This is a genomic window from Corallincola luteus, assembly GCF_004336975.1.
GTDB classification, from domain to species: domain Bacteria; phylum Pseudomonadota; class Gammaproteobacteria; order Enterobacterales; family Neiellaceae; genus Corallincola; species Corallincola holothuriorum.
This window is the reverse complement of record NZ_SJXE01000015.1, coordinates 1-53,010: the sequence shown is the minus strand read 5'-3', so window position 1 is coordinate 53,010 and position 53,010 is coordinate 1. Positions and strand designations below refer to the sequence as shown.

At 48.8% G+C, this 53,010-nt stretch carries 44 protein-coding genes and 1 pseudogene; 30 read left to right on the top strand and 15 right to left on the bottom strand.

Annotation, left to right across the window (positions count from 1 at the left end):
• Positions 1-126: 126 nt before the first annotated feature.
• A pseudogene (locus EZV61_RS18680) lies at positions 127-495 on the bottom strand (IS4 family transposase); the annotation flags it as partial.
• A gap of 198 nt (positions 496-693) precedes the next feature.
• On the opposite strand from EZV61_RS18680, the gene EZV61_RS18675 reads away from it, so the two are divergent.
• The 5 genes from EZV61_RS18675 (at position 694) to EZV61_RS18655 (ending at position 3,721) form a co-directional block, all read left to right on the top strand.
• Complete coding sequence (locus EZV61_RS18675) at positions 694-1,395, top strand: hypothetical protein (protein ID WP_114339520.1); 702 nt, start codon at positions 694-696, stop codon at positions 1,393-1,395.
• A 230-nt stretch (positions 1,396-1,625) separates the two neighbouring features.
• Positions 1,626-2,207, top strand: a complete 582-nt coding sequence (locus EZV61_RS18670) for a hypothetical protein (RefSeq protein ID WP_131417540.1) — start codon at positions 1,626-1,628, stop codon at positions 2,205-2,207.
• Between the two features lie 100 nt (positions 2,208-2,307).
• Positions 2,308-2,685, top strand: coding sequence for an Imm39 family immunity protein (locus EZV61_RS18665; RefSeq protein WP_131417538.1), 378 nt, complete (start codon positions 2,308-2,310; stop codon positions 2,683-2,685).
• A 101-nt stretch (positions 2,686-2,786) separates the two neighbouring features.
• Positions 2,787-3,119: a hypothetical protein gene (locus tag EZV61_RS18660; RefSeq protein WP_131417536.1), complete on the top strand. Its 333-nt coding sequence runs from the start codon at positions 2,787-2,789 to the stop codon at positions 3,117-3,119.
• An 80-nt stretch (positions 3,120-3,199) separates the two neighbouring features.
• The gene (locus EZV61_RS18655) at positions 3,200-3,721 is read left to right on the top strand and encodes a CbrC family protein (protein WP_131417534.1); all 522 of its coding nucleotides are present in this window, start codon (positions 3,200-3,202) and stop codon (positions 3,719-3,721) included.
• A 299-nt stretch (positions 3,722-4,020) separates the two neighbouring features.
• Here EZV61_RS18655 and EZV61_RS18650 read toward each other — a convergent pair whose 3' ends face one another.
• Complete coding sequence (locus EZV61_RS18650) at positions 4,021-5,031, bottom strand: hypothetical protein (protein ID WP_131417532.1); 1,011 nt, start codon at positions 5,029-5,031, stop codon at positions 4,021-4,023.
• Positions 5,032-5,251: 220 nt separating this feature from the next.
• Here EZV61_RS18650 and EZV61_RS18645 point away from each other — a divergent pair, with 220 nt between their 5' ends.
• From EZV61_RS18645 to EZV61_RS18635, 3 genes are all read left to right on the top strand, one after another.
• Positions 5,252-5,836, top strand: coding sequence for a hypothetical protein (locus tag EZV61_RS18645; RefSeq protein ID WP_131417530.1), 585 nt, complete (start codon positions 5,252-5,254; stop codon positions 5,834-5,836).
• Between the two features lie 185 nt (positions 5,837-6,021).
• Positions 6,022-6,351: a hypothetical protein gene (locus EZV61_RS18640; protein WP_131417528.1), complete on the top strand. Its 330-nt coding sequence runs from the start codon at positions 6,022-6,024 to the stop codon at positions 6,349-6,351.
• Positions 6,352-6,570: 219 nt separating this feature from the next.
• A complete protein-coding gene (locus tag EZV61_RS18635; protein ID WP_131417526.1) occupies positions 6,571-7,194 on the top strand; it encodes a hypothetical protein in 624 nt (207 codons plus the stop codon).
• A gap of 200 nt (positions 7,195-7,394) precedes the next feature.
• On the opposite strand, the gene EZV61_RS18630 is transcribed toward EZV61_RS18635, so the two are convergent.
• The gene (locus tag EZV61_RS18630) at positions 7,395-10,010 is read right to left on the bottom strand and encodes a right-handed parallel beta-helix repeat-containing protein (protein WP_205695414.1); all 2,616 of its coding nucleotides are present in this window, start codon (positions 10,008-10,010) and stop codon (positions 7,395-7,397) included.
• Between the two features lie 467 nt (positions 10,011-10,477).
• On the opposite strand from EZV61_RS18630, the gene EZV61_RS19550 reads away from it, so the two are divergent.
• From EZV61_RS19550 to EZV61_RS18570, 11 genes are all read left to right on the top strand, one after another.
• Entirely contained in the window at positions 10,478-12,100 is a 1,623-nt protein-coding gene (locus tag EZV61_RS19550) for a cellulase family glycosylhydrolase (RefSeq protein WP_240695241.1), read from the top strand.
• 276 nt (positions 12,101-12,376) lie between these two features.
• Positions 12,377-13,258, top strand: coding sequence for a DUF4437 domain-containing protein (locus EZV61_RS18615; protein WP_131417524.1), 882 nt, complete (start codon positions 12,377-12,379; stop codon positions 13,256-13,258).
• A 163-nt stretch (positions 13,259-13,421) separates the two neighbouring features.
• Positions 13,422-14,390 carry a sensor domain-containing diguanylate cyclase gene (locus tag EZV61_RS18610; RefSeq protein WP_240695240.1) on the top strand — a complete coding sequence of 323 codons (969 nt, stop codon included), beginning with the start codon at positions 13,422-13,424 and terminating at the stop codon, positions 14,388-14,390.
• A 168-nt stretch (positions 14,391-14,558) separates the two neighbouring features.
• Positions 14,559-15,032: a DUF2947 family protein gene (locus EZV61_RS18605; protein ID WP_114339529.1), complete on the top strand. Its 474-nt coding sequence runs from the start codon at positions 14,559-14,561 to the stop codon at positions 15,030-15,032.
• 363 nt (positions 15,033-15,395) lie between these two features.
• Positions 15,396-16,139 carry a type 1 glutamine amidotransferase domain-containing protein gene (locus tag EZV61_RS18600; protein WP_131417520.1) on the top strand — a complete coding sequence of 248 codons (744 nt, stop codon included), beginning with the start codon at positions 15,396-15,398 and terminating at the stop codon, positions 16,137-16,139.
• A gap of 172 nt (positions 16,140-16,311) precedes the next feature.
• On the top strand, positions 16,312-16,533 hold the full coding sequence (locus EZV61_RS18595) for a YgdI/YgdR family lipoprotein (RefSeq protein ID WP_114339531.1): 222 nt from the start codon (positions 16,312-16,314) through the stop codon (positions 16,531-16,533).
• Positions 16,534-16,682: 149 nt separating this feature from the next.
• Complete coding sequence (locus EZV61_RS18590; RefSeq protein WP_131417518.1) at positions 16,683-17,123, top strand: hypothetical protein; 441 nt, start codon at positions 16,683-16,685, stop codon at positions 17,121-17,123.
• Positions 17,120-18,937: a receptor L domain-containing protein gene (locus tag EZV61_RS18585; RefSeq protein ID WP_131417516.1), complete on the top strand. Its 1,818-nt coding sequence runs from the start codon at positions 17,120-17,122 to the stop codon at positions 18,935-18,937. The genes EZV61_RS18590 and EZV61_RS18585 overlap by 4 nt, the downstream gene beginning before the upstream one ends.
• A 224-nt stretch (positions 18,938-19,161) precedes the next feature.
• A complete protein-coding gene (locus tag EZV61_RS18580) occupies positions 19,162-21,963 on the top strand; it encodes a M16 family metallopeptidase (protein WP_131417514.1) in 2,802 nt (933 codons plus the stop codon).
• 80 nt (positions 21,964-22,043) lie between these two features.
• A complete protein-coding gene (locus EZV61_RS18575; protein ID WP_131417512.1) occupies positions 22,044-23,270 on the top strand; it encodes a potassium/proton antiporter in 1,227 nt (408 codons plus the stop codon).
• Between the two features lie 98 nt (positions 23,271-23,368).
• Positions 23,369-23,929: a DUF3124 domain-containing protein gene (locus EZV61_RS18570; protein WP_130567419.1), complete on the top strand. Its 561-nt coding sequence runs from the start codon at positions 23,369-23,371 to the stop codon at positions 23,927-23,929.
• Between the two features lie 45 nt (positions 23,930-23,974).
• Here EZV61_RS18570 and EZV61_RS18565 read toward each other — a convergent pair whose 3' ends face one another.
• Both EZV61_RS18565 and EZV61_RS18560 read right to left on the bottom strand, forming a co-directional pair.
• Entirely contained in the window at positions 23,975-24,946 is a 972-nt protein-coding gene (locus EZV61_RS18565; RefSeq protein ID WP_131417510.1) for a zinc transporter ZntB, read from the bottom strand.
• 41 nt (positions 24,947-24,987) lie between these two features.
• Positions 24,988-26,538 (bottom strand): phospholipase effector Tle1 domain-containing protein, encoded by a 1,551-nt coding sequence (locus EZV61_RS18560; protein ID WP_131417508.1) that lies wholly within the window; start codon positions 26,536-26,538, stop codon positions 24,988-24,990.
• Between the two features lie 599 nt (positions 26,539-27,137).
• Here EZV61_RS18560 and EZV61_RS18555 point away from each other — a divergent pair.
• The 7 genes from EZV61_RS18555 to EZV61_RS18525 all read left to right on the top strand — a co-directional run bounded on the left by EZV61_RS18555 (position 27,138) and on the right by EZV61_RS18525 (position 36,025).
• Entirely contained in the window at positions 27,138-29,342 is a 2,205-nt protein-coding gene (locus EZV61_RS18555; protein WP_131417507.1) for an FUSC family protein, read from the top strand.
• Between the two features lie 73 nt (positions 29,343-29,415).
• Positions 29,416-29,628 carry a DUF1656 domain-containing protein gene (locus tag EZV61_RS18550; protein WP_114339546.1) on the top strand — a complete coding sequence of 71 codons (213 nt, stop codon included), beginning with the start codon at positions 29,416-29,418 and terminating at the stop codon, positions 29,626-29,628.
• Between the two features lie 5 nt (positions 29,629-29,633).
• A complete protein-coding gene (locus tag EZV61_RS18545) occupies positions 29,634-30,560 on the top strand; it encodes an HlyD family secretion protein (RefSeq protein WP_131417504.1) in 927 nt (308 codons plus the stop codon).
• Positions 30,561-30,587: 27 nt separating this feature from the next.
• Complete coding sequence (locus tag EZV61_RS18540) at positions 30,588-32,114, top strand: efflux transporter outer membrane subunit (protein WP_131417502.1); 1,527 nt, start codon at positions 30,588-30,590, stop codon at positions 32,112-32,114.
• Between the two features lie 243 nt (positions 32,115-32,357).
• Positions 32,358-35,420, top strand: a complete 3,063-nt coding sequence (locus tag EZV61_RS18535; protein ID WP_165569665.1) for an intermembrane phospholipid transport YdbH family protein — start codon at positions 32,358-32,360, stop codon at positions 35,418-35,420.
• A gap of 79 nt (positions 35,421-35,499) precedes the next feature.
• Complete coding sequence (locus EZV61_RS18530; protein WP_165569664.1) at positions 35,500-35,691, top strand: YnbE family lipoprotein; 192 nt, start codon at positions 35,500-35,502, stop codon at positions 35,689-35,691.
• 10 nt (positions 35,692-35,701) lie between these two features.
• Complete coding sequence (locus EZV61_RS18525) at positions 35,702-36,025, top strand: YdbL family probable chaperone protein (RefSeq protein WP_114339551.1); 324 nt, start codon at positions 35,702-35,704, stop codon at positions 36,023-36,025.
• An 89-nt stretch (positions 36,026-36,114) separates the two neighbouring features.
• On the opposite strand, the gene EZV61_RS18520 is transcribed toward EZV61_RS18525, so the two are convergent.
• Positions 36,115-37,338, bottom strand: coding sequence for an Nramp family divalent metal transporter (locus EZV61_RS18520; protein ID WP_131417498.1), 1,224 nt, complete (start codon positions 37,336-37,338; stop codon positions 36,115-36,117).
• A 265-nt stretch (positions 37,339-37,603) separates the two neighbouring features.
• On the opposite strand from EZV61_RS18520, the gene EZV61_RS18515 reads away from it, so the two are divergent.
• The gene (locus EZV61_RS18515) at positions 37,604-38,260 is read left to right on the top strand and encodes a response regulator transcription factor (RefSeq protein WP_131417496.1); all 657 of its coding nucleotides are present in this window, start codon (positions 37,604-37,606) and stop codon (positions 38,258-38,260) included.
• Positions 38,261-38,397: 137 nt separating this feature from the next.
• On the opposite strand, the gene EZV61_RS18510 is transcribed toward EZV61_RS18515, so the two are convergent.
• Positions 38,398-39,609, bottom strand: coding sequence for a hypothetical protein (locus EZV61_RS18510; RefSeq protein WP_131417494.1), 1,212 nt, complete (start codon positions 39,607-39,609; stop codon positions 38,398-38,400).
• Between the two features lie 412 nt (positions 39,610-40,021).
• On the opposite strand from EZV61_RS18510, the gene EZV61_RS18505 reads away from it, so the two are divergent.
• On the top strand, positions 40,022-40,234 hold the full coding sequence (locus EZV61_RS18505) for a DUF2986 domain-containing protein (RefSeq protein ID WP_114339558.1): 213 nt from the start codon (positions 40,022-40,024) through the stop codon (positions 40,232-40,234).
• Between the two features lie 100 nt (positions 40,235-40,334).
• Here EZV61_RS18505 and EZV61_RS18500 read toward each other — a convergent pair whose 3' ends face one another.
• The 8 genes from EZV61_RS18500 to EZV61_RS18465 form a co-directional block, all read right to left on the bottom strand.
• Complete coding sequence (locus EZV61_RS18500; RefSeq protein ID WP_114339559.1) at positions 40,335-41,609, bottom strand: Xaa-Pro dipeptidase; 1,275 nt, start codon at positions 41,607-41,609, stop codon at positions 40,335-40,337.
• A 221-nt stretch (positions 41,610-41,830) separates the two neighbouring features.
• Positions 41,831-42,271 carry a hypothetical protein gene (locus EZV61_RS18495; protein ID WP_131417492.1) on the bottom strand — a complete coding sequence of 147 codons (441 nt, stop codon included), beginning with the start codon at positions 42,269-42,271 and terminating at the stop codon, positions 41,831-41,833.
• A gap of 11 nt (positions 42,272-42,282) precedes the next feature.
• Entirely contained in the window at positions 42,283-43,059 is a 777-nt protein-coding gene (locus tag EZV61_RS18490) for a ChaN family lipoprotein (RefSeq protein WP_131417490.1), read from the bottom strand.
• Positions 43,060-43,217: 158 nt separating this feature from the next.
• Complete coding sequence (locus tag EZV61_RS18485; protein WP_131417488.1) at positions 43,218-46,679, bottom strand: hybrid sensor histidine kinase/response regulator; 3,462 nt, start codon at positions 46,677-46,679, stop codon at positions 43,218-43,220.
• Positions 46,680-46,715: 36 nt separating this feature from the next.
• The gene (locus tag EZV61_RS18480; RefSeq protein WP_165569663.1) at positions 46,716-47,426 is read right to left on the bottom strand and encodes an exonuclease domain-containing protein; all 711 of its coding nucleotides are present in this window, start codon (positions 47,424-47,426) and stop codon (positions 46,716-46,718) included.
• Positions 47,423-49,261: a DUF294 nucleotidyltransferase-like domain-containing protein gene (locus EZV61_RS18475; RefSeq protein ID WP_131417484.1), complete on the bottom strand. Its 1,839-nt coding sequence runs from the start codon at positions 49,259-49,261 to the stop codon at positions 47,423-47,425. Before EZV61_RS18475 ends, EZV61_RS18480 begins: the two co-directional genes overlap by 4 nt.
• A gap of 80 nt (positions 49,262-49,341) precedes the next feature.
• On the bottom strand, positions 49,342-51,048 hold the full coding sequence (locus tag EZV61_RS18470; protein ID WP_114339563.1) for a sodium:solute symporter family protein: 1,707 nt from the start codon (positions 51,046-51,048) through the stop codon (positions 49,342-49,344).
• 6 nt (positions 51,049-51,054) lie between these two features.
• The gene (locus tag EZV61_RS18465) at positions 51,055-51,321 is read right to left on the bottom strand and encodes a DUF4212 domain-containing protein (RefSeq protein WP_114339564.1); all 267 of its coding nucleotides are present in this window, start codon (positions 51,319-51,321) and stop codon (positions 51,055-51,057) included.
• A 377-nt stretch (positions 51,322-51,698) separates the two neighbouring features.
• Here EZV61_RS18465 and EZV61_RS18460 point away from each other — a divergent pair, with 377 nt between their 5' ends.
• Both EZV61_RS18460 and EZV61_RS18455 read left to right on the top strand, forming a co-directional pair.
• Entirely contained in the window at positions 51,699-52,544 is an 846-nt protein-coding gene (locus EZV61_RS18460; RefSeq protein WP_131417482.1) for an enoyl-CoA hydratase/isomerase family protein, read from the top strand.
• Positions 52,545-52,612: 68 nt separating this feature from the next.
• The coding region (locus EZV61_RS18455; protein ID WP_131417480.1) for an SDR family NAD(P)-dependent oxidoreductase at positions 52,613-53,010 on the top strand (398 nt) is incomplete at its 3' end.

The window sequence follows — 53,010 nt, the reverse complement described above, 5'->3', positions numbered from 1 at the left end:
CCAAGCCTAACCACCAAAGCATGATTTCTGCGAGCATGGCGATTAGCAGCAGTACATCGTAACGGCGCGGACAGCGCTAGCGACTATGACGCAAGCCAAAGCCGTATTGCGGGCTTTTTAAATCGCGAGCGTTATCGAGCGTCCTTTCACCGAGACAGAAGCCCGCAATGTCATCATTCGTAACTGCTCCCGCACATCAGCCCAATCCACCAAAACAACCGGCATGGGATTGGCACCACATAACTGCCGCACGTGCCACTGATATACCGCCAATCGTTCGTTATTCAGATGATGATTGCCCAATAACCGATCCATCCGTTTAATGTTGTGCTTGGGCGCAACACGCCCCTCAATGTTTCGTCCTAGTTCGGTCAATGACAAGCTGTCGCCATCAAGCAACGATTGTGTGGCAACTATCAGGGAACTCAGGCGTTTTTTGTGAATTTGCGGACACTGTTGTGCAAGCATTTGGTGTAGGATTTGAACTTCGCGCATCCCGACTGCCTCCGTGCAGGGTGAGATAGGATTTGTTTTTGGCGAAATTAATTAGATCAAACCACGGGGTGCGCGTCTACTTTTATGAATTTCCTAGGGATTATGAGGGGATTCGCTAGATTGCGGCGTTAATTTTCCAAAGACTAAATCTGATACATGAGTTTGGGTATTTCAAAATTCAAACTAAAGGAATGTTTTGTGAGAGAACTAGTAAAAAAAGCATACACTTACATTTACAAATTAAAGCTAAATCACCAGTTAAATCAGATGAAAAGAATGACCAATGAAGTTGATAAGCTAACTTTGGATGAAGCACCTAAGTTACCTTACAATCAAGCTCTTATGGATGATTTAATCGAATATCTAGACTCTGAAGAAGTAGTTGGTGTTGAGTTTGTTTATGACTATGCAGAATTCGAGTGGCTTGTAGATGATCTGGCAGATTTCTTCAATGTGGAAATAGTGAAAACTAAGGAAAATCAGTATTTGGTATCAGGGGAAGTTATTGATCCGCCGGTAACAGGAACTTTCTGTGATTCGCAGATATTTACTGCGTCGGTATATAACAGTATTCCTGATAGTAAAAAGAGTGAAGTTTATTGTGATTCTTCTGGGAGGTTTCTCCTTCTTATTTCAGATGAAAGGTATCAACTTTTAAAGAATAAATATGGCGATTTATTGGGTTTTAAAAGTGAACAAAACTTACTTCCAAATTTATCAAAGTGGAAACCTGGTATGTGCGCTTATTCTGGAATAAATTATCCTTATTCAGGTGGTCATACAGATATGATTAGTTTTGTCGCTGAATATATAGAACACCTTAAGTTAGTTTATAGGCAACACCCTGATTTAGATCTTATTCTTGAAGAAGCTGCTTCTAAGTTAAGCTTGATAAAATAGGAATATCCACTATAGAGTTGTTTTTATATGGGGATTCTTTGATGCCTGTTTTACTGTCTCAGACTAATGAGTGCGTTAGCCACAGCCCAAATTAACAAGGCCCGGCAACATCAAGCCCGCAAAAAAACATCCGCTTCGCTGCGGGCGGGCTTTGGACTCGCTATCGCTCGCCGTTGCGAGCAACGTTAGGCATATATAGCCTCATTTGATTATTAATTTGGAAATTTACAATGAGAGATTTAAAAAGTGTTGTTGCAGCTGTTAATGAGTATTCAGATGAGTCTATAGATGAAGTTTCTGAAACGTCCGAAGAGATTATAGACGAAGAGCTGATTATAATTGATTGGCGAGAGTATGATGATGCAATAGTAGAAACGATTGCTGAAAAGGTTAGTAGCACAGATCAAATGTCGGCTGAATTATTAGATGGCGAACTTTGGGTCTATTTTAACGATGAACGCTATAAACTTCCATTGACAATGAGTGGTCACGATCGCTACGTAACAATTTCTTCATTAGCTTGGCTACTACGTGATAAGTATGATTTTTGGCTAATGGCAATCAATATTGAAGACGATACCCACCAGATTCTTATTACCTCAAAGGTTGAGTCAGAAAAATTAAACGATGAATATAAAGAATTCGTTAAAAATCAACTAGTCCAATTACAGATCGGCTTCGACTATTTTAATTGCGTAGATATCCCATATCTTGAGCATGAAAATAATGCAACTATCGTTTTTCCTGATCACAAAGCACAAGAGCTAGCTAAAACTGAGTTAGAGAAGAAGCCATGGTGGAAGTTATGGTAGTTGGTAGTCTATTTTATCGGGTGAACATCATGGCCCGCTTAAAACCGCTGACGCGGCGGACCTTGGACTCGCTATCGCTCGCCGTTGCGGGCAACGTTAAATGTCTATGAGTGAGTATCCAGTATTAATCGCCGGTGTAGGTCTCGTTAAAGGTCGCATCAAAAACATTGGTCAGGCCATGGCTTCGGTCTGTGATGAGGTCAAGCCTTTAATTGAGCAATCGAAAGCGTTTGATGCTATGCGGTTCAAAGAAATAAATATGGTTATTCGCTGGGCTGAAGAAAGTATCAATGAGCCAGAAATTGATCCTCTGCGTAAGTCAAAGAAGAGCCTGGAAGTTGCAACCACCATTAGCTTGCGTGAGGGTAAGGCAGTGGAGAATGACCCTGAACAGCTCAAGTCTCTGGTCAAAGCTGAACTAGGAAAAGTGCTTAATGCTATAGAGGTAAAATATGGTTTGTGCCACATCTACATTTAACAAGCCAAAGCACGCGGACTTGGTAAAGCTGTCACCTTTTTCGCTTGCGCAAAAAAGCCGCCATCTTCACCAATCCGGTGTTTGAGGCGTTAAGTGCACTAATGAATATGGAACTAGACAACGAAACGTGGCTAATTGAGTTTGGTGATGATGTAATCGAAAAGAAAGCCGAACTCGGAATTGAGGCTCTGACTGACTACGAAAAAGTAGTGTACTGTTTCTGGGTAATTGATTACTCGATTAGAAACTCAGGCACACTAGATGCGATCGAAGATATCTATCCTGAAGCTATATCTGAGTTTGAGGCTTTAGCTGGTAAGAATCATTGGTCGTCAAAGTTCAACATCAAGGAAGTTAGCTGCAGTGAGGAAGCGTACTACCGTAATTTTGAGGTTTTTTGCAGTGAATTACGTTCAGTTCAAACTTGCATTTAATAAGTCAAAGCACGCGGACCTGGCATAGTTGTCACCTTTTCTATAAAAAAGCCGCTAACTTGCTCCCTGTTTTAGGCGTTATGCGTATCATGAATTTTAAGTACTTTAGAGATCCTGACAATTTTGCTTTTAAAACAGACGAGCCAATGAAGTGTTCCGTTTGTGGCATGCTTGGTGTCTGGTTTGATGCTGGTGGATTCTACGGTATCGACGAAATTGAATGCATCTGTGATGAGTGCTTAGCTGCGGGAAAGCTCAAAGCGCTTGAGATCGAGGCTAATGAAGCTTTTGGTGGCAGTGCTGAAGAGAACGACGAAATTATCTTTGCTACGCCCGCGCTTCCAACATGGCAAGACCGTGTTTGGCCTTATGTGGATGGAAGCTTTTGTGTATTCGAACGAATAGCGTCAAAGCAGGACTTTGATAGTAAAGAAGAGTTTAAAAGGGCCTTCTCTAATAAAGTCGCTGAACAATCTGATTTGGAGTGGTTGTGGCAAACCCTTCCCGAAAAAACGGTTGAGAACTATCAGCAAGGCGGTGATGTCACAGTTTACTTGTTCTCAAATAATGGCGCTAAGTACTGTACCTGGGATGCCAACTAATTACTCATAACAAACAAATTAGCCAAAACACTCGTCGCTCCGCTCCGTAGCTTAGCCTGCTCAAGCTGCCCATGGTTGGGGCATTATATTTTTAAAAATCAGGGCGTCAGTTTTCGTAGGAACATAGCTTGTGGAAAACAAAGTGGTCACGAGCTATGAAAATTTAACAAACGCATCAAGTCGCTCGTAGGCTCATTTGGGCAACAAAACTACACGGCATTTTGGTTTTGTGCTGTTTATTGGCCGAATAGCAGAAATTCTTGTTTAGACGGGCTGGTAGGCTTCAGCTTATGCTGTGCTTAGTCGAAGTAATCGTATGGAGCTTTTAGTTTCCAAATGACGGCCTTAGTCAGGCCGGAATCGTCGACGATCTCTCCCGCAATCACATTATTTTCGTTAATAGCGTAAGCGGCACCTTCATTGTCATTGGTTGGTAGTAGATGCATCACTTTAGATGCGAAATTTAGATAAAACGGCAGACGGAGAGCATCAGCATTATCAGCTTCACCTATGATGCGTTGCTGATCATTGATGTCATGCGCGATACTACTCGCGCCGCCCAGCGTGCCTAAACGTACCGCTCCGGTAGAGGCAAATAGTGCTGCAATTTTGTGTACGGGACCGGGTGGTTCGCTGTGGATCCAACCCACTACATCTCCGGTGTCATTAAGTCCAAGTGCCTCACTCCACGAAAGATCATGCTGAGGGAGGTGCGTCAGTATCTCATTTTCCCAGGTAAACGCTCGAGTAGCGGATTGGTCTTGTCCCACAACAGTACCTGATTGATTTATCGCATTGGCTGCTCGTGGCAAGAAGTGAGTTACTAAAGGGGTGGGTTCTAGGTTGTTTTTCCAAATAACAGCGGTTGTCATAACTGAACCGATTATCCAGTTATCGTTATTAATTGCTGTGGCTTCCCCAAACGCCCCATCAGCAAGCTCGTCGTAAAGATCGATGATATAACCGTTACGCCAAACGACAGGATGATAATTACCATTTGAGTCCTGACTTCTCCCAACGACAGCACCTCTGTCATTGATGCCAAGTGCAGCACTGTTGAGGCCACCATCTAATGGCCCCAAATCAATCATGGTATTGTCGCGATAGAGGAAGCCATGAATAGATCCAGACTCGGTGTCTGCAATACCAACCACTTCGTTATTCACATTGATGTCACGGGCTGAACTGAAGCTCCCACCGGGTAGCGTGCCAAGCTCAATGACTTCATAACGTTCAGCGCACCCTGCGGCAAACAGCAAACATAGTAGCAGCGGCAGATACCAAGACAGTCGCCTCTGAGGGATTATCATCGTTGACTCTCAAGTTAAGCGACAAAGAACAAACGTATAAATGTAAGGTAGCAGTATTCTATTTAGTGTGCTGTTGAGGGCGCGGCTGCTGTTAGGGTATTTCGCTGGCATTGCTGCTTTGGCGCAGCAGTCCTTGGCCGAGCTGAGTGTTTAAAAGGTTTGGTGATTGTCTCTTCGCATCTTATTTGTCGCTAGATAATGACTCAACGAAAGGAAGTAGATGAAATTCAAAATTGAGAAACCAGAGCACTTATATGCCAAGTGCAGCTCAAACGGCATCACAATATCTTTTATTTTCAATGGTACAAAAACGGGGCATTGCGGCGGTTGCACGTTAACCACTGGTTTGGGGGCGTATAACGGGGTGCCGGGCAAAAACACCTTAACCTTGAAGTTCGATTCTTGGCAAAGCGGTGCTGACATTGACTTCAAAATTGCGCTTGTTAATGCGCCCAGCTTAGCCGACGTTGATGCAGGTAAGGTGCTTCACGTATGGACTGAGAAAGATTTTGCCAGCCAGCCAGATCAGGAAGATATTGAACTCATATTAGAGTGTGATGGCTACTTCCCGGCGTTGGCGCCCTTTATTGCTAAGTATGAAAGTATTAATCGGGTCCTATTCAGTGATGTACCAGAAGCAATTTTTGAGCACGTAGTGCAGCAAAAAACTGATCAGCTTAAAGAGGAGCTACAGCAGTTTAGTGATGAAGCGGAAGCTAAAGACTTCCTTAATCAAACCATTGAAGAGGTGAGTTGCTACGTTGGCGGAACGCTTGAGGAGATGGAAGCAGGCTGGTTAGATTGAGCATGGGCTGATTATGCTTGTGTTGCTACTCAAATTATGAGTATTTTCTATGGCTTACTGCATCGTCAGGTCGCAGACTCGGTTCCGCCAGGCACTCAATATGTGCCTTGGGTATTTAGAGGGAACCTGCTGTGCGATTTTTAAACAACGTAAATTATCTGCCAATGAGATTAATAGGAAGTTAGATGGAAGGTACAAAATTAGGCGCGTTAATGGATTTAGCGGCCGATGCTCAACGTCTTATTCAACAGGATTATGAACAGATTAATCCCATTGTCGGCGCTCATACGCGGTTAAGAGAGCAGGGTATCCCCGCTGACGCTATGACGATTGACTGTCCCCAGTCAGGAAAGCGTATCGTCGTGATGATACTTGATGCTAATCCTGAGCAGATTGTTTGTACTTTTGGCTTCAAAGATAAAGACGCCGACGAGAGTACACTGAAAATAGCTTTTTCTGACATTAAGATGGGAACAATCTATCAATGGATAGAAAGCCATTTTTCTTCAAATTAGCAAGTTTTATCTCAGGGGGATATATCTGGGGCGTGTAGATCTGTCCTAGCTGCATTCCCCTCGCTCCGTTGTATCCGGAACCGTCAATGTGTGGCTTTGATGATTGCAGTACGGAGGTGAAAGTTCATTTGCATGATGGAGCTGTCAGGCTTGTTTGGGTCGCTTGCCAGTGACAAGCGCCAGTAAAAGATACGCTATATGGAATAGGCTTCTAACCCTATGCATCCAAAACTCAAAGGACTGATCAAAACCATGTTGCTGGCACTATCCATCCTAAGCATCGGCCTTGTTTTTTTAGCATGGTATTTGGGCTTTTTTGGCCAATCGCTGTTTCCTACCACGCCAAGGGCGGCTTACTTCACGATATCCTCGGGAGATAGCTGGCTGGAAATCAAAACATTTAATAGCGCATTTGCCAGCAATAATCGCCAGCAACGTCATCTATTCCCGCAGTTCCTTATGGGCTATGGTTCGACTGCGGGGGGCAGTCTCACTGGGTATTTTGATCTACCGGAAGGAGAGGTGTTGCCTGATACCATCGTAATCTCTTACCGAATCGCTCCGCTGGATCGTAAAGTGGCAGAAGCGTTTTTCAGTTCGGGGGAGAGTGACTCATTGGCGCAGTGGGATGCGTTTATAAGCCAGCAGTTAGACTTTCAAGGTGCTGAATATCAGAGCTTCAACCTAAGCCTTATGCAGTACAAAGATGACTTGGCGTACCAGGCATCAGCCAAAGATGGACGGCAGCTGTTGATCCTCAATATCCGCTTTCAAGCTGATGGCCAGCCGCTGCTTAATTTCAGTAATACCTATCAAAACATGGATCCCCGCTGGATGCACTGACGCCAGAGTGCTAAATCGCTTAGTAGACTCAGCGGTAATTCAGACGCCACCCATCCGACACTGTCGCAAATTCACTCTGGCTTTGTGCTGTTTGCTGCGCCTCTGAAGGGGTTCAGAGGCGTATGTTTAGAGTGTAGGAGTGCGTGCCCCGAGCGTTTCGAACTTCCCTCTCAAGAATCGCAGCATAACTGAGCAAGGCGTTAGTACCTGCCCAAATTGCGCCTTCTGATGAATGCACACCATGCCAACAGTAAGCCGATACCATAGCTGATGCTACCGCCACCGCTAGCGTCTGTTGCTTCAGGCTCAGACTCCGGTGCTTGCTCTGGCTCCGTCTCAGGCTCTGGTTGTGGCTCAGGCTCTGGTTGCGGTTCAGGCTCTGGTTGCGGCTCAGGCTCTGGTTGCGGCTCAGGCTCTGGTTGTGGCTCGGGCTCTGGTTGTGGCTCAGGCTCTGGCTCTGGTTCTGGTTCTGGCTCTGGTTCTGGCTCTGGCTCTGGCTCTGGTTCTGGTTCTGGTTCTGGTTCTGGCTCTGGTTCTGGTTCTGGTTCCGTTGTCTTATCTTTGATTGTCAGCGCGACCGTGTTGTCGGTGCCGGGGGTCGCATTCTCAACGTTTGTTATGGCGATGTTCAGTGTTTCATCCCCCTCAATCAGTTCATCTGAAAGTAGTGTGACGGTGAAGCTGACTTCGGTGCCATCGCTAATAACAACACTGCCATCAATGATGTTGTGGTCTTGATGATCAGCGGTGCCGTTGAGGGTGTATGACACGGTGACGGGGTAATCCTCTGCCTGTTCAGACAGCATCATTTTAATCGTGATATCACTGCCTTCGTCGGCAGTTACACTATCAATGGCAAAGCCTTCTACAGCAAAGCTTACTACTGGCAGTTCTTTTATTGGGTCGATGCAATCTTCCCCAGGTAAACCGTAGCAACCGTTACCAGTAGGGCCAAACTCTCTGCTCCAGGTTATGCCCGCCGTCCAGTTGGCATTTTCACCGTCTTTTTCATATGCGCCAACATCGGGCTGCCCGTCGCTGACATCATCGGTGATACCGGCGATGACCCGGCCATAGTCAATCGGCGAGGTGTTCGCTTTCAGGCGGAAGTCACCATTCGCATCATCAACAAAAGGAGACTCTGCGACCGTCAGGTTATTTTGCTTATCTGATTGTGGCTCCCAATCGCTTTTGTCTGAGAGGTTGTTCCATACACTGACATTAGAGAATGCGGTGCCGTCCTTATGCCATGCCCCCATGGTGACGCTGCCATTCCACAAGGTGTTGTTGTAGATGTTGATGTCAGTGCCGTTCCAGTTGATTTGAATATTGCTCCACTCGGTATTCCAGATCACGTTGTGGTGAACATCAAAGCCTGACGCATCGTTGTCGAGGTAGATACCAGCCGCTTTGTTTTTAGGGCCGGGTGAAAACGTGTCATGGAGCCAGTTGTGATGGATCTCTGTGTTGCTTGGTCCACCTACGGTGTAGATAAGGCCGCAGTCATCGGCAATTAAATTACTCCGGGAAATATCATTGAAGGCATATTCAGAGTTGGTATTGAATGCCTGAATAGCGTCTCTGCCAGCCCGTGTAATGGTGTTGTTCAGTACCTTGGTGTTGTTACCACTGCGGGCGTTGATGATGGCGTCGTAATTACCAAGGTAGTTAAAGTCATGAATATAGGAGTTGATGATCTGGGTGCTTTCGCCGGAGTCGTAGATCCCGGTGCCAGAGCCGAAGCCGATCTCACTCTGTTCAATGATGTTGTTAACGGTGTTGCCTTTCCCCCAATCACTGCGAATATTGACGCTTTGGTTATTCGACGAGAAGCCAGAAACGACACCCAAGGTGTAGTTACCATACAAGCTAGTCACACCATAAATATGGTTGTTTGATGCACCGCCAGTGATCTCTATTGATCCACCAAACACGGCGAGGTTTCGGATCTGGATGTAGCTTCTGCCTGATAGGTCGATGGTTTGTTCACGTTGGCGCATCTGTACTTGGTTTTCAGCTGGCATGGCGCCATCTGGCAGTTGTACATATAGCTTTTGGCTGGCGGCATCAAAGTACCACTCGTTTTGATAATCTAGTGCTTCTTTAATGCCTTGCAGAAAGAAGTCACCGCCATCGGCTGGGGCGTGAAAGGTGCGGATCCATGCCGGGTTTTTATTGAGATCAAAAGAGACGCTTGTGCTGGTATTGCTGGTAATAAAAGCGCGCCAGGTTGTCCAGCCAGAGCCAGGCTTGTCGCCGTAAAAATATAATGACCCGCCTTGAGACCAATCTCCCGCAGGGATGCCGTCTGCATAATCCAGGTGAGCATTAAACTCGACTGAACCGTCGCTGCCACCTGAATTCCTGAGAGTGTCTTGCGTGAACGGATCACCGTCTTCGTTGTTTGGCCAGCGCGCCAGATCCATCGCAGTACTGCCCTGCATAACAAAGTTCGACTGGCCTAAATCCCACGCCACATCCGCCACATATATTTGGCCGGAATCTAATGCCCAGCCGTTCACTGCTTCCATCGCTGTGATAATGACTTTTTCATCTTCATAGGATTGAAAAGTGATAGGGCTTGATTCGGAGCCTGAATGACTGGGACGCAGTGTTTCGTGATAGGTGCCTTCGCGAATGTTAACCACATCACCGGCAACGGCGACATTTGCCGCTTTGGAGAGGGTTAAAAAAGGAGAGTCTAGCGAGCCAATGTTTGCGTCATCACCACTGGGGGAAACAAAGTAATTGGCGGCATTAACGGAGCTAGAAACTGCATATAGAACAAAAATTACCGCTGACCATTTGGCTTGCACAACAGACTCTCATGATTGTTAATAGTATGTTAATTTGACCAAGATATAGCATTTTTTTGTCAGTATCAATCTGTGTTAAAACAATAGCTTATAAGCGTGATCTGTTTAATTTTTGGCTGACGCTTCTACTTGTCAGAACTGACTTCAAGGTAAATGGAACTTAATAGGGTTGAGTTGTGAACGCGTTGGGACGTGGCGTTCTGACTTCGAACTCGTTACCGCAGGCGATAATTCTATCTTTGCTGAAATGGAAGTTTGTCAGCGATCTGTTGACTCTCCACTCTGACGTTGCGTCAAATAATTGACTCTCTAGTGTCAAAAAGTTAATGTCTATCTGTTTAAGTTAATTAAAACATTAAGTTAGCGTTTGGTGTTGTAAGCGGTAGGGTATGACTTCATTGAGCTTTGGCACGCCGAATAGCTAAATCACAATAACAAACAGAGAGCACCCACAGATTATGAGAGTCATGAAGAACTTGAATTCGGTTTATGTTGCGTGCAAAAGCGTTTTGCTTATTAGTGCACTGGCAGCTTCATTTGCCCATGCTGTAGAGCCGTTAACCGTCAGTGGAAACCAGGTTTTAGCCGGTGGCGAGAAAAAAAGCTTTGCCGGCATGAGCTTGTTTTGGAGTAACAATGGCTGGGGCGGAGAAAAGTTTTACGACGCCGAGTCGGTGGCAAAAATTAAGAGTGACATGAACGCCAACCTAGTGCGGGCGGCGATGGGCGTTGATGAGAACGGCGGTTACTTTGATGACCCTGCAGGAAATGAAGCCAAGGTCCGACGGGTTGTCGAGGCGGCCATCGACAATGATATGTATGTGATCATCGACTGGCACTCCCACCATGCCCACGAGCATGATTGGAGCAAAGCGAAAGATTTCTTCTCGCGTATGGCGAAAGATTATGGTCATTACGATCACGTGATCTACGAGATCTATAATGAGCCACTGCAGATCCCTTGGTCAGACATTAAGCCATACTCTGAGGCGGTTATTTCAGCTATTCGAGCGGAAGATCCGGATAACCTGATTGTGGTGGGAACGCCGCAATGGTCGCAAAAGGTAGATGAGGCTTCGCTGGATCCTATCGATGGCACTAACATCGCTTATACACTGCACTTTTATGCAGCCACCCACCGTGAATACCTTCGTTCAGCGGCCAAAACAGCCCTCGATAACGGCATTGCGTTGTTTGCAACGGAGTGGGGTGCAGTCAGTGCCAATGGTGATGGCGCGGTTGATCACAGCAGCACAGATGCATGGATGGCCTTCCTGCAAGAGCACAATATCAGCCATGCAAACTGGGCATACAATGACAAGTATGAAGGGGCATCTGCACTGACTCCGTCGGGTGCTTACACTGAGTCTGGTGAGAAGGTGCGTGACATCATCAAAGGTTGGCCGACCGCCGACGGCAGTGATGGTGGCGATACCGATCCATCGACATGTGAGGCGATGGCGGTGCCGGGCAAAATTCAGGCAGAAGACTATTGCTCTATGGTTGGGATTAAAACCCAAGCGACGGCTGATAGTGGTGGCGGTGAGAACGTCGGCTGGATTGAAACCAGCGATAGCATGACGTATCGCGTTAACGTTGCCGATACCGGTCGCTACAAGGTGTCTTACCGAGTGGCTGCCAAGGATCGTCACACTGGTTTGCAGTTACAGTCTGTTGACGGTGATGTTTACGCTACCTTAGATATTTCGCCGACGGGCGCCTGGCAGAGCTGGAAAACCATCAGTCATCAGGTTGAATTGAATAAAGGTAAGCAAGATCTGGTGATAGAAGCGACTGGTCGAGGCTGGAACTTGAACTGGTTTGAAGTCGAGAAAGCTGCAAATGACGATGATGGCGGCGATACCGGAGGAGATACTGGCGGTGATACCGGTGATACTGCGGGCCAGTGCCAGGATGTCTCTGTCTACCCAAATTGGATCCGTAAGGATTGGTCTGGTGGTCAGCCAACGCACCAAAATAAGGGTGACCAGATGGTACACAGCGGCAAATTGTACTTAGCAAAATGGTATACCAACTCGGTGCCGGGTAGCGACCACTCCTGGAGTTTTGTCGCTAATTGCAGCGAGTAAGTCGAACACCGAATCGTTAACGATAGACCTCAAGAAGCCTCCAGATACTGGGGGCTTTTTTTTAGAGCGCTAAATGGCTTGTTTACTGTTGGTCACCTTCTCAGACGTTCTTCTCGAACGGCACTGCTTGCTATATTGATAGGCTAAGTTCGAACGTTAATTATCAACATTTTGTTGATAAACATTATTCGTTGCAGTGGTTTTTATATTTTTTATCTCGGTTTACTGTGGCTGTTGGTTTTTTGTTTAACCGCCGTTTAAAAGGAATCACGGGACATGAACATATTGCTATCTGAGGTACTCGTCGTTGCTGTCGCTATCAGTAGTGCGGGCTCATTGCAGGCGTCTGAAGCCGTTGTCAGTGATCACGTTGCCGCACCTAGTTACGAATTGGTGTTGCGAGAAAACGTGAAGTGGGAGCACCTTAATCCTGCTCGTGGCGATAAGAGCCCGAGAGCCGGTACCCTGTGGGGCGATCGCAATGGCTCTGAGGCGACAGGATACCTGCTAAAGCCTATGGATGGCTTTCAGTCTCCCCCACATATTCATAATGTGACTTACCGTGGCGTCGTGATCAGTGGTTTGATTCATAACGACGATCCCACAGCGGTTGAGATGTGGATGCCAGCGGGATCTTTTTGGACTCAGCCGAAAGGTGAATCACACATCACTGCGGCTAAGGGCAATAGCACCCTTGCGTATATCGAGATTGATGAGGGGCCATATCTGGTGCTGCCTACTGACGAAGCGTTTGATAGTGGTGAAAGACCGGTGAACGTTGATGTGTCCAATATCGTGTGGTTGGAAGCATCGAATATCAGCTGGCTGCAACAGGCCGGAATGCCAACCTCTGGCAACGCACCCGAAATCGCCTTTCTTTGGGGCAAACCACAAGATGGTCATGTCAATGGCGTGCTGCTCAAGCTACCTGCTGGTTTTAACGGCACGATAGATAGTCAGGCCTCCACCTTTCGGGCGGTGCTTATTCAAGGGCAAGTTGCCTATCAGGCAACTACAGATAACAACAGCGTCAATTTAGCACCTGGCAGCTACTTTGGTTCTAAGGGCGCAGCGCAACACTCAGTGACAACCAGTGACGAATTGGAGAGCATTATCTACATTCGCACGGACGGCAGAATTAACATTACGCCAAACTAGGATTCGGGGTTTAGTCAGCCATTTAGCAAGGCGTTTGTGCTCAGTTCGGTGATTAGGTGTCACTGTTTTCGTCGCTTGAGCGGCGAAAATAGGGAATAGGGCTAAACTTTGATAGTGGTTGATTACGCCGTTCGGTTCGTCGTGCGATTACTAGGAGCTTATATTGCCTAATCCTATTGATCAGGATCTGTTTCTGTTGGAGCATCCAAGCGATCTTATTTCGCTGGGTAAGTGGCAAAAGACAGTTAATCTGCTGTCAAAATTGTTTCATGCGCCGGCAGGTTTTTTGGTGCAACATACCTCTGCGGGCTTTCAAGTGACTATCTCCAGTGAGCAGAGCTCAAACCCCTACTCTGCAGGTGTCGTGATAGAAAGCGACGCCAACATTTTTTGCCGCCGTATTGTTGAAACCGGACAAGCCCTCTATGTACCCAACGCGATGATTGACCCTTGCTGGGATACCAACCCAGAGGTGCATCAAGATGGCTTTCGTTCCTACTTAGGTGTGCCTGTGTTTTGGCCTAACAAGCAGCCTTTCGGCACCTTTTGTGTCATGGATTACAAAGAGACTGAATACTCAGACACCTACATCGAGTTGATTGAGCAGCTCAAAGATATCTTGGAGTCTGATCTGTCGCTGATGTCTCTGTACCAACAGATGCAAACGCTAGCCATCACTGATTCGCTGACTGCTATTAATAATCGGCGTGGTTTTACTGCGTTGGCGCATCAACGGATCTTGCTTGCTAAGCGAATGAATATGCGCCAAGCACTGCTCTACTTTGATATCGACGAGTTTAAGGTGATCAACGATAAGTATGGTCATGGGGTCGGGGATAAGGTGCTTATTGCTGTGGCGCAGTCCATCTATAAAGCTATACGACGTTCGGATGTGGTTGGCAGGCTGGGAGGGGATGAGTTTGTGGCCCTGGTTGTTGTTCAGAGCCCGGATGACATTCGACAGTTGCAGAAACGGATCCTTACGGGGTTTGAAGAAGCACAACGTCAGCAAAAGTTGCCTGATTTTACTGTTTCTATTGGTGATATCGAGGTCGATCTCAACCTGAGTTTTGAAGAGTTACTAGACCGTGCTGACCATGTAATGATGGAGAAAAAAGCGAAAGAGCCATAAATGCTATTCGGGTGCTGCAACTGAACTGCTTTATGATTACTAAACTCGGCCACAGAACTGTGCAGGTTTATCACTTGCCGCGGTGCGCTCCTTGAATATGGTCGCAATGGTCGTTAAACAGACTTAGCCTTGTTACAATCTGTCCGTTCCCCTTAAAACAGGCTGGTTATGAGTTACATCTCTCTTTCTGAACATAAAAAACCGTGGATCTTTAATCGTACGGATCTGCCAATCAGTGATGATGATCGGTTGGCGATTAAGCCGATGACCGAAGCGCGCGCAGCCACGTTATGGAAAGCATTAATCAGCAAACAGACTGATCATCCTGATTTTTTCCGCAAAGGCGATTGGCCGTTTAGCATTGAAACCTGGAAAGAGGAAGGTGAATGGGAGTCTGTCTGGGATAGCGACGCTGTTTCGCTGCCGGAGATGATCCAGGCGCACTTACCGTGGGAAGCCAATACGGTGGTTTATTACTGCAATGATCAGCAGTCAGTGATTGAGACAACATGGGCGACGTTTCAACGCTGCTGGAAAAACTTCCTGTTTATGGATGATGGCGCTTTGCTGGTGGCGAAGAAGCGCCCTGAAGCGGTGCAGTTTCTCTCCAATGGTAGCTTTCGCATCGGTACTAAGCCTTAGCTTGGTACTGTCGCTCTTCTCTTGACTGCATCACCGCCGTGACTTGCTTAACCTGCGCGCCTCACCCATGGCGAATGGGAGTATCGTGGGGGTATCGATGCCTGACTTTGCCTTTCATTAAGCAGATGGAACAGAGAACGCTGAGCGCTCTCTGTTGCTGAGCTATTCACAGTTTGAATCATTCTTATAAAAGATCTTCATTAGTTTTATGCCCTGTGGGGATCTACACTCGACGTCAATCCGTACATATTTGGCTGGCATGCTGGTGGTTACTGGTAGTTCGAGGCTATTTGCCGTGGATGCCGATATTGTGAGTCTTGGTTTCAGAACCACTTATTATTTTTGAAAATGGAGAACAGAAACATGAAATTGCTGATTAAAAGCGTTTTGCTAGCTGTATTGGCCTTTGCATCCACCACCAGCTTAGCCGCAGATAAAGTGTTGATGGTACTCACCAGTCACAGCCAAATGGGCGACACAGGTAAACCAACGGGGTACTGGTTAGCTGAGTTGACTCACCCCTATTATGCCTTGGCTGATGCAGGTTTTGAGGTGACGATCGTCAGTATTAAAGGCGGTAAAGCACCGATAGATCCAAATAGCCTGACAGAGGACGACGCTGAGAATCAGAGGTTCCTCGCCGATGCCAAGTTGAAACAACAGATTGAGAACACGGCGACCTTGGCTTCAGTAAATCCTGCTGATTATCGCGCGGTTGTCTATAGCGGTGGTCACGGCACCATGTGGGACTTTCCCAATAACCCAGACGTGAATAGCGTGTCTGCAGCCATCTACGAACAAGGTGGTGTGGTTGCTGCGGTCTGCCATGGTCCGGCAGCGCTGTTGGATATTAAGCTGAGCGATGGTAGCTACTTGATTGCAGGCAAGCAGGTCACTGGATTCTCTAATCTGGAAGAAGAGCAGATAGAACTAACTCAAGTGATGCCGTTTCTGTTACAAGATCAGTTGATTGAGCGGGGTGCCAGTTTCAGTAAAGCGGCGCCTTGGCAGAGCAAAGTCGTGGCTGATCAGCGCGTTGTAACAGGACAAAACCCGCAGTCAGCCAAGTTATTGGGTGAAACTGTCGCAGCGCTGCTAAAGAAGTAGATTAACAGCGTTGGTTTACCATTGCGCCTCTGCTCCATGGGGGGCGCACTCTTCCCTCTGCCGCCTATTTCCCCGATGACTCCTGTTGCCTACTGTTTCCTATCTCGCCCCGTACTTCATTGATCTTTGACTACACTGATTAAAGGTGTTTGTTGGCAAGGAAACTACAACTATGGAGAAGCATATGCGAATTCTTATTGCCGTCGTCATGTCACTGTTATTGGTGGCATGTGGTACGACAGAATATGTGGTGAGCACTAAAGATGGCACCTTGATTACGGCCTATGGTAAGCCGGTGCTGGATGAAGAAACGGGTATGTATAAGTACTATGATCAAGATGGTAAAGAGCTTTATCTGACTAAAGATGAAGTGGCGCAGATCATGGAGCGTTAATCGTAAGAAACATCTATTGGGTTAGCGATAAAGCCACATCAGACGATGTGGCTTTATGTTGTTAACATACTAATTTAGTTAACCTAATCACTGATTTTACTGGCTCAGTGGGTTAAGCTCCTTCGCTCTAAGATGTAGAGCTAAGTATTGTGGATAGTACAAAAAGCAAGGAACAGCTGAGTCGTTGGCATTGCCCCGAATTTTATAATGGCTGGGTTTTCTCCTCTATAGCACTGTTTGGTCTGAATAACTTTTACCTCAAGGCCGCCTACGGCAATTGGCTGACAGGTAAGCTGTCTGACCTGCTGGTTTGCTTCTTCCTGCCTCTGTTTATCTGTGCTGTCCTGCAATGGTTCCACGTTAATTTTAAGCTCCGCATCGTGATCGGCTTGTTTGTTACCGGAGCCGTTTTGAGCTTGGTGAAATTGAATAACGATGCATCTGAACTGCTGAAAACATCATTGACTTTGATTGGCCAACCGCTGGGTTTAGGCGCGAGTAGCAATCAAGTTGATCCAACAGATTTAATCGCTCTGCCTGTGCTAGGCATTACGTATTGGTTTGCAAATAAACATGGAGGTTCCTCGTGAACTGGAAACACTACAGAGACAACACCCTGAAAGCGGCGATGCTGCTGCTGACCGTCGGTATGCTGATTGGTCATAGTTCCGACTCGGGGCCAAGTAGTATTGAAGCAAAATCTTGCAGCGATGCAGGTGAAAATGGCTACTGTCTGCAAGGGCTAGATACAGCCTCGGTGATGGCAGATTTGCAGGGGGTTGAGGTCATCGAAGGCTCTCTGTTTATCTCTGAAACCGGGATGAGTGATCTTACTGGTTTAGAGTCGCTGACAGAGATTGGCGGCGATTTGATCATCTATGAGGATGCAGAGCTGACCAGCTTGCGGGGCTTGGAGAACCTGCAACGTATTGGTGGCATGTTGACTATCTATAATGCGGTCAGTTTAGTGGATCTCAATGGCTTAGATGCTGTTGAAATCGTACAAGATGGTATCGAGATGGAAGCAAATGCAGCCATGGTGAGTTTGAATGGTTTGAACTCTCTGACCAGTTTGCCAGGCGGTATTATTGTTTCCGGACAATATCTGTTTAGTTCGCTGGAAGCACTGTCTAATGTAACAGGAAGCATGACTAAGTTGGTTATTATTGACGCACCTGTGACGTCGCTTCAGCCGCTGATGGGTGTGAATGCAATTACTGAAGAGATAAATATTGATTCAACGCAATTGATTGATCTTAGTGGTCTGGAACAGCTGGAGCCATTTACTGGCGAACTGGTGGTGCGAGGCAATGCTGATTCTCTAGGTAATCTGGAAGGGGATCCTTCTCCGCTTGCCTCAATAGCTCAGCTACACATTGGTGATTCGCTGGTAACGCTTAATATTACTAAAGAGTTTGAAAAAGCAGAGTGGCCTGATTTTTCAAAGCTTACTAGCATCGAAGAAGATCTTTTTCTACCGGTGCTTTCGTTCTCTGATTTGGAAGACGCCTTCCCTCTGTTAACGTCGGTTGGCGGTTCCCTAGGATTGTCAAAATCACCGACTATTGATGTCGAGCTGGATTGTGAACGTCAGACATTGAGCGACGTTGATGTGGGCTTTGATTCCTTGGAGTCAGTTGGCAATGAGCTGAGTCTTGAGACCAACTGTAGCGTTGCTGTAGATGGCTTTGAGCGACTGCAATCCGTTGGTGACGAGCTTTGGATTAACGGCAGGATTACTGCTATTCCGGAATTTCCGGCATTACAATCCTTGGGTGGTTTGATTGTCAATGCCCCTGTGAAAGCGTTGTTTTCATTAGATGATGTTGAGTTGGTGACGACCTCTTATGCAGAGCCTCCTAGTGTTTCACTATCCTATACTGAAGTCAGAGAGCTTCCAGCATTGCGACTTCCGGCAGAAATGCGGAGTATTCAGATTGTAGGGAATGAGCAACTGATAGATGTTGATACGTTACAAGTCGCTGAACTTAGTTTGCGCCATGAGCTAATCGTTAAGTTTAATAATTCGCTTCAATCTATTGCAGGTTTGGGCAGCATTCGGTCGTCTGAGTTAATTGATATTTGGGGCAACCCAAATATTTCAGATCTCAGTTCTTTGCAAGGGATTGAGTCAGCTATTGTTATTAATATCAAAGATAACGATACCCTTCCCTCATTAGCTGTGTTTGATGATATTGAGCATTTATACTCGCTACGAGTGGAAGGAAATGCCGAATTATCAACGTTTGGTTTTGATAAGTTGACGGTGGTAGATGAAGAATTTCGAGTGATTTCAAATCCAAGGATATGCCAGCCACAAATGGAGTTTTTGGTTGATAACCAGATCGCTGTCGGTGGTGAGGTTGAAATCGAAGATAATCAAGAATTCTGTGTAGACGACTAAAAATAGCAGCTTCGGAATATGATCAAAACAGGCGCTGCGGCGCCTTTTTTGATCTAGTGATTTGTATAGTTCTATCTCGCTTTCGCCGAAGGCAAAGTGCCCATTATCCCATTTGTGGCTCGTTTCCTTATGATTACTTCCAGCGCTCTCTTCCAAAAAAAACTGCATAGGCTATGGTTGTAAGGTTATGAAACTTATACCCCTTTGCAGCATTGGAGGCTTGCATGCCGTTTCTGTTTCGCATTTTTAGCATTCTATTCTTTGTTATCTTGGCACCCGCACTGCTTAGCGCATGTCAGCCTAAGCAGCCCGAACCCGTCGCTTTAGGCACCCCAGCGGCGGAGATCACCGAGTTACCGCTCAGTGTCGCTGATATCGAGCTGCCTTATGAGGCGTTCGAATTGAATAACGGCTTAAAAGTGATAGTGCATACCGATCGCAAAGCGCCCTTGGTGGCCGTAAGTGTCTGGTATCACGTCGGCTCTAAAGATGAAGCACCCGGCAAAACCGGCTTCGCTCATCTGTTTGAGCATTTGATGTTTAATGGCTCTGAAAACCATGATGATGAGTACTTTGGGCCATTGGAAGCGGTGGGCGCGACCGATCTGAATGGCACGACCTGGTTTGACCGCACTAACTATTTTCAGACTGTACCTACCCCAGCATTGGAGTTGGCACTGTTCTTAGAGTCAGATCGTATGGGGCATATGCTCGGGGCAGTGACTCAAGAAAAGCTGGATAATCAGCGTGGTGTGGTACAAAACGAGAAACGTCAGGGTGACAACCGGCCTTATGGTATGACGGAGTACCGGATCCTCGAGGGTTTGATGCCGGAAGGACACCCCTATCGCTGGTCAACTATCGGCTCGATGGCGGATCTTGATGCGGCGTCGTTGGAAGATGTTCATGCCTGGTTTAAGCAATATTACGGCCCCAATAATGCCGTGATTGTGTTGGCGGGGGATATTGATCTCGTTGCAGCTAAACCGCTGATGGAAAAATACTTCGGTGACATTCCTGCAGGCCCCCCATTGCATCGTTTGCAGGCGATGGTTCCTGAGCGTACGCAGACCACGCGTGAACTTATGTATGATCGCGTGCCCAGCCCAAGGATCTACCGCTACTTTGCGATCCCCGGTCGTTCACAACCGGCACGCTTCCAGTTGGAATTGGCAGCGCAGATCTTGGGTAAAGGTAAGACATCACGACTGTATCAGCGGTTAGTGCATCAAGAGCAATTGGCAACAAGCGTTTCTGTACAGATTGAACCCCATGAGTTGACCAGCTTCTTCTACTTAGAAGCGGATCTGAAAGTGGATGCTGATCTGCATAAAGTGAATCAGATTGTCGATGAAGAGTGGCAACGCTTTTTGTCGCAAGGAGCGACTCAAGTTGAATTAGATCGCGCCAAGACCCAAGTGATGGCGGCGTATACCCGCGGACTTGAAAAAGTTGGCGGCTTCTCTGGCAAGGCGAGTCTGTTAGCGGAAAGTCAGCTCTATGGTGGAGACCCGGCGTTTTGGCGCAAAGGATTGCAGTGGTTAGTGGATGCGTCGGTTGAACAAGTTGGCGAACTTGCCGGTCGGTGGTTAAGTGCGGGTGATTATCAACTAACGGTATTGCCCTACGGTGAGCCTATGGCTCAAGACGAAGGGGTTGATCGCAGTGCCTTGCCACAGGTAGCAACGACACCTGACTTAGTCTTCCCTGCGGTCGAACGGGCGACCTTGAAAAACGGCATCAATGTGGTGTTTGCTCGTCGAGCGACGGTACCGGTGGTGAATGTCGCGTTGCAGTTTGATGCGGGCTACGCTGCGGACGCTGGCGGTAAGCCGGGGCTTTCCAACCTGACATTGAACATGCTGGATGAGGGTAGCGATGGCATTACCGGCCTTGAACTGGCTGAACAGTTGGAAACGCTGGGGGCAAGGCTAACCACTGATTCCAGTCTGGATACATCGACGGTAAGTCTGTCTGCGCTAAAGGGTAACCTTGTTGATGCGTTAACGTTGATGGCGAAGGTGGTGCAGTCCCCCAGTTTTGATGCCGAAGAGCTGGAACGACAGCGGCAGATCGTCTTAGCAAAAATACAGCAAGAGTGGGCTAGCCCAGTGTCGATAGCGATGCATACGCTGCCGCCACTGCTGTATGGCCAAGGTCATGCCTACAGTATTCCATTAACCGGCTCTGGCACCACGGCGGCGGTTTCCGCTATCACTCAGGCCGATCTGCAGCAGTTCCATACGCAATGGTTGCAGCCAGATAACGCCACGCTGTTCGTGGTGGGCGACACAGAGCTAGCGACGGTGATGCCACTATTGGAAAACACGTTGGGTCGTTGGCAGGCAAACAGGATGGCTAAACCAGTCAAGCAGATAGCACAAGTTGAGCTACCACAGCAGAGCCGTGTGTTGATCGTTGATAAGCCGGGTTCGCCACAGTCTCTCATTTTGGCTGGGCATGTCGCGCCGCCTACGGGGGTGGCAAATAACATTGCGGTTAAGTCGATGAATGATGTGATTGGTGGCTTGTTTACGGCACGGATCAATATGAATTTGCGTGAAGATAAGGGCTGGGCTTACGGCGCTTACTCTTTCTTCATTGATGCTAAAGGCCAACGTCCTTGGATGATCTACGCGCCAGTGCAAACTGACCGCACAGGCGACGCTATTGCTGAATTAAAACGTGAATTTACTGCTTATCTCGGCGATTCACCTGCCAGTCAGCAAGAGCTGGACAAGGTGGTGGCGTATCGTTCGCGGCAACTGCCTGGCCGTTATGAAACCGCAGGGAACGTGATGGCGGCGCTGCAAGCTAATCAGCGCTTTGAGCGACCCGACAGCTATATTGGCGCATTGGCCGGCGCTTACCGTAGCTTGCAATTAAGTGATGTGGAGGCCGCTGCTGTTGAGGTGATCCATCCGGACAAGTTAGCGTGGGTCATTGTCGGCGATAAAGCGCAGATCATCCCGCAATTGCAGGCGATAGGCATGAGCCGTACCGAAGAGTATCAGCAACCAGAGTAAACGAAACAAAGGCTACTTGAGCTGTCACTCTAGCCTTTGTCTTGTCATGGTTATCGTCAACATATGGAGGGGGCATAGCGGTGTCATTTGAAGTGGCAATGGTCGGTATTGCTATGCTGATCGTCATCGGCATTTTGCTTCACCATCCATCAAAAAGCTTGGGCGTGCCTTCGCTGCTGATTTTTATCGGCGTAGGCTTAGCGCTAGGCAACGGTGAATTTAACTTTGTTTATGACAACCTGCGGCTTACCTCTCTTGTCGGGGAGGTCGCGCTTAATGTCATCGTGTTTGTTGGTGGGTTAAATACCTCCACGGCAAAAATCAAAGTGGCTTATAAAGAGGGTGGGGCGCTCTCCTCTCTTGGTGTCATGTTGACGACGCTTATTTTTGGCCTGATCTTATATGGCTTGCTCGATTTTGAACTGATCACCTGTTTATTGTTCGCTGCGATTGTCTCTTCCACTGATGCGGCTGCGGTGTTTTCCATACTTGAATCAAAGAAACTAAAGCTTAAAGAACAAACGGATACCGTGCTTGAGTTCGAATCAGCCACCAATGATCCCGTGGCTTTGTTGACGGTGATCTTGTTGACGGACATTGCGCTGAGTAGCGGCGGAGCTCAGATCCTTGTTAGCGAGATATTACTGATGTTAAGCCAGCAGGTGATCGTCGGTTTAGCGGGGGGATACCTGATTGGGAAGCTGGCGGTGTGGTCGCTTAATCATATCAAACTGCAAGAGTATGGCTTGATCCCCGTGTTTATTTTGGCGAGTTTTATCATCGCTACCTATGGCACCGATCTGCTTGGTGGCAATATATTGATCGCCGCTTATGTTGTGGGGGTCATTATTGGCAATGAGCTACAGCGGGGCAAGGAGGTGAGTAAGCACTTCTTTAACAGTTTAGCTTGGCTGGCTCAGTCGCTGATGTTTGTGGTGCTGGGGCTACAGATATTCCCGCAGCAACTTTGGCCTGTGTTTATTACCTCTATTTTGCCCGCTTTGTTATTGGTGTTTGTCGCCCGTCCTTTGGCTGTGCAGATATGTTATCTGCCATTTCGCCGGGCGAGCTGGCGTAAACGTCTGTTTATTTCTGCGATTGGCCTGAAAGGCGCAACCCCGATTGTTTTTGCATTGATCCCTGCCGCCGCAGGCCTTGCTGAGGGCACTCAAATCATCCATATGGTGTTTTTTATGGTGTTGGTGTCGGTGCTTATACAGGGCGGAGCTATCGAGCCATTGGCAAAAGCATTGCGACTTAATGATAACGTTGAAAATAGTCCGCCAGATAAAATTGAACGCCCTTAGACAAAAGTGTCTAACTTGAAGAGCGGAATATTGGTAAACCTAACAGCACGTAGCACACTAATGTGTAACCAATCTCCATGGTTTTTAAGGAATGAAGAATGGCTAAAGAAAGAGTATGGGTAACATCGCTGTCCGTTGTTATTTTACTGGTACTTATCGGTGTCAGTGGTTATTTGGGTAACTTGGTGAGCAAGATGGAAACCATGGAAGACAAGCTTGGCTATGGCCAGCTTAATAAGCAGCATGCCACGGTACCGCAGCTAAAAAGCGCCACCCCCGAAGGGGCGATGATGCGTACAACCTATATTCCTAGCTATTCCCATGTGTATGGTGACGGTGGTAAACCGCTGCTACTGGAAAGCGCCTTGATAGTGCGTAACACCGACAGCGAATATGGCATGACCATTCATTCTGTAAACTACTATGATTCATCCGGTCATTTAGTAAAAGAGATGCTGGCTACGCCGATCCAACTCAACCCATTAGCTAGCGCAGAGTATCTTGCAGAAAAAAGTGATATCAGTGGTGGTTCAGGGGCTAACTATTTGGTGGTTTGGTCAGCCGTTCCTGACCTGACGCCACCGATCCTAGAAGCTGTGATGGTTGGTTCGTCGGATTATACTGAGGTCTCTTTTACCAGCCGAGGGATCACCCATTAGCGTGCTTACAACCGCATGTCCTAAATTGCTGCTGCGACCAATAGGCTAAAACCAACGTTTAATGTAAAAAATAGCCACTTGGATCGCCGCGGTGACGAGAATAAGCCCACATACAAGGGTAAAGCCCCACTCATTATCGGCGAGAGGGATGCCTCCGACGTTGATACCCAGCAAGCCAGTGAAGAAACCCATAGGTACAAAAATACCGGCAAATATGGTTAGCAGGTAGATACGTTTTTCACTTTTAGCTGCCAGCTGGCCTTCCACTTCAGCTTTAATAAAGCTCAGTCGCTCCTTGAGGGTGTCAATTTGTTCAATCAACCTTTGTGTGGCATCGGCGCGTTCCCGAAGTCCAAAGCGTGAATCTTCGCTTAACCAATCGGGTTTAAGGCTGATCAGGGCGAGGATGGCATCTTTCTGTGGTGCAAAATAGCGACGAAAGTGGATCAGTTGCGTACGTAGTGGGTAGATCCGTTCACTGACAGACAAATCACCCTTCTCAAAAAGTTGGTCTTCGGCTAAGTCGGTCTGATCTTCGAGTTGGTCAATCAAGTCGCGCATGCGGTGAGTTAAGTGTTTTGTTAATGATGCCAGCAGTTCGTCAATATGTTTCGGCCCATTGCCAGCGTGCAATTGCGTAGTTACATCTAATACTGAATAAATTCGGCGCTTTCTGACACTGATAAGGCGGTGGGATTGGCAAAGGATCCGCAGTGACACCATATCGTCTGGTTCTGCGCCGGGGTTGATATTGATACCGCGTAAGTTTAGGAGGACGCCTTCTTGGGCTTGAACACAGCGAGGGCGTGTATCTTCGGCGCACAGCATATCTACGGTTGTAGGGGATAACCCCAGTTCGTTTTGCAGTTGTTCTGGTTGCAGTTCGTTAAGGTCTAAATGTAGCCATCTGGACTCGGTATGGGAGCTACTGGTTATCTGTTCTGGTGGCAGCGCACTTGCTCCGCCTGTGCCGTCGAGTTGAAGTGCGTGTATTACCCCAGCTACAGTCGCCATCATTTTCTCTACTCTGATTCTTATTGGGTTGCCAGCAACGACTATTAGACGATATCGACAGAGGTGCGCATCTCTTCGCCGACCAATAGGCGGGTAACTTTGAGCAGCATTTTACCTGCATTGTTACCGTAAAAATCGGGTAAGTCATTAGCGAACGGGCAAAACTCTCCAGACTTACGCGGGGTATAGCTGCTCTCTAGGCCGATGGGAAACAGTTCATTTTCATTGGCACCGATGGCGCCACACAGTGCCAGCCAGTTGACATTGGGCAGCCTTCGGAGCGGTTCATAGACTGCGAAAGGTTGATGGTGGGGACCTAAACTGACAGTGCTGCGATTCCAACCATTGGCGTCGCATTGAATATCTGCATCGCGCCATGACTGTTTCGGTAGCACTTCGAATTGATAGTGCTCTCCGGCTATCAGCACTAGTCCAGTGCGGTTAAACTTTTCAGCGGCAAAAACGGTGACCGTGACGCTGGTATCGACATCCAAGCGGCGTAAATTTTGTATCGGCAGTTCGATGTGGGGATTGATGCCCTGATACACCAGTTTGCTGCCATCTTGAGTTAGCAGTTTGTGCGGACGCCCTTTTAAAGAGACTGGGCGGTAATCATGAGCAGCGTGGATCCGCGTGGCGACAGAGTGATGCACCAGCGGTGCCTGGGTTGTTGCCGTATCATTTTCGATAACGCAACAGAGGCGGTGGTCACAGGTGATCAGCCCAGACAATGGGCCGCGCTGCTGTTGGTGATTTCTGCCCAGCGGATCCGGTTTAATCACGACATCGTCTGCTGAGATCTGGTAATCGGCGTTGGCAGGTAATATGTTGCGGTAATCCACTGCAGCATGACGTTTAACGGTTAGTGGGAAGGGCTGATCATCCAACCATTGCAGGCAATATTGCAATGCGTTGTCGGACAAGCCGTCCTGGTGATAGCCTCCGCCGACGTCCGCATGGGCACCAGCAAACCAGACTTCATGCACTTTATCCTGTTGGTTCATTAACGTGGGTTGAAATGCGCTGCGTTTCTCATCCAGTGCCACCAAGTGCAGGGCCTGGATCACTATTTCAGGTAAGCTGCAGTTCTCAAATAGCACATCGGTTTTTGGTCGATCTTCTTTCTGCAGATCTGCGCCGCCGATAGACGCGACGGTATCGAAAACTGCCTCGTAGATAGATGGCGTTGTGATGGTGCGGGCAAGGATCGCGGCAAACCGTCGGGCTAAGGCTGCCCCGCGGCTGAAACCTGTGACCAGTAAAATATCTTGTTCAGGATTAAAATTGGCGCGGGTGAAATCGATCAAAGCGCGTTTCAATATCTGCGCCACATCACTGCCTTCAGGGGCAAAGATAGCGTTGATTGCCTGTTGCATCGCATTGCCGTAAGCACCGATGCCAGCATAATAATAGCTGCGCTGATTGTTGTCCCAGCCGCGGCCCTGTTCGCCTAACGAGCCGCCACAAAGTAAGTGCAGCTTTAATACGTTGGTAATACTGCTGTCTTCCAGTTGGCCTAGGCTATCAACGGCTTGTTCCGCATCACTAGGATCATTACAGGTGCCATCGAAGTTAAATATAAAGGTGCGCGCCATCCGTGTGTCTCTCTCTTTATTGGTCAATGCAGCCCATAAAATCACTGTATTTAGTTTAGCAGCCAATAGCTTAGCTGCAGGTAATTCCTTTCCGTAATGGTTTTATTCACCGCCCATTCATTACCGAATCGTATTCACCATCGGAGCTGGTTCTGAATGACGATGAGCATGCGTTTTGTTGCCTGTTTTTGAGTTTCTATTTTGCATGAACCGTAAAACATGGTGCTAGTCTTCACGTCAGGTGTTCGCGTCAAGAGTTTGCGCACGGTAGGGCGTTGTCGATGTGGGTAATAATGGCGGCTGAATGCTTGGCGCCAAGTTATGCACGTTAAGTCAATCACGTTAGTTAAACTCGAAATATCAAAACGTTAGTTTTGCGGCTATGTTAATAATATGGACTGAAAGTTCCGCTTTCCGTTACTACGATGACAACAAGCTATTATCATTTTTGTAAATAGCGTGAGTGCCTCTGTCTTGTTCGGCGCACCTCTTCGATGGGATTGCTTGAGCACTGAGCACTGAGCACTTAGCAATGAGTACTGTTTCGCCACTATCAATTTGTGTGGGGCGACATGGGTTATTCCCTAGGGGAACTCTGAGTGAGCTTGAAATCAACTGAGCGCATGCAAATACCGCCGCTATCTGCCAAGGCTAAGCATTCGATAAAGTTTGGCTTGGCGATGGTGATCAGCTATTTCCTTGCGTTGAACTTTTCCTGGATGAGCCCCACTTGGGCTGCGATTGCAGTGGCAATGATTGCGCTCCCCACCGCTGGCCAGTCTCTTGCCAAAGGAATGTTAAGGGCAAAGGGCACCATTCTTGCCTTTGCTGCCGGCCTGTTTTTCCTTGCTATGTTTCCCCAAGATCGTTGGTTGTTAATGATCGCAGTTACCCCTTACTTAGCCTTCGTTACTTATAAAATGACCGGTAAAGATGGTCAGTACGCTTGGTTTGTCGCTGGCTTCGTTGCCTTAATGATCTTAACGGCAGGGCCAGGGGAACCAGGACATGCGTTTCTGTTTGCCGCATACCGGGTGTTAGAGACATTGATCGGCATTCTCATCTGGACCTTGATATCGGTGTTTATTTGGCCGGTGAGCAATCGCAACGCATTGCATGAACTGAGCGAGCGTCTCATTGAATCTGAACGAATGGCGCTTGATCATTATCGGGCGCAGCTATTAGGGCGTGAGACCGAACAAGACGCTGTGGTGAGCTTTCAGTCTTGTGAGACGCTCATTGCGCAACTGAAGCAAACGGTGGATGCGGCTGGCGCAGAAAGCTATGACGTAAGAATGGCAAAGGCTGAGTGGCAACGGTTACAGCTCCTGTCTAAATCATTCGTCAGTATGGGAAGGCGCTTTGATGGGGGGATCGCCGACTTACATCAGGTCGACGTCGCCAAGGCGTTACCAAATATTGATGTGTACTTGGCTGAAATATCCACTCATTTGCAACAGGTGGGTGATTTTTTGCGGGGCGATAGCGTCAATCTATCTGATAACGTGAAGCAGTTAGTGGTTGAGCAGAGCTATATTGATGGACTTAATCACTTTCAACGCGCTGCGATCGCCGTGGCGATTAAAGAGTTGTCACATTGTGCGAGTATTGTCAGCAGCATCATTGATTGTGTTACCAACATTAAAGCGTATGAGCGGGGTGGTGAACAGCAGAACCGCCCAGGATCAGAAACCCCTGTTGATAAAAAAATAGTACCTTTGGGTTTTGCTTTGACGCCACTGGATCCGGATCGGATTCGATACAGTTTTTTTGCCGTGGTGTCATTGTGGGTCGGCTTCCTTATCTGGATCTATATTGACCCACCCGGGCATGTCAGCTGGCCATACTTTTTGCCAAATCTTGCTTTAGCGGCAATGCAGGTACCGCATATGCGATTTAGAATGGCAAAGGTATTTGGTACTGCTTATATCTGTTTGATGCCGATATATATCTTTGTTATGCCCGAGCTTTCTCAGTTTTGGCAACTAGCCATTCTATTGTTTGTTATATCTGCACTTATTTCCTACATTTTACCGCCTCTGATTGCGATCGCCTTTTACCTGGGAATGTTCAATATGCTGGGTATTACAAACACCCAACACTATGATGTTGCCGCCATGATGAACACCTTGGTCTTCAATGTGATTGCACTCGTCATCGTCTATGGCCTCTCTCATATTGCTGGCTCGCCTCGTCCACATAAAAAATGTTTGAAGATGCTAAATCGCTACTTTCATAGCAGTGGGGTGGTACTTGCATCGTTGGCTGAACCCAACACCAAGCGTTCTTTCTTTGCCCGCCAGCGACTCGCTTATCACCAGCAAGAGATGCGCAGCTTGCCTGCAAAGCTGGCGATGTGGAGTGCACAGATTGACGGTAAACAATTACCTGATGATGGACGTATGAAATTGCCATCTCTGATTTCAACGCTGGAGATGATGTCACTTCGAATTGATGATCTTTATCGCCTTCGCCAAACGGTATTCGCTGCTCCCTTGGCTGGTGCGGTGAATGAAGAGATTGCAGAGTGGCGGCGAGCATTGGCTCGAACATTTGGTCATTTGGCGAAGGGTAAAGCTTTGGACTCTGTAGACAAAATCAGCTTGTTGCTGCAAGCGCGGTTGCAGAGGTTGGATAGGTGTTGTGAGACAGCTATCAATCAATGTAATCGAGCGAATGATGAAGAGCTCAAGCATCTCTATGTTGTGCTTGGCTGCTATCGTAATTTGTCGCAGGTGACCTTGGCATATATTGGTTTGTCGCAGCAATTTGATTGGCAAATGCTACACGAAGAACATTTTTAGCTTTTGGCCTGACTCGCTAGCTTGCGTCACTCGTCAATGCTGGCTCAGTTGTTGGAGCAAAGGAAGGTACTTGATGTCCGAATTTCCACATGAATTTTTTATCGCTGATGTCTACATGCCGCCGCTATTGGTGGCGAGCGTGTTAGGGATCTTAGCGACCAGCGTGACGGTTGGGCAGCTAGAAAAGCGCCGCTTGGCTCGCTACTTTTTTTATCCGCCTTTGGTCTACGTCGCGTTAGCCGTTATCTACACAGGCGTTATTGGCATTTTTATCGTTAAGGTATGACAAATATGCTCGGTTTAAACAGAAAGCATCTTGCAACAGCTGCAGTGGTAGCGGTGGCGATTGCCATCGTGCTGTATATGTATAGACATTATGTCCTTAACCCTTGGACCCGTGACGGTCAGGTGCGGGCTCAGGTTATTCAGATCGTGCCTAGGGTATCCGGCCCTATTATTAACCTTCCGATTAAGGACAACGCCAGTGTCAAACAGGGTGACCTGCTTTGGCAGATTGACCCAAGAACGTTTCAGGCTGCATTAGATCAGGCCAGTGCCCAGCTTAGTTCTGCGCAGGCGCAGTTAGATGAAGCGAAAGATGAAGAGCACCGAGCTCGACGTATCCGCAAGAAAAACCCCGGGGCAATGTCTGTTGAAGATATGAATGCGCGGGTAAATGCACGTAAGGGAGCTGAAGCCGGGGTTAAGCTGGCGGAAGCCGCGCAAGAGAGTGCCCGTTTAGACTTGGAATTTTGTGATGTGAAAGCGCCAGTTGACGGTTACGTGACGAACCTGCGCTTACGCTTAGGCAGCCAAGCGGTGGCTAATTCCCCTGCGCTGGCCTTGGTGGATGTCAACAGCTATTGGATTGATGGCTATTTTCGCGAGAATTATATTGCCGATATGCGCCGTGGTGATCGCGCCGTGGTGACTTTGATGACTTACCCAGATAAGCCGGTGGAAGGTGTGGTTGATAGCATAGGCTGGGGGATCGCTCAAAGCGACGGCAGTACGGGGGAAAACCTCTTACCTACAATTAGCCCTACGTTTGAATGGATCCGTTTGGCTCAACGAGTGCCCGTGCGTGTCCATGTCACCGATCTACCAGAAGGGGTGGAATTACGTGTTGGTACCACCGGGTCGGTGTTGGTGATGACCGGCACAGCAAGTGAGACTGATGAAGAGATGCCGTTGGCAGCCCCTGAACCATTATTATAAAAATCGTTGTTTGACGAGGGATCGGATATGAAGCGCATGTTTCCAACGGCTAAGTCAGCGGTATATCTGGCGGTAGTTTTAGCAGTGTCGGGTTGTACTACGTTAGGGCCTGATTATGTTGAACCTGACAGTCGGGTTGAAATGGATTGGTTGGAGGCCAAAGATCCTGCTTTGTCAGCCACCGAACCAACAGATCCTCAATGGTGGAAGTCATCGTTTAACGATCCAGTTCTGGATAACTTGATTACTGCAGCCTTGGCTGACAACTTAACCCTGCGTTCTGCTGGGTTACGTGTACTTCAGGCGCAGGAAAACCTACGCATTGCCGCGGGACAACAATATCCGACCCAAACCTTAAGCGGCGGCATCGGTCGTGAAGGCTTAGCGCCGAATAGCACAGGCCCAGGTGTTGACCGTAATTTCTATAGCGATGACCTGGGTTTTGGATTGGGTTGGGAAGCTGATGTTTGGGGCCGCTTTCAACGCTTGGTTGAGTCAGCTTCCGCCGAATTAGATGCCTCTGTTGCTAGTTACGATGGTGTGGTGATCACCCTGTTAGCACAGGTGTCACAGACCTATCTGAATATACGTACCTTGGAGGAACGCCAGCGTTACCTGCGGGATAACATCAAGGTACAGAGTGCCAGTTTAACGATCGCCGAAGATCGCTATGAAGGTGGCTTGGTGACCGAACTGGATCCGGAACAGGCGCGAGGTTTACTTTACAATTCACAAGCTACGCTCAGTTCCTCTGAGATTGCCTTAGCCCAGCTTAAGAACAACCTATCACTGCTGTTGGGACAGCCGCCAAGCAAGGTGCGAGAGCTCTTGGGTGAGCCTCGAGCCATTCCTACCGCACCAGCCCAAATAGCCATTGGCATGCCGCAAGATCTCATTCGTCGTCGCCCAGACATTCGTCAGGCGGAACGTCAGTTAGCCGCGCAAAGCGCGCAGATAGGTTTTGCTATTACCGATCTTTATCCGACCTTTACCTTGGGCGGAAATATTGGTTTTGCCAGCACCGACAGTGGTAACAATGAGCTGACAGACCTGTTCCAAAGTGACTCACGTAGCTGGAATTTTGGTGCAGGCTTTTCTTGGAATCTATGGAACTATGGTCGCATCAAGGGCAACATTCGGCTGCAAGATGCGCTGTTTCAGCAGCTCAAATCTGACTACCAAAATAGTGTGTTGAGTGCCCAGGCCGAGATTGAAAATGCGATCGTTTCTTATCTGGTGAGTCAGGAGCAGTTAGCCTGGTATGTTAAGGCGACGGAGGCGGCGCAACGTTCAGTGACACTGTCACAGGTACAGTATGATGATGGTTTGGTCGATTTTGACACCGTGGTGAATAACCTCACTGCGTTACGTGATCAGCAAGATCTCCTTGCCAGCACTCAAGGCGCGGTGGCGATTAATTTGGTTGATCTCTATAAAGCGCTTGGTGGTGGCTGGCAGATCCGCACCAGCAGTCGTGCTGATGATCTGCTTCCTGAAGCAGTGAAACAGGAGATGCGAGAACGAACGGACTATTGGGACGGCGTGCTGGAGTGATAGGTTACGGCCATCTGGTGACTCGGGAACCGATGGCTGTTAACTATGGCCGTTGACCTGTAACTGCTTCGCAAGCCGTTACAAATTCGTCGATAATTCCACTGTTCGACAGCATATTACGTGTCGCGTGTATGCTACTGTATAACGATATTAACCCTGTCTTTTTAGTTATTAATGACCTCCGAGACATCACCGTTGTTGTCCTCCCGCTGGCTGAAATTTGGCATTTTCTTAGGTGTCATTGTGACAGTGCTGAGCTTTTTGGCGGCACTGGCCGTGGCCGTAGTTTGGAAATTCTATTGGCCGACATCGGTTAGCGTCGAACAGGTTTCTATTGAGCTGGATCCGCTACAGATCTCTGTTGTGCAATTACGTTGGCAGTCACCGCAACGGACGGCATGCTATATCGATATTGAGCAGCTTGATGCATCCCACATGCGCAAGTTTGTTGGCGACAAAGGACGTGGATTACGAATGCTGATCGATTCGGTATTTGTTGCCGAAGCTTGCTTGCAGGACACAGCTACTGCCGCAGGTAGCTCTGATGACTCATCACCGGCCGACGATGGCGGTGAGGGGGCCAGCATTGATTTGCCCCTGTGGTTGTCGTGGATTGAGCTTGATGTCACTCATCTGGTGGTGGAGCAGTGGGGGCGTGGTGAAGTTGCAGTCGAGATAAGTGAGAACGGTTTGCAGCTCCGTGGTTCTCTTTATCCTCAAACCAACCTGCTTACCGCGACGCAATCTCTGCCCACTTTGTTAAGTGAAGAGTGGCCAGTTGATCTTAATTTTCATTGGTCTCCCAACAAGGAAGTGATTTCACTGACGACCGGCTTAGCCGAGCAGTGGCAGCTGCAATTGGGAGGTACCCTGCAGCAAAGCGATGGGCTTAACTATCAGTTATCCGGTGCGTTGGATTGGTATCCGTCACCTAAGATCCATCTGCCGTTTTCTGTCTCGGGGGATGGAGACAAGCAAGTGTTGCAGATCAGCCAAGCAACGCTGGCTAATCAGCCTTCGCCGTTGTTGGTTGATAGCGAAATTGAACTTGATTGGCCCAACTATGAGTTGGCACTAGAGGTATCGACAGATCTGAGTGCCGATTTAAGTGCGACTCAGCCGGTGGTCGTTACGCTGACCAGTATCGGTGATCTGCAACAGGTGTTGCCGAAAGACGAGTTGACGGGACGCAAGGCGATCCCATTATCCGGTGAGCTTAATGCACGTTATCAACAGCTCAAGCCTAGCCATAATCAGGTGAACTTGACGGAGCCAGCCATGATCGCAGAGCTGACCGCGCCGTGGACGTTGACGCTTAAGCCGTTCTCCGTGGAGTTGTTGCCTAAGGTAATCGTTACCCAATATGGGGCAAGTGATAACGATGAGAGTGCCGAGGAGCCTGCCGCTTCTCAGTCCGTTCTTTCCGCCGAATTTTCTGGCCAGTTACAGGTGAATAACGAACAGGCGCAGACGAAACTAACTGGGCAGATCCAACATCCATTATTGGCAAACAATCAGCAGCAATTTGATGGCCAGTTGAGCTTTGCTGATATGGCGTTGCTTGGGCACTGGCAGAGCAGTGGGGTGCTAGCGGATACGCCGCTGCGTTATCAGTTGTCTACCCAGCTGGCGGGTGACACCAAGCAGTTAGTATTCATTGTCGATCAAGGAGAGGCGCAGTGGCAGGGGGTACTACTCGGGGAGCAGGCCGAGACGGTGACGGTAAGCATACAACCCGATAGCCGAGGGATGTTTGATCTTGAGAAAAGCTCACTGCTTGCTGCGATTGACCTGGCCATTGCTCACCCCTATGGCGCTGATGCCGAGCAGCCCGCATCCTTGAATATTGCCCTGGAGACTGAATTGGCAAGCGCTCGCGTGGCAGGTATCGCCTCATTGGTATCGCCGTTAACCTATCATCAAGATGCCGTGTCGGTGAATGGCCACAGCATGGCGGAGGTGCGCTTAGATGGACTGTTATCTGCCCCAGAACTGATGTTGCATCGTTTTGACCTGTATGCGGATATCGAAAAGCAGGCATCAATGACTGAGCATGAACCTACTGCTGGCGCTAGCAAGCCCTTTGTCTTACGGCAATTGCATAGTCAATTGGCGACGCCGTTTGCGCTATTGCCACAGCCTGAGACGGCTTGGTTGCAGCTCAACAGCAGTGCCACCTCGGCGCAATGGGGCTTAGATCCGCTACCTTTGCCGCAGGTGTCTGCGCGGTTAAAGCCGTATGACTTGAATCAGCCTATCGACATTCTCGTCGACTACTCGGCCAGTCCTGTGGCTGATGCACTGCAACAGGCATTTAGCCTTGAGTCTCCGCAGGCGTTGCCGCAAACCATCGCCGGGCAGCTGGTGCTTGCAGATAATCGTGGCCAGGTTTCGATAAACGCGCTTGATATCACGCCGTTTGCACCCTTGATCGACCCTGTTCTTACCTTACGTGACGGGCGATTCAGTGGCGAGTTTAAGGCGCTGAATATTTTGCCAGTGGTAGAGGAGGCTGGGGAGCCGGTGCAACCGATAGCGCCAGCGCCAGAGATTGATGGCAGATTTACCCTGTCAGAGGTTAGCGGTGAATACACGGGAATGCTGTTTGAGCAGGTTGATATAACTGCAACTGAGTTTACGACGACTCTCAACGACGCGCTTGTTATTAATGCGCAGGGGCAGATGAAAGCGGGGGAGGTGTATACCGGTGTATCAATGCAACAAGCAAGCACGGATTGGGTATTTGAACAATCTGCTGACATGCAAAAAGCCGTGGTGACAGATCTCAGTGTTGATCTGCTTGGTGGTCATGTGACGGCGCCGAAGTTAAGTTATCCGTCGCAGCAGTATCAAGCGGTGTCGGTTAGCGGGTTGGATCTGCAACAAGCTGCTGCTTTGCAATCAGAGCCAGTGGTGGCATTGAAAGGTAAGCTAGATGCCATGTTACCGTTGCAGCTTTCTGAGGCAGGCGTGAGTATACAGAACGGCCGTTTGGTTAATCGGGGCATGGTTGATATTGTGGTTAGCGACCCGAAGGTGATTGACCAATATGCGCTAGCTAATCCGTCGCTTGCTTTGGTGTTAAATAACCTGAAGCAGATGCAGGTTAATCTGCTAAGTGCCGATATCTCGATGCAAGCTGATGGTCTGGCGGATATTAAAGCGGTTGTCCATGGTCGCAATCCGAACGAAACCAGACCGATACATCTGAATTATAGCCATCAAGAGAATCTGTATGAGCTGTTAAAAAGCCTACGAATGGGCGATAGTTTCCGCAAGCAGATAGAGCAACAGCTTGAGAAATAACTTTGGGACTAGCTAAGTAACTAGCTATCTAATTAACTAACGATGGGAGCAGTCAGACCATCGTGGCAAAGGAGCCAGTATGAATAGACAACGCCTGATCATCATGGGGTGTTTGTTAATGTTCGCCGCCGCATGCACGCCAAGGGTGGAGCTCGCCGCCCCTGAGAAGCCAATAACCATCAACCTTAATGTCAAAATCGAGCACGAGATTAAGGTTAAAGTCGATAAAGAGCTGGACGATCTGTTCAGTGACGATTCAGATTTATTCTAAGGAGTTCATTATGATTAAACGGATATCTATGGGGTTGTTAGCCCTGCTGTTGAGTGCTTCAGTGTTTGCCGCCATAACGCTGGACGCAGCTAAATCTCAAGGCTTGGTCGGTGAGCAATTAGATGGTTACCTGGGGGTTGTCGTAGCGTCAGATGATGTGTCTGCACTTGTCACCGATATTAATGCTAAACGCCAGCAAGCTTACGCAAAGATTGCCAAGCAAAACCAGCTGACGTTAGAACAGGTCGCGGTGTTGGCTGGGAAGAAAGCGATTGATAAAACCCCGTCAGGGCAGTTTATTCAGGCTGCCGATGGTACCTGGATGAAGAAGTGATTTTTCATCGCTAAACCTTCTCCCATTATGGGAGAAGGTTTGCATCATACTCTTTCGGTTCTGACCTTAACGAGCCTGTGACAAAGCGTTTACCCAAAGAACTTTTGCCACGCCACATATGAAAAAAACAGCAGTGTGATAAGCAGCATGCCATTGTATAGCATGCTGTTTTTGTCTGACTTCATCCCTTTTTGGTTATTGAAGTAGAGCAGCGCGATGGCCAGAAATGGCATAAAGAAAGTGCCAAATACTGAATAGATTTTCTGCACCTCTTTAAAGCTTACCCAGAGGCTCATGATCGGGAGCAGCGCCAGGGCTAACTGAAACAGTTGGTAGCTGGATCTGTCTGCTAACTTGGTCGTCTGCTCTTTGCCTGCTGGCGTTAAGTGTTTAACTAGATCCGCAAACATATAGGGCACCGCCTGCCAAACGCCCAGCAAGCTACTAAAGATGGCGAAGAAGCCTCCCACCAAAAACATCCATTTACCCGTCGTGCCTAGTGCGGTTTCCAGACTGGCAGCGAGGTTAATGATAAGGCCACTGCCTTTACCTTCAACCGAGACCGTACTGCCGATAATCACCATCGACAGGCCAAACAGAATCGTTACGGCATAGCCCACCAATAAGTCGATACGGCAGGTAGCAATATCTTCTCGTGAGATACGCTGTTTTTCACGGATCCAGTAGCCGTAGGAGAAGATTGTCAGTGTGCCGCCGACACCACCAATAAGCGCGACCGTCCAGGTTAACCCTTTGCCATCAACATCTGGGATCGAGGGGATAAATAAACCTGATAGCACTTGGGTGTTGCCGGGCCAAAGGATAAGCGCGGTGGTAAAGACTATCAGCACCATAATGGCGACCGAGAAGCCCATGATTTTTTCAAACAGGGCAAAGTTGCCGGCTCTGACCAATAACAACCCCAACAGACTGCAGGTAATACCAAACACAATTTTTCCAGTGCCTGCGCTAAACACCGGGAACAGCGCATGCATCGCCACACCGCTGGCACTGATCAGCGCCGAGCCAACAAAGAAAGACCAGAGTACGAGGTAAGCAAGAAAGATATAAACAAAAGGTTTGCCAAAGCGCTGGGCAAAACCGTCGATCAGGCTGTCACCATTGACCAATTGCCAACGGGCGATCCCCTCGGTTAAAGCGAACTTCAGCAGGCCACCTAATACAACCGCCCATAATACGGCGACCCCCAGGTGGCTACCGGCAAACCCTGCGGTGGCTAAGTCTCCGGCTCCAACGCCGGTGGCTGCGATAAGCAAGCCGGGAAGGATGATAGAAAGTGTTCTCTTGTCCATGTTATCTGCGCCTTCTAGACACTCTTTTATTATTCCTATCTTTTCAGTGTGCTAGTAACACCGGTCAGAGGCAATCCTAACCCCGTCAAAGTGGTGCTTGTGGTCACAATAATCTTGATAAAAATTAAGGGGGTAATGGGGTGGTATATCGACAGAGTTTAGGCAAGCGGGAGTCTACGCATATCACAACGCGATTGTTTTACACTTTTTATATTGCCGTTAATGGGCTAGGTTGAGAACAAATAATTATTAGAATCGCAAGCATATGAGTCAAGCAGTTACCTGGTTAGTGGCGGATGATCATCCGTTGTTTCGGCAAGCGATTATGGAAAGTCTGAAGCCAGCCTTTCCCGATGTTGAGTGGCTTGAGGCGGAAAACGTGGAGCAGCTAGAGCGGCGCCTGAATATGCCGCAAGAGATCGAGTTGCTGTTGTTGGATCTGAAAATCCCCGGTGCCCATGGCTTTTCTACGTTGATCCATATGCGCAGCCACTACCCTGATCTGCCGGTGGTGATTGTTTCTGCATACGAAGATCTCGACACCATACAACGTGCCATCCAATCCGGTGCCAGCGGTTTTATCCCTAAATCATTGTCAGCAAAAGCGATGGTTGCAGCGGTACAAACTGTGCTCGACGGTGGCATCTCTGTGCCCGACAAGGGTACTTTGAAACCGAAAGGTCATGATGCTGACGATATGGTTGAAAAAGTTGCTTCACTGACGCCGCAGCAATACCGCATCCTGATGATGTTTGCTGAAGGTTTATTGAACAAACAGATAGCCCCTGAACTGGAAGTTTCTGAGGCGACGGTCAAAGCGCATGCGACTGCTATCTTTAAAAAGCTTGGCGTTACCAACCGCACGCAGGCGGTGATCGCCCTAAGTCATCTGGACCTTGATAAGGAAACGACAGGCCTATAGATGATTGACATCGCTAAGGCGAAAATAGTGCCTCAGTTTGCCCGCAGATAGTCATGTGCGGCTATGAATTTTACTTCGCCATGCATCGTTAAATATGGTTAGCGATGCATGGCCGCTAATGCCTCATCTGTTTTATCTCAATCTTCCTTTTTGCATTCAGAAATACTCGGCCTTTTAACATCATCAGGTTTTTCTTCCGTTCTATTTAAACTGGAAGGTGCAGCCGTCATTACGGCTTCGGTCGCGGGATTTTCTAAGATCAGGCATTGCTGAGTTCTGTATTCCTTTTGTGTTTTAACTAATTCACTGATCAATTGCTTTCTTCTGAAAAAGTCATTTTCGACTTCCAGTGACAGTTTGATTGATTTTATCTGCTCAAATAGTTGAACACATCGATTCTTTCCTTTGGACTTAACTTGTATAACAAAGCCGTTGGCCGCAGAATCCGTCACTGAAATAATCAGATCTTCACTTTCGTCTTCAAATTTTTCACCAGCCCTTAATGCTGTCGGCGTTTTTAAATAGACCTCTGTCTCTCCCTGTACTTCATAAACAATGACCCCTTCGCTTACTATTCCTTGAGAAACCGCACTACTGCCATCGTATTCATCTATCGCAAGCCGACATTCAACTAAAAAATGACCCGGGCCGTTTTTTGACTCAATTCTGACGGCGGTAGCTCGCCATGAGGGGGCCGGCTGAAATAGGGAGACAGCGTGCAGCGTGTAATTTTTTGTTTTGCCTAATGGGTGAACTTTAATGGCATTGCTACTTAGCCAACCCATATGGGATTTTGTGTGTGCTGACGGGTGCGTGCCGCAGCCACATGCCATCACATCAAAGCGATTGAGCTGGGGGGAGACATTATATAGATCACCAAAATAGGTGACGATATGAAGCACTTCCATTGCCCACACGCCTATATTTTGCGTTCGACCCAGTTCTCTATCATCGAACATCGCGACCCTGGCGAAGTCCGAAACGCCATTGACTGCTGCACCGCCCATCCAGGCAAATCCGCCTCTATGTGGCCCAGTTGAGTGTGGCAAGACCGCTACCGCTAGGTCATACCCGTGATTGGGGGGAAGGGAATTCAGCGCGGCACCCATGGTGTCGTCATCACTGGCTTCAACGACCGGAAACACCGCTCCCTCAATGTGTGCTCTGCCGGACGACATGATTTGCAGGTAACGTTGTAATGAAAGGTCTAAACCTGATGCGGCGTCAGGGTCATAGAAAGCGCGGGCTTGGATTAGCTCAGTCCAGTTGGCTGGGGGTTCAAAATCAACTTGATTGTTCCAAACCGGTATAAACGCAATTCGACGAACACCATTCCATGTTTTAATCATCTTCCTATGTCCTATGGAAATGTTGAATAATTTCAATAGGATTAAACAATTCAAAGAGCTAGACAGTATATTTAGACGGCAACAAGTGGAGTAAAGAACTACAAATAAATTTAATCTTCACCTGACCTTTTGTGAGTTGAAAATATATTGAATATGACGCTGTCTTTAGTCTAATGCTATTCACGAGACTACCATTTGACGTGGGCGCTACAGGGTCAGTATAGGTGCTGGTATAGGGTTAACTAATAAATATTATGATTATAATTTTTGTTTAGATGTAACTTGTTGAAAGACATTGCGAAGAAAATGGTACATCTTAAAGTTTTCTAAAATTAGCCGTTTCTAAACATTCGCCATGCTATCAATAAACGCCTACAATACGCGCCAATCACGCTGCTAGAGCTTTACCCTTATGAACCGCAAAAAGAAGATAAATGAAACGCTGAAGAAGCGCCTGAAGCGCAAGGTTGATCGGCAGAAGAGTACCAATAAGCCGAGATACATCTCCAAGGCTGAAAGGGAAAAGTTGGCATTAGCTGAAGCGTCTGCCACAGAACAGAGTTCATCTAGCGCGGCTGATGTGGCTGATAGCAGTGACAATGCCGAGCCATCGGCAACAGATTAAGCGGCTCTTCGATATACCATCTATTGACGATTGAGATGGCCGTCGCCCTAACGGCACGGCTGACCATCTCGGTGCTATTTAAACGGTATTGGTGTGGTGACTACTGCTTATAAACCACGCCACCTTTCATGACAAAGCTGACGTTTTCAACGGTCGATATATCGCTTAGCGGGTTGCTGTCAACGGCGATGATATCGGCATACAGCCCTGGCTTAATCTCGCCTACATCAGCTTGCCAATTCAGCAGCTCTGCGGGTTTTATGGTTGACGCTTGCAGGGCTTGTATCGGTGTCATACCGAATTTCACCATGCGGGCTAGCTGTTTACCGTTGTCGCCATGGGGGTAAACACCTGCATCAGATCCTAAAACCACAAAGGCGCCGGCTTTTACTGCCTTGCTAAAGCTTTGACGTTGAATAGTGCCGACTTCTCGCTCTTTATTTAGGTTCTCTTCTGGTACGCCGTTGGCGGCACCTTCGGCAAGGGTGTATTCGGTATTGTAGATATCCATCGACAGCGCAGTGCCTTTAGCCTTGGCCATGGCGATGGTCTCTTTGTCGAGAAAGCTGGCATGTTCAATGGAGTCTACGCCGGCTTCAATGGCAAAACGGATCCCTTCGGTACCATGGGCGTGTGCAGCAACGATGCGACCATGAGTGTGGGCTTCATCCACGATCGCTTTCATCTCTTCCAATGTGTACTGGCGTTGGCCAACGACAGTCCCTTTGGAAAATACGCCTCCAGTGGCGCAAAACTTGATTAGGTCAACACCATACTTTACGTTGCGACGAACCATCTGGCGTACCGCCCAAGGACCATCGGCAACACCATCACCTTTTTGCTCAAATGAATGGTTGAGCACGTTGTCATCACAATGGCCACCGGTAATGCCTAGCGCAGGGCCCGATACTGCCATTCTTGGTCCCGGCACTTCTCCGGCATTTATCGCGTTACGCAGTGCTACGTCCTGAAAATCACTGGCGCCAACATCGCGCACGACGGTAAAACCCGCCATCAATGTTTTTTGCGCATTAACCACGCCACCAATGACGGCGCGGTGGGGGGACTGAAACAGTGGTGCGTAGAAGTTGTTATCCAACGTGCCCATCAGGTGGGTGTGCATATCCATCAAGCCGGGTATCAGGTATTTGTCTCCCAGATCGATGAGCTTGGCATCTTTCGGTAGCGTGGATTTATCCGCCGTGATCGCCGTAATTCGTTCATCTTGAATAACGATATAACGCTGTTTTAGTAGCTTGCCACTGCGCACATCGAGCATATGGTCTGCGGTGAGTACGGTGGTTGCCGCGTCTACAATGCCGGATATAGCACAACTTAGCGCCAGCATGATCCCTGTGACTGTTTTGCATTTCATAAATGAACTCTCTCTGGAATGTTTTTAACTTATTGTTTTAATTAGCTGCTTCGTTCTATTTACGACATCAGTTGCAGGCAGCTTCGTTTCAGCATGCCATGGGGAGGCAAGGTTGGGAATGGCTAATATGCTGGATCTTTGAGAGTGAGTGATGGGTTTGATTACGCGATGGGTGGCCAAACTGATGTTTGGCCTATTGCTGGATTCATGGGACGAAAAAACTAAGGTCTAATCTTAAATTTATATTGAGTTTCAAGTCTGCGAAGTAGACCGAGAGATCTCCAATCACCTGTATCTGCTGCTTTTCTACATGCATCTCTAGCCTCCCAAGGTTGGGCATTTACAATGTAGTGGTAGCATAGGTTTTCCAGATCATATTTCTCCTTCTCAGTCCATTGATGCTCTGCTTGCCTGATGGCAAGTTGTTCTATTTCCAACTTATTTAGAATTATCGGTGTCCGCCAAGCGCCAGCTTTAGCTGCTTTTAAGCATATATCTCTGGCTTTGAGTAATTGTTCTTTATTAACGTGGTATTCGCATGCAGCAGCCATTTGGTACAAATAACTGGGAGAGCTGATGTCATCGGTCTCGCCAGAGCTATTTGCTGCCGCATAGCCAGATAGTGACATCGCTAGCGATAAAACGATTGCACGTCTTTGCATAGGTTGCCGCCTTAGTTGGTTACATTAGTACTAGGCATGGGGACTTGAGGAAGGTGCAATATGAAATCGGCTCCATTTACGCCTCCACTGCTTTTAAAGAAAAAGCGCTTTTGATGTAATTGCTTTTGAAAGACCCAACTATGTTCGCTGTCTTCAGATGCTTCGTTGTCGCACTGAATTCGGGAAGTGCAATTAATTCCTCCGGCCAGGTCGATAACAATGCTGTGAGCACCAACTTGAGATAGAAGATTCTTTACGCCATAACCCAAGAAAGGGTCTGTTATGGCATGATAGTGGTTCATAAAAGCAATGATCTTTCCTGATGACAGAGTGTATTTTTGGATGATTGCGGTCATATGCTTGTTTCTGTTCAAGTGTTCTTCTTTTCCAGGGTTGGAGTTATCAATAAAGTGCTTATAGGGCATATCTAGGCCAACAATGGTTATCCCCATGCTCTGTGCTGCTTTCATTAGGTCAACGTAATAGCCTTTATTGCTGTAAAAGTACTCTTCCAGATGTGCGTAAAGCTCGGTTGCATGAGCGCCACTTTTTGAATACGCGGCTAATTTTTCATTTAGGTCAGATGGAAACTCTTCCATACCTAACTGGTTAAATCCCAGCTTTTTTAGTTGTTGAATGGCCTTGATTACTTCATGGGAGTGCGCACGATTCCAATGACCCGCTTCAGCGATGATCACGATTTTGGTAGATGGCCGAACCATCATGCGGTAGAGATTTTTATTAGGTGCAGAAAAAACGATATCGTTAGAGAGTGGTGGCTTGTTCATCTGTACATCCTTATACAGTAATCAATTGAGTTTTAAGTGATAATAGCATCCACGTAGCATGGTTTTATAACTGATGGAGAGTAAAAATACTACTATTTATGACGTTCTTGCTGGCTCTTCTCTTAGGAAGTTTATGGGCCTCTTTTAAGACTCTTTTGCTATGTAGAAGCATCATCATGTGAAACCACCAGCAAGCGAGATACCAGTGCGCGCAGCTTCGCTGGCTTAATCATTTTGCGCATAAAATGATAACCCTGCTTTTCCGTTTTCTGTGCTAATCCCGGTTCGCCAGCGGCGGTGATCAGTACGCCGGGTACGATAACGTCGGTATGTAGGCGGATCTGATCCATCAGGCTCAGGCCGTCCATCTCCGCTTCAAGTTGGTAATCGACCAACATCAGTTGCGGTGTTTGTTCGCTGGCGAGCGCGATGGCCTGTTTCGGGTTGTCGGCCTGTAGTACGTGGCAGCCCCAGCCCTCTAGCAGGGCGGTCATACCTTGCAGTACGGCGGGTTCGTTGTCGACACAGAGCACGGTCGCGCCAGCAAGCAGGTCTGCCACCGATGTGCTGGGAACAGCGGTTGCCATTTGCGATGGTGTTTGTTTGCTGCAGATCGGCACTGTGATGGCGAAGCAGCAACCTTGCTGTGGTTGTGAGCGTAGCGTTATTGTGTGCTTCATCAGCCCGGCCATCCCTTTGGCAATACTCAGACCCAAGCCTAAGCCACTGTCTGCCAACGTCGTATTCTGCTGTTGCACGCGAGTGAAGGGCTCGAAGATTGAGCTCTGCAACTCTTTCGCAATGCCGGGGCCATTGTCTATCACCTGGATCTGCAGCTGCTTGCCTTGGCGGCGAACGCCGAGCAACACTTTGCCACCGTGGGCATAGCGAAACGCGTTACCTAATAGGTTTTGTAAGATCCGGCGTAGCATTTTGGCATCTGTGGTCACTGAGAGTTGTGACGGCACATGGCGGAAATCGATCTGGTATTTGCAGGCGAGCGCAGAAAATTCGGTGACCAGTGAAGACAGCAGATCGACTAAAGAGGTACAGCTCAGTTGTGGTTTAAGCTTGCCGCTCTCTATCTGAGCGACTTCGACTAAATCCTGCAGCAGAACACTGGCATTACCTAAGGATTGTGTCAGCTTGGTCATTAATTCCAGCTGATCTTCCGACAGGGTATGACGCTCCTGCAATGCCGAGGCAAATAACCGCGCAGCTTCTAAAGGTTGCATCAGATCGTGGCTCACTGCTCGCATATACTGGCTTTTATTGGTGTGAGCGCGTTCCGCTATCTTCTTTTGCTGCGCCAGTTCTTGGTTGGCTGATTCAAGTTGCGAGGTTCGTGCTTGTACGCGCTGTTCCAGTACTTCGTTTGCCGCTTTGAGGAAGTTCTCCGCCCGACGGAAATCGGTGATGTCACTGAAGGTCATAACAAAACCGCTATTGGGCATCGGATTGCCCTGAATGCGGATCACGCGGCCATTGGGCAGTTGCCGCTCTGAGGTATGGGGGGTACGTTGGCTTAAGTGATAAAGTCGTTTCTTGATCTGTTGTTCGATATCTCCGTCACCACAGAAACCGCGCTCGGCATTGAAACGGATCAGTTTCTCGACCGGTTGCCCCACCTTCAGCAGCTCGTCAGGATAGTTAAAGAGATCGATATAGCGTTGATTCCAGGCGACCAGACGCAGGTGTTCATCGATCACCGAGATCCCTTCTCCTGCGTTATCGATAGCACCTTGCAGCATCGCCTGGCTGAATTGCAGTCGTTCACTGGAGGCGTCTTCGACAAATCTCGCAACGTCATCCACTAACAGCTCCCGCCCCTCGATCAACGAGTTCAGTAGCAGGCTGGCCGAAGAGCTGCCCATGACGCCAGCCAGCAGACGTTCGGTATGATTCAACCAGACTTGCGGTTGTTTTAATTGCTCTGCGGGGAGTTGTAACTTCAGGTCAGCAAAGCTTTGCAGGGCTTTTCTTTCGCCGATAAAACGTGCCGCTAATGCTTGTAGCTCACGGCGAGTCACCTGCTTGTGTTTTGGCGTGTCACCCGTGGCTTCATGGTGTTCTAAGAATTGGCCGATCTGGATCCGTTCGATCACGTTGGGACGACTGATTTGGCTACCTAACCATAAACCAAACACATTCAACATCAGGCTGATCAGGGTCACCGAGGCCGCGGAGTCAGTGGCTATGCCCATGGGGTCCTTCGGGATCTCGATCCAGCCGAAGTGGGGAAATACCAGTAGCGTGAGCCAACAGCCTAAGCCAAGGATTAAACCCAAGGTCACCCCTGTGCGATTAGCTTTTGGCCAGTAAAAAGCGGCCAACAAAGCGGGTGCCAGCTGGGCTAAGGCACCAAAGGCCATGTTACCTAAGGTGGCTAGTGTATCCGGAGGAGACAGGTAGTAGGCAAAGTAGCCGAGCACGATCACCGCCACGATCAATGAGCGGCGCAGATTCAGTAAGCCGCTACTGAATTGGTTAAAACTGTCATTGCGGGAGTTATCGCCGCGACGGAATAGCAGGGGCATCAGCAGTTCATTACTGATCATGGTGACCAGTGCCAACACGGAAACGATCACCATGGAGCTGGCCGCGGATATGGTGCCGAGAAACGAGAGAATGATTAGATTGTCTGCGCCGATGACGCTGGGTAACAACAGTGCATAACTGTCTGGTGCGACATTGCTACTTAGCAACGCCTTACCAGCAAGGCCAATGGGGATGGCAAACAGCGCAAAGACCAGCAGATAGAGGGGAAATAGCCAGCGCGAGCTGCGGGTGTCTCTTGGCGAGCGGCACTCAACCACCATCACCTGAAATTGTCGCGGCAAACAGAGGAATGCCGCCATCACCATCACCAACGAGGCCATGAATGAGGGCAGTTGCGCTGACAGGTCGATATTGTCGATGCTTTGTTGGGCGACCCGTTGCACGTCGATGCTGGGGCTGTCCAGCAGCAGAAAGATGGCGATGCCGCCGACGATAATGAACGCGCCTAATTTAAGTAGCGATTCAAAGGCGATAGCCAGCATCAAGCCCGGATGACGTTCGGTGACCGAGATATTGCGCAGGCCAAAAGCAAGCGTGAACCCTGCTAGCAGGCTAACCACAACCAGTGCGGCAAATTGCGGTGATGCTGAGTCAGGTGCCACGGTCAGCCAGCTTTGTACAATGGCCTTAATCTGCAGCGCGATGTAGGGGGTGGTACCGAACAGAGCAACCACGGTGACTAACATAGCCACCGGCTGTGATTTACCAAACCGCGCCGCGATAAGATCGGCGATGGAGGTGATACGCAGTTTGTGGCTGACGCGGATCATCCGCTGGATCAATGGCCAGGCAAACAGAAACAGCAGTATGGGTCCTAAATAGATCGGCAGATGCGCCAGCGGATCGGTAGAGGCCTGAGCCGCTGTGCCAAGAAAGCTCCAGGATGAACAGTACACAGTGAGTGATAAGGCATAGATGATGCCGCGCCACTGGCCACGAAAAACAATAATCTTTTTATCGCCGAGATAGGCCAGTAAGAACAGCAGGCCGATATAGCCGATACTAAAAAGAAACAGCAGCCAGTCTGAGAGTTGATGATCGGGTATTGGGTGATCAGGCATCGGCGTTGGTTATCACTTGTCGTGCATCAATGGTTATTATCTTGCTGAAAGTAAAGCAGAAACATCGGGTGCTTGCTGGTATCGATGACTCAATTGCGCAAAAAAGAGTTCCGCGCAGGCGATGGCGTCGGTTAATGCCTGATGGCCGTGATGGGCGGGCAGTTGGTAATCTTGCCGCAGTTCACTAAGGCGTAATCGATTGGGTGGTTGCTCGGGGTGGTGATAGCGCTGTATTGCCGCCGCCAAGTGCATGGTGTCGATCGCTGGAAGTGGCGGTACTAAGCCATATTCTGCCTGTAACGCTTGCCTGATGAACGCCAGATCCAGCTCTGCGTGGTGGATCAGCAGAATACGCCCCTCTGCTTGTTGCAGCAATTTCGGCAGCACTCCAGCCAATGCTTCACCGGCATTCACTGCGGTGTCAGTCAATTGATGGTGGACCGCGCTTTCACCTACTCCTCCTTTGGGTTGCACTATCCATTGTTGAGCGCCAGCAAGCTGTATACCTAAGTTGTCTATTGGCACGCAGCCGACCGATACGATTTCGCCCTTGTCCGGTGTCAGCGCGGTGAGTTCCAGATCCAGCGCCAGCAGTTTTGCCTCGGTAATATTGCCAGTGACCGCATCGGCAACCCCTTGGTAATAGTCCCGCAAGGGGGCGGGCAGCTGCGGGGATAACCGCTGACTTTGCCAACGAATCCAAGGCCGCCATAGCGCTAAGGGAAGCAGGTTCGCCAAGGCGTTCAACCGCGCCCTCCGGCAAATTTAAGCAAGATCGCCTGTTGGCAGCGGTCGAGCACGGCGAAGATATCTTTTAGCTGATGTTTATCGAATGGCGTTAGTTGGTCGACGGCCAAAAGATTGCCGCTGCTGCGCTGGTGCTGCAGATCGGTTTGTTGCTGTTGCTGTCTGAAGGTCAATAATCGTTGATAGCAGAGTGTCAGCTCATCTTTGTCTTGGCTGGACAGTTTACCCTGGTCGACAGCAGCCTCCAGGCGTTCGAGTGTTTGTACGGCTGGCGTACCAGAGGCCAAAGCATAAAGGCGGGCGACATCGGTGAGCAGTGAAAGCCCAGCTTTTTTCAGGTCAACACAGGCGCCTCGCAACGGATCTTTTTCGGTTTTTAGTTGGCCAAATAAGCCCAGTGGTGGGCTGTTGGCTGCAGCTACCTGTGCCAGCATGGCGAGGAACATCTGATTATTTTGGGTCTGCTTGGCGATCTGTTGGCTGAGAATGTCGGCTAACCCCATCTCACCAAACAAAGGGCGTAGGTCGAAGAAGATGTTTGATTTTAGCAATGCTTGTGGTGTGGGCTGCTGTAGCCACTTTTCAAATTTGCTTTGCCACTGCTTAACTGAGCCGCGCATCTCAGGGTTACTGGCCATAATATTGCCGGGGCAGGTGACCAAGCCACAGGCATTGAGGGCATCACACACCCAGCGGCACATCTCATCAAAATAGGCTGAATCACTTGCGCTGGGCTCCTGCGCCAGAAGCAGCGCGTTGTCTTGATCGCTGGCTAAGTGCAGCTCTTGTCTGGCGTGGCTACCAAAGACAACCCAACAATAGGCTTGTGGTGGTGGGCCAAAACGCGCTTCGGCTAATGCTAACAAGCGTTGTGTCACGCTATCGTATATTCCCGACAGTACAGCGCCGATGCGCTCGGGCTGGACATTGGCGGCCATCAGTTGGATCAGGAATTCTGGCATGCGTTTACAGCAACTAATTAGGCCTGCTAACTCGGTTTGCCGAGCGATCTCTCCGGCAATAAATATCGGTGATTGCTGCTGCAGTTGCATCAGATCGGTGGAGGTAATAATACCCACCAGTTGTTTGCCATCGATAATAGGCAGGTGATGTACCCGCTTTACCGACATCAGCAGTAGTGCGTCCATTACCTGCTGTTTTGCATCTACGGTATCGACGGGCGTGGACATCACCTGTTTGACTTGAGTGTCTGCTGGCAACCCCTTGGCGACTAAGCGGGCGCGAAGATCTCTGTCGGTAATAATGCCGAGTAGATGTCCGTTTTGCTGCACCGGCAGGCAAGACACGTGCAACTGGCTCATTAGATGAGCGGCTTGCTGTGCGCTGGCGTCGGGGCTGATGGTGACAGGCTCGCGGCGGATAAACTGCCGCAGTGACAGATTAAGTACCTGTTCCTGAATGGGGTTGTTGGCATGACGAAGGTAACGGGAGGAACTTTGCTGAATAAACTGCTTAAATACGCGATGCTCGGTCGCTAATGTTTGTGCATCCTGCTGAGAGAGGCGATATACCAGCGCATCTTCGACAATCGTTAGTTTGGCATCGTCGGGTAAGCCAGCCAAAGCCAGACCAAAACATCCACTTTCCTCCAGCTGATCGTAGAGCCGTAAATGCTTATCGGTTATCTTGGCGATGCCAGTACGAAGCCAGTAGATAGCCGGATCCTGCAATCGATCTGAGTGATCGCCAGCTTTTAGGTAGTGAATAGAAAATTGACTGACACAACGACGCAGCGCCTCGTCCGGAAGTCCCGGAAAAGGCGCTGCTTGTTGCATAAACTGGATGATCTCCGGAAACTGATCCGGGTCGTTCATCGCTGCTGCTCCTGACTCATAAGTTTAGTTATTGGCCTCAGCACTTCCCTGTGCCTGTTGGCTATTCAGTTACACCGTTTTTAGTGCGCGGTGGCTTCACCTGCACCTTTCGGGAAGCGGATGCTCTCCACCATATCCTGCACCTCTTGCGGTGTGGATTTAGTGATACGGCTGACCGCAATCGCTACAGCAAAGTTCAGTAACATACCCAGGGTACCAATGCCTTCAGGTGAAATACTGAATAACCAGTTTTCCGGCACGTTAGCGGCTGGGTTAATAAACTTAAAGTAGACGATATAGGCAGTAGTAAAGGTGATCCCTGCCAGCATGCCGCTGATGGCGCCCTCTTTGTTCATTGACTTAACAAAGATCCCCATAACGATGGCCGGGAAGAAGCTACTGGCGGCCAAGCCGAACGCGAAGGCGACCACCTGTGCGACAAATCCCGGCGGATTGACTCCAAAGTAACCGGCGACACAGATAGCCGCGGCGGCTGCCACTCGGGCGGCGAGCAGCTCTTGTTTATCGGTAATGTCTGGCATCAGGTTTCGTTTCAGCAGATCGTGGGATATCGACGTTGAGATAACCAGCAGTAATCCCGCCGCCGTCGATAGGGCGGCTGCCACACCACCGGCCGCAACCAGCGCTACCACCCAGTTCGGCAACTGAGCGATCTCTGGATTAGCCAGCACCATGATGTCGCGGTCGATCTTCATCTCGTTGCGTTCATCACCAGCGTAAAACATTTTGCCGTCACTATTTTTATCATCCCAACTGATCAGTCCGGTCTCTTCCCAGTTCTTAATCCAGGAGGGGGCTTCACTGTAGTTGGTACCTTGGGCTTCAGGACCATTGATCGTGGTGATCATGTTTACCCGAGCAAAGGCGGCAATGGCGGGGGCCGTGGTGTACAACAAGGCGATAAAGATCAACGCCCAGCCGGCACTGATGCGGGCATCTTTTACTCTAGGCACCGTAAAGAAGCGCACGATCACATGGGGTAGTCCAGCGGTACCCACCATCAACGCCGCGGTAATAAAGAACACGTCGATGGTACTTTTCGTCCCCTCCGTATACGCGGCGAACCCAAGTTCGGTGGACAAGCCATCGAGTTTGTCCATCAAGTAGACCCCAGGCTCAGACGCTAATTCGGCTCCTAGACCTATCTGCGGAAGAACGGTGTCGGTCATCATGATGGAGATAAATACCGCGGGGACCAGGTAAGCAAAAATCAGTACACAGTATTGTGCTACTTGGGTGTAGGTGATCCCTTTCATACCACCGAGTACGGCGTAGAAGAACACGATACTCATGCCGATGATCACCCCAAGCGTGATATCCACTTCAAGAAAGCGGCTGAATACCACACCGACGCCACGCATCTGCCCGGCGACGTAAGTGAAGGAGATGAAAATGGCGCAGATAACAGCCACGGTGCGAGCGGTTTGGGAGTAATACCTGTCACCAATAAAGTCCGGCACAGTGAATTTGCCGAACTTACGTAGGTAAGGTGCTAAGCAGAGGGCTAATAGCACATAACCACCGGTCCAACCTAATAGGTAAACCGCACCGTCATAACCCATAAACGAGATTAACCCCGCCATAGAGATAAACGACGCCGCGCTCATCCAGTCTGCCGCGGTGGCCATACCATTTGCTAGCGGATTTACACCGCCGCCAGCTACGTAGAACTCTTTGGTTGAGCCAGCTCTGGCCCATATAGCAATGCCGATATAGAGGGCAAATGACAATCCAACCAGAATAAAAGTCAGTACTTGAATATCCATGTCCGTTTACTCCTCGTGAACGCCAAATTTTTCGTCTAGCTTGTTCATCTGCCAGACATAGACAAAAATCAGTGCCACAAAGACATAGATGGCGCCTTGCTGAGCAAACCAAAAGCCCAGTTTGACCCCGCCAATGCGGAACGCGTTGAGTTGATCAACCAATAAAATGCCGAAGCCATAAGAGACTACAAACCAGACGCCGAGTAACCCCAGCATCAGTTTCAGGTTGGCTTTCCAATAGGCCGTTTTGGCCTCGTCCGATTCAAATGCCATTCCTTCCCCCAAAATTATTATCATCTTCTAGCAACCACGTTGTGCGGTCGCTTTTGGCAGTGAACCAAATCTAGACCTTGGAATGAAAACGGGGTATTGGACTTTAGTCGAAGAGGTAAAAGTTGAGTGTTGTTGCCGGATATGATTGATAGGTAAGAGACTTGTTTGCCGCGCGCCTAGTGGGTTGCGTTCGCTTTTCTATTTATGCTTTGTTCCCAAAGAGCTGACCGCACTACTGAACGCGTGTTGCGACTGATTATCAATAAAATCTAAAAACTGATTCTGGAATATTGTTCATTTTCAATAGACCGACTCGTAACTAACCTTATCGCTGTACTCACAACTATCGCCACCGATAACCAGTTAAGGGAAAGATTATGAGTTACCAAGGCTTTACTACATTCAATGCGGTCGCTGACAGCGGCATTCTTACTGTCACATTCGACTTCGGCCCGGTTAACGTGCAGGGGCAAGAGATGCTGGCCGATCTGAATACGCTGGCGCTGCGCTTAGAGCGTGACCGCGATATCAAGGTGGTGGTGTTTCAGTCGGCTAACCCGGATATTTGGGTGTGTCATTACGACACCAACCTGCTGAAAGAGATGTCGACAGAGGCGGTGTCTCGCGATGAAGCAAAGCTATTGGATCTGCAAGCGGTGCTGGAGCGGATCAGTAAACTACCACAGGCCACCATTGCCAAGCTGGAAGGATATGCCCGTGGTGGCGGTCACGAGTTTGCGCTGGCTTGCGATATGCGCTTTGCTGCGCGGGGCAAATACAAACTGATGCAGATGGAAGTGGGTATGGGCATCTTGCCTTGTGGTGGCGGAGCATCACGTATGGCACGCCAGGTTGGTTTGGGCCGCGCACTCGAAATTATCCTCAGTGCCCGTGACTTTAGCGCCGACGAAGCCGAAGCCTATGGCACCATCAACAAAGCACTGGAGCCGGACGAGATCGGCGAATATGTCGACACCCTGGCTAAGCGCATTGCACAGTTCCCAGCCGAATCAATTAACGCCTGTAAGCAAGCGGTGTATGAGTCTATCGATAAGCCGATAGCAGAAGCGCTGAAAGCGGAAGCCTACTGGCTGTATCAGGCCACCAGTAAAACCGCCGCAATTAAGCGTTTTACTGTTGCAGATGAAAAAGGGCTGCAGTTTGATATCGATAATCAGCACAACTGGCCAGATTTAGTGATGCAGGTTCAGGATATCAACTAAGTTAAACAGGCTTGAACGGTGCGATCCGCGCACCGTTCGACACCGTAGGATTAAAGAGAGAACGCAACATGCAGAAAACCATATTGATTACCGGCTCGACCGATGGCATTGGCCTAGCCACGGCCAACATGCTGTTGGCACAGGGCCACAGGATCCTGCTTCATGGCCGAAATGCCGACAAACTCAATAAGGTAAAAACCGAACTGGCCGCGCAGGCCGTGAATAACGGCTCGGTAGCGGGGTATGTGGCCGATCTTTCTGATATGGCAGGTGTGGAAGCGCTGGCCACTGCCGTTGCCGCTGACCTAACGGCAAAGCATCAAACATTAGATGTACTGATTAACAATGCTGGCGTGTTCAATGTGCCTAACCCTATGACGCCTGCTGGGTTAGATGTCAGGTTTGTAGTGAACACCCTGGCACCCTATCTGCTCACCCAGAAGCTGTTACCTGTGTTGGCGAAACA

Coding starts and splice junctions, on each gene's coding strand:
- EZV61_RS18670 (WP_131417540.1), top strand. CDS start 1,626: ATGAGAGATTTAAAAAGTGTTGTTGCAGCTGTTAATGAGTATTCAGAT.
- EZV61_RS18665 (WP_131417538.1), top strand. CDS start 2,308: ATGTCTATGAGTGAGTATCCAGTATTAATCGCCGGTGTAGGTCTCGTT.
- EZV61_RS18660 (WP_131417536.1), top strand. CDS start 2,787: ATGAATATGGAACTAGACAACGAAACGTGGCTAATTGAGTTTGGTGAT.
- EZV61_RS18655 (WP_131417534.1), top strand. CDS start 3,200: ATGCGTATCATGAATTTTAAGTACTTTAGAGATCCTGACAATTTTGCT.
- EZV61_RS18650 (WP_131417532.1), bottom strand. CDS start 5,031: ATGATAATCCCTCAGAGGCGACTGTCTTGGTATCTGCCGCTGCTACTA.
- EZV61_RS18645 (WP_131417530.1), top strand. CDS start 5,252: ATGAAATTCAAAATTGAGAAACCAGAGCACTTATATGCCAAGTGCAGC.
- EZV61_RS18640 (WP_131417528.1), top strand. CDS start 6,022: ATGGAAGGTACAAAATTAGGCGCGTTAATGGATTTAGCGGCCGATGCT.
- EZV61_RS18635 (WP_131417526.1), top strand. CDS start 6,571: ATGCATCCAAAACTCAAAGGACTGATCAAAACCATGTTGCTGGCACTA.
- EZV61_RS19550 (WP_240695241.1), top strand. CDS start 10,478: ATGAAGAACTTGAATTCGGTTTATGTTGCGTGCAAAAGCGTTTTGCTT.
- EZV61_RS18615 (WP_131417524.1), top strand. CDS start 12,377: ATGAACATATTGCTATCTGAGGTACTCGTCGTTGCTGTCGCTATCAGT.
- EZV61_RS18605 (WP_114339529.1), top strand. CDS start 14,559: ATGAGTTACATCTCTCTTTCTGAACATAAAAAACCGTGGATCTTTAAT.
- EZV61_RS18600 (WP_131417520.1), top strand. CDS start 15,396: ATGAAATTGCTGATTAAAAGCGTTTTGCTAGCTGTATTGGCCTTTGCA.
- EZV61_RS18595 (WP_114339531.1), top strand. CDS start 16,312: ATGGAGAAGCATATGCGAATTCTTATTGCCGTCGTCATGTCACTGTTA.
- EZV61_RS18580 (WP_131417514.1), top strand. CDS start 19,162: ATGCCGTTTCTGTTTCGCATTTTTAGCATTCTATTCTTTGTTATCTTG.
- EZV61_RS18570 (WP_130567419.1), top strand. CDS start 23,369: ATGGCTAAAGAAAGAGTATGGGTAACATCGCTGTCCGTTGTTATTTTA.
- EZV61_RS18565 (WP_131417510.1), bottom strand. CDS start 24,946: ATGATGGCGACTGTAGCTGGGGTAATACACGCACTTCAACTCGACGGC.
- EZV61_RS18560 (WP_131417508.1), bottom strand. CDS start 26,538: ATGGCGCGCACCTTTATATTTAACTTCGATGGCACCTGTAATGATCCT.
- EZV61_RS18550 (WP_114339546.1), top strand. CDS start 29,416: ATGTCCGAATTTCCACATGAATTTTTTATCGCTGATGTCTACATGCCG.
- EZV61_RS18545 (WP_131417504.1), top strand. CDS start 29,634: ATGCTCGGTTTAAACAGAAAGCATCTTGCAACAGCTGCAGTGGTAGCG.
- EZV61_RS18540 (WP_131417502.1), top strand. CDS start 30,588: ATGAAGCGCATGTTTCCAACGGCTAAGTCAGCGGTATATCTGGCGGTA.
- EZV61_RS18530 (WP_165569664.1), top strand. CDS start 35,500: ATGAATAGACAACGCCTGATCATCATGGGGTGTTTGTTAATGTTCGCC.
- EZV61_RS18525 (WP_114339551.1), top strand. CDS start 35,702: ATGATTAAACGGATATCTATGGGGTTGTTAGCCCTGCTGTTGAGTGCT.
- EZV61_RS18520 (WP_131417498.1), bottom strand. CDS start 37,338: ATGGACAAGAGAACACTTTCTATCATCCTTCCCGGCTTGCTTATCGCA.
- EZV61_RS18515 (WP_131417496.1), top strand. CDS start 37,604: ATGAGTCAAGCAGTTACCTGGTTAGTGGCGGATGATCATCCGTTGTTT.
- EZV61_RS18510 (WP_131417494.1), bottom strand. CDS start 39,609: ATGATTAAAACATGGAATGGTGTTCGTCGAATTGCGTTTATACCGGTT.
- EZV61_RS18505 (WP_114339558.1), top strand. CDS start 40,022: ATGAACCGCAAAAAGAAGATAAATGAAACGCTGAAGAAGCGCCTGAAG.
- EZV61_RS18500 (WP_114339559.1), bottom strand. CDS start 41,609: ATGAAATGCAAAACAGTCACAGGGATCATGCTGGCGCTAAGTTGTGCT.
- EZV61_RS18495 (WP_131417492.1), bottom strand. CDS start 42,271: ATGCAAAGACGTGCAATCGTTTTATCGCTAGCGATGTCACTATCTGGC.
- EZV61_RS18490 (WP_131417490.1), bottom strand. CDS start 43,059: ATGAACAAGCCACCACTCTCTAACGATATCGTTTTTTCTGCACCTAAT.
- EZV61_RS18485 (WP_131417488.1), bottom strand. CDS start 46,679: ATGCCTGATCACCCAATACCCGATCATCAACTCTCAGACTGGCTGCTG.
- EZV61_RS18475 (WP_131417484.1), bottom strand. CDS start 49,261: ATGAACGACCCGGATCAGTTTCCGGAGATCATCCAGTTTATGCAACAA.
- EZV61_RS18470 (WP_114339563.1), bottom strand. CDS start 51,048: ATGGATATTCAAGTACTGACTTTTATTCTGGTTGGATTGTCATTTGCC.
- EZV61_RS18465 (WP_114339564.1), bottom strand. CDS start 51,321: ATGGCATTTGAATCGGACGAGGCCAAAACGGCCTATTGGAAAGCCAAC.
- EZV61_RS18460 (WP_131417482.1), top strand. CDS start 51,699: ATGAGTTACCAAGGCTTTACTACATTCAATGCGGTCGCTGACAGCGGC.